Genomic DNA, 57671 nt, shown 5'->3' on the forward strand with positions numbered 1-57671 from the left:
CTTCGTCGCTACACCGCTTATTGTGTTTGTTCTAGGGTCAAACGTTACTCCTTCCGGTAGACCACTGACTTTATTTGTCACTACTTGACCACTATTATCTGTAGCTCTAATCTCGATGTCGTCTATCGCGGTATTCACCTCTTTGGTTTGGTCACTAATTCCTTTCACCGTCGGTGCTGTCGTGTCTACAACTTTGATTATGAATTTTGTCTCAACACTATTACCCTCAGCGTCAGTGCTTATCACTACGATTGGATAGGTGCCGACCTTCGTCGCTACACCGCTTATTGTATTTGTTCTAGAATCAAACGTTACTCCTTCCGGTAGACCACTGACTCTATTTGTTACTACTTCGCCACTATTATCTGTAGCACTGATCTCGATGTTATCGATTGCCGTATTTACCTCTTTGGTTTGATCGCTAATCTCTTTCACCGTCGGTGCTGTCGTATCTACAACTTTGATATTGAATTTTGTCTCGACATTATTACCCTCAGCGTCAGTGCTTATCACTACGATTGGATAGGTGCCGACTTTTGTGGCTACGCCGCTTATTGTATTTGTTGATGGATTAAACGTTACTCCTTCCGGCAGACCGCTGACTTTATTTGTCACTGCTTGGCCACTATTATCTGTGGCATCTATCACAATTTCGTCTATAGCGGTATTCACCTCTTTGGTTTGGTCACTTATCTCTTTTACCGTCGGTGCCGTTGTATCTACAATTTTAATTGTGAATGTCGTATCTACTTTATTTCCTTGGTTATCCGTGCTTGTTACCACGATTGGATAGATGCCGACCTTCGTCGCTACACCACTTATTGTGTTTGTTTTAGGATCAAATGTTACTCCTTCCGGTAGACCATTTACTGTGTTTGTCACTGCTTGGCCACTATTATCACTCGCATCAATCTTGATGTTATCAATTGCCGTATTGACCTCTTTGGTTTGATTGTTGATTCCTTTTACCGTTGGTGCTGTCGTATCTACAACTTCAATTGTAAACCTTGTTTCAGTTGAATTTTTAGCATTATCCTCTACTGTTACTTTAAATTCATATTTCCCAACTTCTTTAGGCGAGCCACTTATTGTATTTGTTGTGGTATCAAATATTACGCCTCTAGGCAGACCTGTCACTACGATTGTAACATCTTGGTTGCTGTTATCACTTGCTACTATTTTAATATCATCAATTGGAGTATTTACTTCTTTTTTCTGATTACTAATTGGATTAACAACTGGTTTTATTGTATCTCTGACGACAATAGTTGTATTCGTTACAGTTTGATTACCTGAAGCATCTGTGGATATAATTACTATTTTGGACGTACCAGTTTGCGTAGGTGTACCTGAAATCGTATTGGTCTCGCTGTCAAATGTTATTCCATCAGGCAGTCCACTTACAGTATTTACTACTGATCCAAGGCTATTATCCTTAGCATCAATCTTAATTGAATTGATAGGTGTGTTAATTTCAACTGTTTGTGACTGAATAGCATTTACAACAGGACTAGTTGTATCTTGCACAAAAATTGTGAATTTTGTTTTAGTCACATTATTTTCGTTATCTTTTGACATAACTTCTATTGGATAAGTCCCTAACGTAGTTGGTATGCCGCTAATTGTATTTGTTGTAGAATCAAATGTCACTCCATCTGGCAAACCACTTACTGTATTATTCACAGGTAAGCCACTATCATCTGTTGCATTAATCAAAATGTTAGAGATAGCAGTATTGATTTCAATGGTTTGATTTTCAATTGGTTTTACATCTGGTGCGGTTATGTCACGCGCTGTTATAGCAAAAGACGTTGTTGATACATTTCCTGAAGCATCTGTAGCTGTAACAGTAATTGGATAAACGCCTACTTGTGTTGGTTTACCACTAATTTCTTGTGTATCGCTGTTGTAAGACACTCCATTAGGTAATTGACTGATTGTAATTTTTATAGGATCTCCACTATTATCTGTCGCATTAATTTTTACATTATTAATCGCTGTATTAATTAAGACGACTTGACTATTAATGTCTTCGAGCGAAGGTGGTGTAGTATCTGTCACTGTAATAGTCGTTGGTTGAGAGACGTTTAATCCTTTATCTATGGCTGTAATAGAAATTGTTTCTTTACCTGTTAAATTAAATCCTGATGGTATACTAACAGAAAAGTTACCATTACTATCTACTGTACCTGTTAATATGCGCCCATCACTAAATGCTAAATTAATTTTTGTATTGGCCTCTGCTGTTCCTATTATTGCTTTATCGTCTGTTGTAATGTTGTTCGCAACTGGTTTTTCTGGTGGTACTCTATCTATTAAATCGACATAGGAACTCGCATATGAACCCATCAGACGGTTATTAGCTGAACCATTATCTCTTGAATCTAAATAATCTGTTTCTAGCCAAGATGAAAATGTTAATCTATCACTCAATTCTCTTTGGAGTTGCTCAATTGTCACACCATCTTTTAATTTGTATGAAATCGTATAATTTCGTGATTGACCTAATGTACCATAAAAGACATTATGATCTAAACTCCCACGTGCACTATTAAGATGGCTTGTCGTATTATTATCTTTAATAGAAATTTCATTGATTTTACTGGAATCAAAGAAACCATTATCATCAACAAATCCTTGGACATTTCTATCCGAACTAATTGGATTTCCAAAAATATCGGACACATAAATGTTAATAGAACCACGATCTATATATGGCATTAATTCTTTTGGTATCTGTTCTTTCACATACAATACCCAGTTATAATCTGTTTGTAAAAAGTTTTCATCTGGTTTAAATGAATGAATGGATTTTATAGTGTTATCAGTTCTACTTATATCAATTTTGTTAATTAAACGCCCTGTCGTAAATCCTGATGATTGTGTTGACTGCGGCACTTTAGGATTGAGTGTTGGTGTTATTAAAGCATTTTGAATACTTTCGGGCGCAATTGATCCATCATTTAGTGTCCATGTGTGCGTAAAATAAACTGGATTCGTATTAGAATATCCGAGCGAAGTTAAACTTTGATTATTTTTTAATGTGATTATTATAGGAGAATTAGTTACTGAACCTATCAATCCTAAGTTAGCATTGGATGCAGGTGTATACCAATTTTGCCCATTATTATCTGTTATCATATTAGTACCATCAAAACTTATACTTTCAATCTGTGAAAAAAATTTACTTTGAGAAAACGATAAATTTATTTTCCCATTATTAAGATTAGTAGTTGCACTATTCCATTTTGTTAAATTTAGCGTAATAGTGCTGCCATTGGAATTTTTATTTTGTGTAATACCTGCAAATCTTAAACTTGATTCATCAGAAACAGTCGTTGCATTATAACCTAATTCATGCAGCATATAAGAATATTTACTATTTTTCGGAGTTGGATAATCAATAACTTTCGGATCACTAATTGACGTATCTGCAGCATAATTACTTTTTACCATTAACGCACGTCTTTGTTTAACGGTAATTGGTTGAGTAGTAACTACTTTTTCCTCATTTGTCTTATCACCATTACTATTGGTAAATGGTGTCACTCCAGTATACGTCACTCCAGATAGTGTAGTGTTTTGATCTGAATTATTACTATTATTCTTTGATGTTACGGTTGTATCTTGTTGGGATTTTTCTTGTACTAACTTACGACTCTGCTTTAATGTTGTTTGTGCCGAAGTTGATTTTTGAGTAGTAGATTGGATTTGAGCAGCTTGTTGATTCGTAGTTTCCGTTGTGTTTTTAAATTTTGCTGTTAAATTTTCTTTAACACTATTTTGTGGATTTATATTTTCATTGGTGGTTGTTTCATTTTTTGATTTTATAATGTTAGCATTGAATTTTTCATTTTTCGCATCATTAGTTGTATTTTGATGTATTACATTTTCATTAGATTGTATGGAATTAGTTGTGGCATCTGTAGTAATATCATTATCCTGTTGTTCACTTGTAGATGAATCGGCCGTATTTAAAGCTTTCGAGTTATCTACACTTGTTTCGGTTATTGTCGAGATATTTTGTTGTTCTTCAGTAGTTTGACCATGGAGATTATTTTGTTGCTTATTATTGCTTTTTTGTCTCTTCGGAACTATCATTCGCCTGTTTATTACTTTGAATTGCTTGCATTTCTTCAGCATATGCTACTTTTGGCACACCGAATATTAGCGTTACTCCAATTAAAATTGAAGCCGTTCCTACTTTGAATTTTCTTATTGAGTGTAGTTGTTGTCTTTTTTCCTCGGGATTAATAACGCTTACACCTTTTTTCATATTAATCTCTCCCTAATATTTAACGATATTTCTACTACCTTAGCACAATTTTTGCAAAAATAATTTCATTTTAAAAGTATTTTCAACCAAAATTAAACATATTGAACAAAATCATTTTAAGTGTTGATTTATTAAGCACAAAATTGTCATATGTGCATTATAGTTTTCATCTATATTATTGCAAAAAATACATTCTTAAAATTATATATATACTGTAATTTAAAAATTTAATTATTTTTCAACAAAGGTAGTTGGATATAAAAATTGCAAAGTTAAAATTATGTATATATGACATATTCAATTTACTAGCTGAAGTTTATAATATAGTCTTTTAAAATTTTTGATGTTGAAAATAACTATAAGTACTTATTTAAGCAACTTCTCATTTAACAATACTGCTCAAATAGCACAAGCAAAGATAGAAATGGCTGATACAAACTACAGAATATTGAAGTTTTGAAATTGAGCCTCTTTATTCGGTAAATAAAACTATAACTACCACGTTTTTTTGCTTGTAAGTAGCTTTTGTTTAAATAATTTAATAAGTATCAAATCTATACTTATATTCAATGTTTTATTATATAAAGACCTATAAACTTGTATTATCTTGACAATGTGAATGAAAAGTTTTAAATTGAAATTAAAGTTAAATATATGCACTAGGGGTGTTTTTATAACTGAGAATAGGCGTGGCCTTAAACCCTTTGAACCTGATCTAGTTGATACTAGCGTAGGAAAGTGTGTGGAACCTAATATTAATATGTCTAATGGCCTCTTTTATTTTGAGTCCGTTATTTATGATAGTTTTACGTTGCGCAACTTTCCTAGTGAAGGTTGCGTATTTTTTTCTTTAATATTCTTTATAAGGAGGTTCACAATGGCAAAAACTGTATTAGTAACTGGAGCTAGTCGTGGCCTTGGTTCTGTTATAGCACGCACTCTAGTCGCTAAAGGATTTCAAGTTGTGATTAATTATAATCAAAGTCAAACAGCGGCCGAACAGTTAATGCAAGAGCTAGGAACTCAAACTATTGCATTACAAGCAGATGTTCGTAATCGTGAGCAAGTGAATGCGATGGTAGCTAGTGCAATCGATCATTTTGGACATATCGATGCTGTTGTTAACAATGCATTAGTTAACTTTAAATTCGATCCTGACGCACAAAAATCCTTCAAAGATTTATCTTGGGACGATTATCAAGCACAACTAGATGGAACCTTGAAAGCAAGTTTTAATGTTATTCAAAGTGTACTACCTCAATTTATTGAGCATAAACAAGGTTCTGTAGTAAATATCGGTACAAATTTATATCAAAACCCAGTTGTTCCTTATCATGAATATACAACTGCAAAAGCGAGTATTATCGGTTTTACTAGAAATATTGCTGCTGAACTTGGTCAATATGGTATCACTGCTAATGTCGTCTCAGGGGGCTTACTTAAAACAACAGATGCCAGTGCAGTTACGACACCGGAAGTATTTGATTTAATTGCAAGTACAACACCGTTACATCAAGTTACAAGCCCGCAAGATGTTGCCAACATGGTTGTCTATCTATGTTCAGATGAAGCTAAACAAATTACAGGACAAAATATAACTGTAGATGGTGGCTTAACAATGAATTGATTGTCCATTTGAACGCCATTATTAATTTTAAGAGTTGGACACTTCTAACCCAATAATCGTTATAAATGTAGCTGTATTGGAGTGTATATATATGTATCAACAGCAACAACGTCAAATGCATATTGGCGTCTTAGTTTATGGTTGCGGTCATCATCAAGCAGCTTGGCAAATGCCTGATTCTGCAGTTGAACGGCTTGGTGATGTTTCATACTACCAAGAGTTAGCACAACTTGCTGAACGAGGTTGTTTAGATATTGTCTTTTTCGCAGACAATCAATCCTTTAATACCAATGACTCAAGTGCAATGCCTGCCTTTTGGTTTGATCCACTCATAAATTTAACAGCCATATCACAAGTAACTCAGTACGTCGGTCTGGTCCCAACTATTTCGAGTACATTTTCGGATCCTTATACTGTTGCCAGACAATTGCTTAGTCTTGACCATATGACAGGTGGACGGGTTGGTTGGAATTTAGTAACATCGATGACTGATATAGAAGCACAAAATCATAGTATGACAGAGTTACCTAATCATGAAGCTCGCTACGCTCGTGCACAAGAATTTGCTGCAGTCATGCAACACTTGTTTACAAACTGGAAAGCAACAGATATTGTTGCCGATAAAGAGCGTGGTGTTCTCATGAATGCGTCTCAAATTAAACCGATAGAATTTAATGGTAACTATTTTCAAGTGAGAGGCCCAATCTCTACACCTCAGAGTCCACAGGGGCGACCGGTTAATATGCAAGCTGGTGCTTCTAAACAAGGCATCGCACTTGCCGCAAGATATGCGGATGCTGTGTATGCAGTATCATGGAATTTAACTCAAGCCAAAAGGTATCGTGAGCGATTAAAGCAGGCATTATCACAAACGGCTGAACCACAACGTCATATTAAAGTATTTCCTGGTTTAGTTACTTATGTAGGACAAACAAAGGAAGAAGCTTTAGCGAAGAAAAAACGTTTAGATGCACAACTTCCTGTGAAAACAGCGTTAAAACAACTTAGCTTTTTCATTCAACAAGATTGTCAGGATTGGAACTTAGATGGTCCGGTTCCAGAGTTACCTCCAATTGAGACTTTTGAGGGTCCAACTGGTCGTTATGAAACAGTACTTGAAATCATTAAAGATAAACAACCTACTGTTCGAGAACTGTTGGGTTATCTCAATGCAGGTGGTGGACATCTTACATTAATCGGTACACCGAAAGAAATTGTAGATGAGATGGAGCTTTGGTTTAATGAAGGCGTAGCAGACGGTTTTAATTTAATGCCACCATCTCTGCCGCATAGTTTGAACGATTTCGTGACTTATATTGTCCCGGAATTACAACAACGAGGCTTATATCGTAAAAGATATCAAAGCCATACTTTAAAGTCACATTTAGACATTAATTATTAATTCATTTATCCATACCTAATATTTTATCCATATAATAGAAAAAGAACGTAAGAAACCCTGATGCAAGAATATATCCTGCATCAGGGTTATTATCCTTTAATATTTATATGGATCATCGTTTTTTTCTTGTTGACGACGCTCAGCAGCATCTCGCACAAAATCATCATGCTGATCATCATTTGATAATCGCGTATCATCTGATACATCCTTATCGTTAGTAGAATGTGATTGATGATGGTCATGATTATCAACTTCTACATCTTGCTGTTGATGACGATATTCGTCATTGTGGTTCTCACTATAATTATTGTATCGCTCATTCTCTTCTGGTGGGATATCAGTTGTTGTACCACTGTTATACGCATATTGATTTTTAGGTCTTCTAACAAGCAACATAATCGCAGCAATTAACCATAAAATTCCTGCTACCCAGCTGACATTAAATACGCTTAATACTACAGCAATAATAAGTAGTATTGCAGAAATCGTAGGATGTTTGCTCAACATAATCGCAGCAACTAAAGTTAAGCCTAAGATAACAATTCCGATCATAATCCAGCCAGAAGAATTTGTGGCTACTGAATTAACAGCTTCTATTGTCTGGTCTCTCGAAACATTTGAATCTGGATTTTTTTGTAGTTCGTTAGCCAATTGTTCTTTAAAATCACTATCACTAACCATCATTTGAATTAAAACTAAAAAGATAACGTATAACGTATGTAATATAAATCCAATCCAAGTTAAAACTTTTTCACCTGTTCTTTTAATCATAATAATCCTCCTTTTATTTTGCTTTACCCACGAAATCCTTACTTTACACTTATTTATGACAATAAATATGCTCAATATTTATAATATAACTATATTACATGATAATTTAACTTTATTTTGCTCTTGTTGACGACGCTCTATACCATCTTGAAAATAAAACCCTCATATGATTCATTTTGTATAGAAATACCACCAATTGAATACTTACAATCATATTGTGATGATTGACTTTGACGATTGTTAGCTTCTAAATCTATTAACTGTCAAGTATTTTAACTCTGACTATGTTCATTATCGTTTGCGTCTTCCTGAGATGGATTAGACATGTTGTTGTAACTGTAGTCATATTGCGTTTTTGGTTTTCTCGCAAATAACATTATACTTGCGATAAGCCACAAGACAAACGCTACCCAACTCGCGTTCAACAAACATAATGCTGCTGCAATAATAAGTAATATCGCTGATACATTTGTTCTTCTATGAATAAAGATTACTCCAATAATTGCTAAAACTAATATAACGATGTTTATTATAGCTTGAATCGTGACAAGTGTTGAAAGAACATTAACAGACATTACCGCTTCAGACAAGGTTACATTTTCATCTGGTCTTTGTAATTCTTTCATAATCATAAATTTTTTAAAATCATCATTTGTAAAAATTAATGACATAAGTAATAAAATGAAAAAGTATACCGCATGCAAAATAATTCCAGACCATGTTAGAACGGTTTCTACAGTTCGTTTAATCATTATTAACCTCCTAAAAGTTGACTTTACTTTTAAGAATGGTGCTTTACACTCAATATTTGTCAAAGATATGATGTGATAATGAATGGTTATTGCAACCTATCTATCGTTTGCTGTTTCTCCTGTTGCAACGCATATTGCCGTTTTTTAATATCTTTAGGCTTTCTTGAGAGTAGCATTATCGCAGAAATCAGCCATAATAATCCGGAAATCCAGTTCATATTAAATAATGCTATTAGCGTCGTAAAAAATAAAATGGTGCTTGCAAATTTAGGCTTTTTCGCAATAATAAACACAGCTATAAGCGATAAAATAGTTATGATCATTCCCATAACAAGTAAAGAGTTAGCTATGTGTTCGACACCGTCATTAAACCCATCCCGGTTATTATATAATAATAAGTAAAATGGAAGTAAAAATATTAAAATGCTGCTCAAAAATAATGGTAGTACAGCTTTGATTAGCAATATCATTAGCATATACAATATATGTAGCACTATACCGATACTGGTTAACGTTGTCTCAGCAACTCGATCCATAAAAGTAAATCCTTTCTTAATCTTTTTTATTAAAGTATTCCTTTAAATTTTAATCATTTTATAATATATTTTTGATGTTATACGATATATTATGCCATAAATTCCAACAAAAACAACTAAAACTGCAACATAACTTGTGGCAAAGAGGTCCCAACCTTCAATACCTATTCCGGTCATTAGTTGCTTGATTAATCTATACGCAATTAATGTATGAAACGTACCAACAATGAGCGGCACAATAAAAATATAACGCATTTGTTGTTGAATCGTCTGTTGAATACGTTTATCTTCAATACCAAGTTGCTGCATAGTTCTAAAATCTTCGCAATCTTCATAACCTTCGGCAATTTGTTTAAAATACATCATTAAAAATGTACCTATTAATAGTATGATTGATACAACAATACCAATAAAAACCAATCCCCCGTTGACTTGATAGAATATGTTGGCAAACTCATCTTTACGTTGAATCGTTGCATTTTTGTATTTATGTTCTAACTTAGGAATCATTTGATTAAATTGTGATTTATTATCAGTAAGCAAATTAAACTCAATACTAGTGGTTACGTCTTCGGTTGCTGGTGCGTGATAAGATTGTTTATTTTTAGCTAATAAGTTGACTATGCTATTGAATTGTCTTTCATTTTTAACAATAATATTATAACCATCAGCAATTCTATTTATACCGAACCCATTTAATTTTACGTGTTTAACTTGATATGTATGACCTGCAATAGTTAATTTCTTTTTCTTGATTAAAGGCCCCATACCATCAATAGCAATCTCATTATCTTTAAGTGTTATCTGTTGCTTTGTAAATCGATTGAAATCAGATAACTGAGCAATTGTGAAACGTGAAATTCCATTTTTATACACATTTTTTTGCTGATTATATTCTATTGTGGCCTCATTGACTTTCACATCTTGCATACTTGAAACGATTGGTTTAAATTGATCTACCTTTGCCTTTTTCCTCACATCTTGTTCAAAGCGGGTCACAGTATCTTTTATTTTTTCACTTTGATACATATCTCCAAGGAAATCGACACGATATTGATTTGTCATCAAACTATCTATGCGATCTTCTACACCTCGATATGCTGCTACACACATCGATAACGTCGCTAATAAAAAAGTACATAATAAAGTCATGCTCGCTAAACTTACTGCATTAGAGCGCATTCGTACTACTAAGCCTGACAACGTAAAGAAATACTTTTGCTGATAATACAGTCGTTTATATCGTTGCAAGACTTGTAAGATTAATGGCATAAGTGACAAAAATAAGCAATACATTGAAATAATCAAATAAATGATAGCAATGAATATTCGGTTAAAAGAACCTAATAATGTTTTAGGTTCGAGTACACTATAGTAGCTTAATCCTAACGTTAAAAGACCAATCAAGAGCAAAATGAATGTAACAAATTTGGATAATGGCTTTTCTCTCTTATGCTGAGCTTGTATTAATTCGATAGGGCTTTGCATCGTTAACCTTACATTATTAATAATGAACAGTAGTATCATTGTTCCTATTAAAACCACTAACATATACGACATTGCCGTTATATCAAATGGATAGATGATAAGACGTGTAGTCGTCTGTTTCATCAATTTATTCAACAGCATAAATGAAATGGCACCAAAGAGATACCCACCTATAATACTTAGTAGTGCAATGACAAATGTCTGATAGATGGCTTCAATAAACAATAAGACACGAATGTGTTTCTTTTCCATACCTAAAATCATATTTAATGCAAATTCATGTTGACGATGGCGCATGACAAATCGATTGGCATAAAGTACAAATATTACGATGAATATTGACATAAAAGCATTGCCTATATAAATAAAATAAGGTAAGACTGAATGATGACGTCGAACATCGTCATTAAATCCTAATGATAATAATATAAATTCCATACCGAACATTGCGCTAAGTGCTAGCATATATGGAATAATCATATGACGTTGTGCCTTAAACTGTCGAGTCGTCATCATGACCAACATCTTAAACGTCAAATCATTCACCTCTTTCATTTAACATCGCCAAGCTATCAGCAATACGCCGTTGAAAATCTGATTGTGTTTCTTCACCCCGATATATTTCATGATAAACACGGCCATCTTTAATAAAAAGTACTCTATTGGCATATGAGGCATCAATATTAGAATGCGTAACCATCAGTATGGTTTGCTGACGTTGGTTAATCTTTTGAAATAACCTCATAATTTGTTTAGATGTTTTGGAATCCAAAGCGCCAGTGGGTTCATCAGCAAGTAGTAGCTTAGGTTGATTTATTAATGCTCTAGCAATTCCGACTCGTTGCTGTTCACCACCTGAACTTTGATAAGGAAATTGATCTAATATATGCTCAATACCTAATTGTTGACTTAACGGCGCAAGCCGAGCATCAATCGTTTTGTGTGAACGATTGGCTAAGACAAGCGGCATAATAATGTTATCTTTATTTGACATAGTTGGCAGCATATTAAAATCTTGAAACACAAAACCTAATGTTTCTCTTCTAAAATGAGCAACTTCTTTATGACGAATATGATTGAGTTGCCGATTATCAATTCTAATACTACCTTCGTTAATTTTATCAAATGTAGCAATCACATTGAGTAACGTCGTTTTTCCAGAACCTGACTCACCCATGATTGCTACAAATTCTCCTTGTTGAACATTAAAGGTCATACCATTTAATGCAGTCGTTTTGTGAAGACCTTTGCCATAAATTTTCTTTACATTTTTAACCTCAAGTAACAACTTGAATCCTCCTAAAATACCTGCATAATTGCTAATTTCATTTACTTTAAATGCATCATTAAACACCTCTGAACTTACAGAAGTATAGATATGAATTATTCTGTGCTATAGTTCATTCATTTTATCTACCTTAGGAAAATAAATCTTAAATGTCGTACCTTGACCTAGCTTAGAATCTACTTCTACTTGATGATGAATATGATTCGATATATGTTTTACTATAAACAATCCAATACCAGTTGATTGCTCATTTAAACGACCATTATAACCAGAATAACCTTTATCAAAAATTTTCGGTAAATCAGCAGTACTAATACCCACACCATTATCTTTGATAGACAGTACGTTTATATCTTTATCAAAAGTTAACCAAATATCTTTACCACGAGCATATTTTAGTGCATTATTCAAAATTTGCTCTATCATAATGGAAGCCCATTGCACATCTGTCAATACTTCTTCATCTGAGCAATCATAATGTATACGTGTATGTTGATCGATAAATTGTATTGAATATTTCATTATTAATGGCTTAACCAATTCATTGACAGTTACTTTAGTAAAGCTCATGTCAGTTTCATGATTCATTAATTTTAAATAGCTTAAAGCTAAACTAGTGTAATTATCAATTTGAATTATTTCTTGTCGGACACGGTTAACAACATTGTCTTCATTACGTTCGAGTAATAGTTTGGAGGCAGTGATCGGTGTTTTAATTTGATGTACCCAAGTAAGAAAATAGCTTTCGATGTCATTTTGGTATTGCGTTTGCTTGCTTCTTAATTGTTGAACTTCTTGTTCTAACACTTTAAGTTGAGATGTCAATCGTTGTTGTTTTTTAAACTCGCTCAATGCGATAAACCAATAAATAACCATGATAAATAACATAATGCCACTTCCTAAAAAGTAGGCATAGTAGGGCAAATTAAAGACAAAAAAGATTACTAAAAAAACAACTAATGCCATTGCGGTGATGATCAGTTCACGCTTAATTGTGTCAAAGAACGTTGTCATTGGCGTTAAACCTTATATCCTATATTCTTTTTTGTTTCAATAAAATCTTCAAGCCCTATAGAATTAAGTTTTTTGCGTAAGCGTGTCATATTTACCGCAAGCGTATTGTCATCAATAAAGTGTTCAGACTCCCAGCATTTTTCAATTAACGCTGTGCGACTGACATATTTACCTTGATTATCAAACAGCATTTTAATAATTTGTAACTCTGTAAATGATAAATGTACCGATTCTTCTTTGTAATAAAGCTTTGCTTCATCAATAATCAACTTACAGTCACGAACTGTCGTTTCATTATGATTCACAGTTAAATTATAAGTTCGACGAAGCAAAGCTTGAATCTTTGTTACGGTCAATGACAGATTAAATGGTTTTTCTATAAAGTCATCTCCACCCATTTGTATCGCCATAATCTGATCCATATTATCCGTGCGTGAGCTAATAAAAATAATTGGTACATTTGACGATTTGCGAATTTCTTGGCACCAGTGAAATCCATTCAATGTAGGTAAATTAATGTCCAACAACACTAAATCTGGTTCATACTTTACGAACCAAGACACAATATCATCAAAGGTATCTACAGCAACCACATCATAATTCCACTTCATCAGTTCACCAGCCAAACTCTCGCGAATCACAACATCATCCTCAACAATCATAATCCTCATAACAACACTCCTTTATAAGCAAGAACTCAACTGGTATTGTAAATTTTTATTTTCTTTCTATTAGAGCTCCGCTATTTTTCTTGATTTTTTGTGCTTTCTTCTGGTTGATTTTCTTCTTTATTGTGAGCAGTTTGTGTTGTTTCTTCATTTTTATAATATCTAGAGGCAAATTCTCCATCTTTTGGTGGTGGTCCTTGTTCGAATTTGGATACAGTTTTATCTTGCTGTTCCTTACGCTTTTTATTACGTCTACGTTCTTCGAAAATACCCATTACAATAAATAATATGATTAAAATGGGTGATAGCATAACAAGAATCATAATGATTAACTCCTCTCCTAGTGAGAAATATATTTTTCTTCATCCCACATTTTACATCTTTTAATCAAAAATAACACGCATGTCATCCCCTTTTCTAACAATGATCCCCCTATACAATTTACATTTTCTTAACGATAAACCCACATAAACTCAACGTTAATTTCATACACTGAATTTGTAGTACACCTTTACATATAAATTAGGAGGATAATCAAAGCATGCGAGTATTCAATAAAATAGGAAAAGCTACATTAGCTACAACAATAGCAGCTGCCGCACTCTTAAGTACGAGTCAACTATCCGAAGCATCTGGAAGTGGTGAAGGTCCAGCCAATCCCCAAAATGATATGATGGCGATGGGTAACACGAAAAACCCTAAAAACGTCATCTTTATGGTCGGCGATGGTATGGGTCCCGCTTATAACACAGCTTACCGTTACTATGCAGATAACCCAAAAACAAAAGAGTTAGATCAAACTGCCTTTGATAAATACCTTAAAGGGACTAACCGTACAAATCCCGATGATCCAAAAGAAAATGTTACAGACTCTGCCGCTGGTGGTACAGCTTTCGCTACTGGACATAAAACTTACAATGGCGCCATTTCAGTTGACACGAACAAAAAACCACTTAAATCTGTACTAGAACAAGCTAAAGAAAATGGCAAATCTACAGGCTTAGTGACAACAGCTGAAGTTACAGATGCGACACCAGCCGTTTATGCTGCACACATTGACAGTCGAGATAAAAAAGACGAGATTGCGCAACAATTTTATAATGATAAAATTAATGGCCAACACAAAGTAGATGTCATCTTAGGCGGTGGTTCTAAATACTTTGGTAAAAACAATGGTAATTTAACTAAAAAATTCCAAAATGATGGCTATGATTATGTCACAAATAAAACAGACTTAGCACATTCTCAAAGCAATCAAGTATTAGGCTTATTTGCTGAAAAAGATATGCCCCTACAAATAGATGCACCTCAACAAAATCCATTATTAGTTGATATGGAAAATAGTGCATTATCTAAACTTGAAAAAAATAATAAAGGGTTCTTCTTAATGGTTGAAGGTGCCTCTATTGATAAATCTGGTCACCCTAACGATATTACTGGTGTGATGTCTGAAATGAGCGGATTTGATAAAGCATTCCAAAATGCAATCAACTATGCCAACACACATAAAGATACATTAGTTGTAGCTACAGCAGATCATTCAACTGGTGGTTTATCTATTGCAAAAGGTAAAGACTATGTGTGGAATCCGGAAGCAATACGTAAAATGAAACATTCTGGTAGCTATATGACAAAGCAGATTGCTGATGGCAAAGATTCTGAAACCGTCATTAAAGAAGGCTATGGCATCAACTTCCCAGATAATCAATTAGATAAAGTCAAAGAAGCAGCAAAAGAACTTAAAGAAGTTAAATCAAAAGTGAAAAATGAAAAAGATCCAAAACTTGCTGCAGCAACGACGAAGTTACAAGATGCAATTCAAAAACCAATTAACGATGAATCACATACTGGTTGGACAACTTACGGTCATACTGGAGAAGATGTGAATACTTATGCTTACGGCCCAGGTGAGGACAAATTCTTAGGTAATAAAGATAACACAGATAGTGCGAAAAATATTTTCGCCTTCTTAGCTAATAATGCTAATTAATGAGATTAGGACAGAATTCATTATGAATTCGGTTCTATAATAAATAAGGCAATTTCTATTAACTTTCAATAGAAATTGCCTTATTCAACTTGTCAAAGACATTTATATCGCAACCTGATTTTAATATTTATATATCAAATATCGTTCTATTTAAAAATTTTAAACACTCACATTTAGCAATGTGCTTAATAAATACTTTTAAAAGGTGCAGGAAGTGCTTTTCTTAATCCAAAATAAAATTCTATATTTTCACAAATCCTTCTTGAAGCTTCTCCATCACCATATGGATTGCTTGCTTTACTCATTTTAATGTATTCATCTTTGTTTTCTAACAAATTTTTCGTTTCCTTTAAAACAGAATCAAAAGTAGTACCAATCACTTTTAATGTTCCTGCACTCACACCTTCAGGACGCTCAGTTGTATCTCTTAATACTAATACCGGTTTACCTAAAGATGGTGCTTCTTCTTGCACACCACCTGAATCCGTAAGAATTAAATATGCTTTATTAGCAAAATTATGGAAGTCAATGACATCAAGTGGTTCAATTAACTCAATTCTTGCGTTATTTTTTAAATATTGATGAGCAATTTCTCTTACTTTAGGATTTTTATGCATTGGATAAATAACAACGATATCTTCATATTCATTAACAAGCTTTTGAATTGCTTTAAAAATATTATGCATTGGAGTGCCAATATTTTCTCTTCTATGTGCCGTTAATAAAATTATCTTTTTATCACTATGTCTTTCGATAATTTCTGATTGATAATTATCTTTAATTGTAGTCTTCATGGCATCAATTGCAGTGTTACCTGTTACCACGATACTTTCTTCTGTTTTATTCTCTTTTTTCAAATTCTCTGCTGCTTTGTCAGTAGGCGCAAAATTTAAATCTGCCATATTTCCAACCATAACCCGATTCATTTCTTCAGGAAATGGCGAATACTTATTCCATGTACGTAAACCAGCTTCAACATGACCTATAGGTATTTGATTATAAAAAGCTGTTAATCCACCTACAAATGTAGACGTCGTATCTCCATGCACGAGCACCATATCTGGTTCTTCTTCTTTGATGACTGCATCAAGTTTAGTAGTAATTCTAGAAGTAAGCTCAGCTAATGTCTGATTCGATTTCATAATGTTTAAATCGTGATCAGGTATGACATCAAATATGTTTAAAACACTATCTAACATTTCTCTATGTTGCGCAGTAATGACGACTACCGGTTTTAAGTTTTTACTTTTTTGTAATTCTTTAACTAATGGCGCCATTTTTATCGCTTCAGGACGAGTACCAAAAATAGTCATTATTTTTTTCATTTACATCCACCTTATTAGTTGAATTATTAAATTACAATTCGCTTAATTATTTAGCTCTATATCTCTTGCTTTATATAGATTACCATAGTTAAAGTAAGATAAATCATTAAAGTTTGATTTAACAACATTTTTAGTATCAAATATGATTTTGTTTTTCATAAGTTTGAAATCATCATCGCTAAGTTCTTTAAATTCTGAATGGTCACTAAGAATAAGTACAAGTGATGCGTCTTCAGTAGCTTTGTTAATATCTCTTTCAACAAAGTCCAATTCCACATGTGGATCATAAGCCGTAACTTCAAAATTTTCCTCTTGTAATAAATGATAAATATCTAGTGCTGGGGATTCTCTTATGTCATCAACGTCACCTTTATATGTTAACCCAAACACGGCAATTTTAGCGTGATTAATACCAGATAATATTCTTTTGACATGCTCAACAACATAATGAGGCATTGAACGATTTACTTTTCTTCCAGTTTGAATTAATGGTGAGTGTTCAGGGTCTTTTGCAATAATAAAGTATGGATCTACCGCTAAACAATGTCCACCCACACCTGGTCCCGGTGAATGAATATTGACCCGAGGATGTTTATTTGCCATTTCAATTACATCTAATACATTAATATCTAAATGATTACTAATCTTTGTAATTTCATTAGCCAAAGCAATGTTTAAGTCTCTGTAAGTATTTTCCATTAATTTACTCATTTCAGCTGTACGTGCATTTGTTTCAATCAATTCTCCTTTAACAAAGGTACTATATACACGTTTACCCGCTTCAACACAATTCGGCGTTACCCCACCAATAATCCGATTGTTGTAAATTAATTCTTCTAATATCTTCCCTGGTAACACACGCTCTGGACAATGTACCAAGTATATATCTTCACCAACAGTAAACCCTTTATCTTCTATTAAAGGTTTAACATGGTCGTCCATTGTACGTGGTGCAATTGTTGATTCTACTATAATCGTGTCACCTTTTTTAAGATACGGTAAGACACTATTTACTGCATTTAACACGATTGATATATCACATGATTCATATTCATCATCATTGTTTGGGGTTGGCACTGATATGATAAAAGCATCTGCTTCCGCTGGTTTTGTAGAAACTTTTAAAGTCCCTTTTTCAAGTACTTCCTCAAATACTTCTTGTAAACCTGGTTCTTCAATGTTTACTTTACCTTTTTGTAAACTATCAATTGTTTTGTCATTGATATCTACACCTAATACATCTACATCGTGTTTAGCAAACATAATTGATGTTGGCAATCCAATATATCCTAATCCTACAACTGTTAATTTCATTTTAATACCCTCCATTAAACACAGATTTTATATATGTTTCACACGTAAAATTTACAAAGTATTAATCTTTATTCATGATATCTTTGATAATATTTTCAAACTCTTGTTGATTAATATTTATTTTCTCTTCACTTAAATATAAATCTTTGCCATACACCAAATTGCCATAAAGTTTGGTAATAAATTTCACTTTATTTAATAAGGGATAAATCGTTTTTGGAACTGGTAATAAAATCGTGCTTTTATTTTCGTTTTTACGAATCTCTTTTATGACATTTGTTGTATTAAATTCAAATTCATCTTTAGGATGATAGATACCTGCTTTTTTATGCGTAATAATTTCGTTGACATATTGTTCTAAATGTTTGATATATAGTGCACTTCTATAGTTATGAATGTTAGGAATTATTGGTAATAGTTTTGCCACTTTTTTTAGTTTGGTGAAATTACCTGGTGAATCTTCCCCATAAATCATCGGTGGTCTGATAATTACAACTTTAAAGCTAGAACTAGAGATATTAAGCAGTTTCTCTTCTGCTTTAGCTTTTGATTTACCATAATCTGTTATAGGTTTTATCTTCATTGGATCAGTAATTTCAATATTTTTACCGATTACTCCATCTTCTCCAAATACAGCCATTGTACTCATGAATATAAACTGGTTAACTCCATCTTTTTTAGCTTTATTTGCTAATTTATTTGGTAAATGCATATTTATTCTAAAATAATCTTCAAGTTGTGCACTGGGATCATTATTATGAACTAATGCAGCAGTATGAATAATGACATCATAGTCTGTAAAACTTTGATTTTCCCATAGTGAATTTCTTACACTTAACCTACTTACTTTATTTCCTGATTTTTCTAAACTATTCGCTAAATGACTGCCAACATATCCACCAGTTCCTGTAATTAAAATGTTTTTACTCATTAGTGAGAAACACCTTCTGATGAGATTGTATTAATGACTGTTTTATAAATAATATACATGTCTAATAAAAATGATTGGTTTTCTAAATAGTATTTGTCAAACATTACTTTTTGATCGTCAGTATTATTATCTCTACCCATTACTTGCGCTAACCCAGTAACACCCGGTCGTATTGTATGAACATTTACTTTTGTTCTTTTTTCAATAAGTTCATATTGATTATAAAGTGCTGGTCTAGGACCTACAATGGACATATCACCTTTTAACACGTTTAGTAATTGAGGTAACTCATCAATTGATGTTTTTCTAATAAATTTACCAGTTTTAGTAATAAAATCTGCTGGATCCATTAAATCTGTTGCTACATTAGGAGTATCCATTTTCATCGATCTAAATTTATAGATATTAAAAAGCTCATTATTTAGTGTTGGTCTTTTTTGCTTAAAAATAGCTGGGCCTGGTGACTCTAATTTAATTAGTAACGCTATAATAAGTAAAAAAGGCCCTGCTACAATTAAACCATATATTGAGCAAAATAAGTCGAAAGCTCTTTTCACATTAATTTCCTCCATTCAATAAGTTATAATATTTTGTTGTATTATGTTCTCTTGTATATTTATCTTTAAACAATTGATACGCGTTGACCCCTAATTCTTTTAATTCCTCTCTTGAATGCCTTGTTACAAAGTTATATATATCTTGTGCTGCTCCGTTATCTATTTGAATACCTGCATTGTAAGCTTCAACTTGCTTAACAATGTCTGATTGTTTATCCATAATTAAAATTAAAGGCTTCTTATTTGCCAAGTATCCATAGTTTTTACTTGGCACACCTAAGCCAACACCTTCTTTAACTAATGAAGCAAAGCACGCATCGGCAATTTTTAATACATCTGTATAATCAGTGCCAGTTAAAAATTTATAAATTTTGACATTTGAGATATGATTGAATTCAATTGAATTTTTAACTTTTTGATATTTCTTACCATGACCACATAAAATTGTTAGTGTTTTATTATCTTCCTTATTTAATTTAAGAAAATCAATAATAGTATCCATATCTTGAAGTTGTCCCATATTTCCACTGTAAAGCAAAATTTTGTCATATTGATTTCTTAAATCACGGAATTCTATATTATGAACTTTATCGTCTTCTGATTCTGTATACCAATTAGGAATGACATGTATCCGATCAGGCTTACTTGAAATCTTATTTTGTAATAAATAATTTTTCATTTCAGTTCCTAAAACAATAACGTTTTTCGCATTGCTATACACATGTTTATTGATATATTTCATTAATCTATCAATTAAACTACCCGGTCTAGTAGTTCCGGTTTTCAAAGCATTATCAGGTGCAATATCATACACTACAAATGAATACTGCTTTTTAAATACGCGATGCAAAATATCCGGGATTAACGGTAATATTGGAGGATTGGAATACACTAATATATGATTATATTTCAACATCTTGGGCATTTTAAAAATAAACATTAGAAATAGTGAAAAGAAATTACATATTCGTCCAAATTTGGACTTATTATTAAATTTTGAGTATCTTAATCTTTTTATATTAATGCCTTTGTAATTCTCATTCTTTTCAACTTGCTTCTCATTGCTATATTCATACGGCCATCCACATATAACATCTACATACATACCTTTTTTTACTAAATCCTCAGCCATTTGCGTTGGTAAAGTAGCAGAAGAAACGTATTCAGGATAAAAATACTGACATAATATTAATAATTTTTTCTTTTTCATTTAATCACCTGAAATTTTAATATTTATTTATATTTTATCTTAAATTTAGATAACCAAAACATTAATGACATTGGGATAAATAAATAAAATGCTTCTTGAATATTTGTTGCAGTATCGCCTCTAACTGACCCCATAATTAATTGAATAGATATAATAGTTATTAAAATTAAATTTATACTATGACATCCATCTTTAGTAGCTCTCAAACTCAAACTATATTGATCTGCTAAACCACAAAATACTCCAAAGATTACACTTGCTAAAATAATACCGAAAACGCCTAAGTATAAATAAGATTCTCCTACAAAGCCAGGCGGAATTGACATTCCTTTATCAAAGGGTAAATTCAATTGCTTTACTATTTCTTCTGAAAGGGCACCTGGTTTGTTAGGCCAAATACTTCTTGGTATAAAAATAAATAAAGGTTTGAACAACGTTAATATACTAATATGAACATGATAATTCGTTAATATTGAAGCTAAGGAATATGAATAAGTTACATCTGTACCTAACGCTAAATAGTCTAAATATTTATTATAATCACCAAATAAAATATCTTTAAAATTCACAAATCCTTTTTTAATACCTAACGTTCTTATACTCATCATTAACGGTAATATGATTAAAATGATTCCTAACGCAATCGTTGATAATTTAACTAGACTAGGCGTTTTACCTCTTTTGTATATGTAAAGAACGACAATCGCGATAGTTGGATAAATTAGAATGCGTCGACCAAAAATAAATATTGCTACTAAAGCGACACTAATAAGTACCAATATCAAACTCTTTATTCTATCGTTCATATTCTTAGAATTAAAGAGATATAAATAGGATAAATATAAATATCCCATCAATACTGATCCTTGTAACATTTTTACAATAGAACTACTTTCAAGTGTTGATGTGGAACCACTTGTAATTATATTTAGCCCTGTTAACATTATCACTATTATTGTCGCCACGATATAAATAGGATAGATATTATTAATGTTTTCTTTTTTCATTACTAAAACATTTCTAACTTTAAATTTAATATTCATGAAATGAACAATAATATTACTAATTACAAACACAATTAAAGCTAGTAAATATAGTTTATTGGTATAGCTATAACCCCCTGCATCTAAATAAACCTGATAATTAAAAGGTTTATCAACTATGACAGGAAGTAAGAAACTAATACTAAAAACAGCTAAAAAGAGCAAACTTATAAATCTAAAATTCGACCTTAATAGAAATACTGCATAAACAGCGGATATGATTACAAATAAAAAAATAGTCACACAAGTCACCCTTTATTTGGAATTATCTTCATAACTTTATGGTAAATGGCGAAATGCTTATACATTGCAGAAATGATTAAAGCAATCGCATACCCATATACGTTGAAAAATTGCACTAAAATTGCACTAAATAAAACAATGATGATTAAAGTCATTACGTTGATCATTAAGTTATTCCTAAATTGACTGTTAGCTACTAATTTAATTTGTAATACTGCAGTACTGGACATCAATATCACCCCTAAATTAGCTAAGAAGATTAAGGCTTGAACTTTACTTATATATTCATTGTAAAATACATAAATGAAAACCCATGAAACGATAGAAATGACAATTGACATCATAATTGAAACAACCATAATGATTTTAAATACCTTTTTCACATTCTCTATTGTATCTTGTCCTTTACTATCAACCTCATAGCTTAATAACACTGTGACAATAGGATTAATCAATAAATTAGATATTTTTCCTATAGTAGTTGCAACAAAGAATAAAGGAACATATATAGTCCCTAAGAATAAATTCAGCAATATTCTATCAGAATAATTTATTAAATTTAATACTGAATTAGCACCTATAAGTTCTATATAATTTTTAAAATCTTCATTATTTAAGAATTTAAGTCTAAAATTTTCAAACTTTCTTCTATAATCAATAATCATTAATATAGTCATAATGAATTCACTTGCAAAAAGTACGATAAATATGGAAACATGCATAAAATACATGCTCACACCGCCTATGAGCATAACAAAACTTACAGCTATACTTATATATAGTAGCGACTTAAATCGAAAATCTAATCGATAATAGACAAATAAGTAGCTTCTTATTAATAGAAATGCTGCCCATAAACCAGAAAAAATAGTATCCATCAAAGAAAATACGTTAACAAATGAATAGATCATCGTAATTATCATTACAATGAATGACCCTATTATTACCAAACATAAATACTCTGATTCAATTAAGTTAAAATTGGTTTTGTTTATTAGTCTTATATTATTAAGTGTATTCCCTAAGATAGGCGATATAATATTTACCAATGTTAATAGTAAAATAAATGCTCCAAATTCTTGTGGTGTATGTATTTTTGCGTAAATAGGCAAAAGGACAAGCTGTAATAGAATCATAAGTATTACATTGGACAAAATACTGAATATAAAATCTTTTGATTTATTCATAACTTCACCAGAACTTTTATATATTTAAATATAATTCTTTCAATTTTTCACTTTCATTTTGCCAGCTTAGTATCTTAGAAGCTTTAATCGCATTTTGTCGTAATTCATGATATAGTTTGTCATCAGTGGCTAATTTATTAACAGCTTCGGCTATTTTTTCAGGTGTCACATCATCAATAACAATTCCAAAATTATATTTATCATTAAGATAGTAATGCTCTTTAACTGGTGACAAAATAACCGGCAATCCTGCATGAATGCATTCAAATATTTTGTTAGAAACTGTATATTCATAGTTTATAGATACTGGCTTAGTCAATACGACACCGATGTCACTTTCAGTTAACTTTTTAACCAAGTCTTTCATTTCTACTGGCTTATCTAGTCTTACATTGGCTGCTTCTGAATTAATGAGTTTCTTAATTTCATCTTCTTGTGGTCCAAATCCTCTAATCACATAATTAACTTTCGTATTATCCTGAATTGCAGCAGCTTTCACAAATTCTTCATATCCACGATTAGAAACAATTTGCCCTTGATAAATAACTTCTTTAATATCATTATTATTATCACTTGATTTTATCGTTTCATCTAAAATAGGAGCATTTGTAATAACGTGAGGTGTCTTTTTATAGCCTTTTTTCAAATAATATGATTTTGCTGCATGACTCACTGTAACAAAAGCATCAACTCTTTTAGCTACAATATGTTTTTCAATGATTTCTACAATTTTAGAAATCATCGCATATTTATTTATAAAAGCATTTTTAGCATATATTTCATGAGCATCAAAAATAATATTGGCATTTTTATACCCGCTTAAATAAACCATTAGAAGAACATCAAAATCATTGGCATGTATAACATTAGGTTGATATTTTTTAATTTGTTTTATTACATTCTTAGTAAAATTAATTCGCTTCAAGAGTTTACTAAAGATTGAAGTGGTTTCACTTTTTTCTCCAAATAACTTATATTGAAAATCTAGTTTATCAAGCCGCTCTTTTGTTACATTTTTATTATTCATGCCAATCATTAAATGCGTATTAGTTATACCTTTAATCGTCTCCATTTGCTTCAAAATTCTAGGATCTTGAACAATATTGCTAGACACTATATTTAAAATTTTCATTTATCTCTTCCTATTCTCTTGAAACTTTTAAGTTAGTTAGTGAAAAGTTTTTTGATTTAAGTTCATTAGGACTCATTAACCACCATTTGCTTTCAAGCAATTTATTAATTGTCTCATCGTCAAACCTTTTTTTGATCGTTTTAGCAGGCACACCACCTACGATTTCATATGGTTCAACATTTCTAGTAACAATTGCACCAGCTGCTATCACGGCTCCGTTCCCTATTTGTATACCATCAAGAACAATGACATTAGCACCTATCCAAACATCATGTCCAACAATTGTCTTGTTGGGGCTGTCATCAAATTTAAAATAGGCCTCTTTAATACCAAAAGGATTATTATTAGAATAAAAGATAGGTGAACTACTAAAAAATTCTAATGGATGCTTTCCTAAACCCATTTTTACATCTGATGATATTGAGCAATAGTTTCCTATCTCAACATGATTAAAATCACTTCCAAAACCAATGTAACTATATTTTCCAATTGTTGAATTTCTAATTTTACAAAATCTGTCTACATAATTATTACCTTTAAAAGTAGAATTAGTAACATATGCTAATCTGTTAATTTTTACATTTTTTTCTTTTGACGAAGATGACTTTAATAAACCCATTAATTTATTTATCATAACTTCCTCCAAGTATTACGGTTAATGATATCTTTGTAACTTTGTATAATTTTAACGACTTTTGTTGACACGTTTGTATCTTTGTAATCAATCGCATCAATCATAGGTTCGTTGTTTTCTTCCATTGCTTTTGCAAGTTCTACGGATTGTACTAAATTATTAAATGAAATGCCTCCAACAATCACGGTACCTTTGTCTAAAACTTCTGGTCTCTCTGTTGATGTTCGAATGAGCACACCTGGGAATTTTAAAATTGATGATTCTTCAGACAGTGTGCCACTATCAGATAGTACGACAAAAGCATTTTTTTGTAGTGCATTGTAATCAAAAAATCCAAATGGCTTAAGTTGTCTTACTAATGGATGAAATTTAAATTCTCTTTCTTCTATCTTTTTCCAGCTTCTTGGATGTGTTGAATAAATAACTGGTATTTGGTAATTTTCTGCAATATCATTAATCGCATTCATAAGTGATAAAAAGTTTGCTTCATTATCAATATTTTCTTCTCGATGTGCAGATACTAATATATAATTTTGAGGTTCTAATTCTAATTTTGTTAAAATATCACTTTCCTCAATTTTATATAAGTATTCTTCTAATACTTCTTTCATTGGAGATCCTGTAACAAAAATGTTTTGCTTTGGAAAACCTTCATCTAATAAGTAGCGTCGGCTATGTTCTGTATAAGGTAAATTAACATCACTGACATGATCGACAATTTTACGGTTAATTTCTTCAGGTACATTTTGATCGAAACATCTATTCCCCGCTTCCATATGGAATACTGGAATTTTTAATCTTTTGGCTGATACCGCTGCTAAACAGCTGTTTGTATCGCCTAAAATAAGTAATGCATCTGGGCGTTCTTTTGCTAACACTTCATATGATTTAGCTAAAATGTTTCCCATCGTTTCACCTAAATGATTACCTACCGCTTCAAGATAATAATCTGGCTCTCTTAACTCTAAATCTTCAAAGAATACTTGATTTAGTGTGTAATCATAATTTTGCCCTGTATGGACTAATACTTGGTTAAAGTACTTATCACATGCTTTAATTGTTGCAGATAATCGAATAATTTCTGGTCTTGTACCAACAATTGTCATTAATTTTAATTTTTTCATTCAACTAGACCTCCAAAAAGTATGTGTCTGGATTATTTGGATCAAAAATTTCGTTTACCCACATGATAGTCACCATATCTGTATCGCCTAAGTTCTCGATATTATGTGTGTAACCAACTGGAATATCAACCACTTCCAACTTATCTCCTGAAACGTAATATTCAATAACGTCATCGTCGTCAACTTTTCTAAAACGAATCACACCTTGCCCCGAAACTACTAAAAATTTTTCATTTTTAGTATGGTGCCAATGATTGCCTTTTACTATTCCAGGTTTAGAAATGTTAACTGAAACTTGGCCTCTATCTTTTGTTTTAAAAATTTCTGTAAAAGAGCCTCTGTGGTCTACATTCATTTTCAAAGGATAACTAAAGTCTTCTTTAGGTAAATAACTTAAAAATGTGCTATACAATGCTCTTTCAAACGGATCTTCGGTATTAGGAAGTGCTTTATCGTTTGGAATTTCTTTATACTGAAATAAAAGTTCAGCAATCTTACCTAATTTAACCTCATAGACATTGGCAACTTTAGGCTCGCCATTTTCTATATTTGGCTTACCATTAATCGCGTTTTCAAATTCTTTGACAACATCATCAATGTAGTTAAGCTTAAGTATTACATTTTTATCATTCACTTGAATCTCTTCATCTCTAGCGATTTTGTAACAAAATGTTGCAATAACAGAATTGTAGTTTGGCTTACACCACTTACCAAATAAGTTAGGCAAACGATAAATTAACACATTATTACCATTATCTTTGGAAAATTGTTCAAGTACTGCTTCACCTTGGCGTTTACTGTTTCCATATGGATTATCATTTTCTGCTTGAACAGATGAAGATAAAATAATATCTGGCTTCTTCGGATTATCTTTTAAGATGTCTAATACTTCTTTCAGAAAATCAACATTGCCTTCTTTAAATTCAACTTCATTTTGTGGTCTGTTGATACCTGCTAAATGAACAACTGAATCAGCTTCTAACAAATATTTTTTTACATCTTCTGCGTCAGTCTGTCTATTAATTTCAAGAATGTCATTATCTGTAGTTGCTTTCAAATCTGCTTTTAAGTTCTTTCCTACAAAACCATTCGAGCCAGTTATAACGATTTTCAATGTAAACCCACCTAACCTTGTTTATAGTTACTTAATTCAGTTCTTACATATTCTAAAGATAATAATTTTTCCTTAATTTCTTCTACTGTTAATATATTCGTATTATCAGAATTATACTCGTATGCCTCTGTAATCTCTTTATTACCATCTTCATAATAGTTACTATAATTTAAGTCCCTAGAATCTGCTGGGATACGGAAGTAATCTCCCATATCTTCACATTGTGCATATTCTTCTCTAGTTAAAAGTGTCTCAGCTTTCTTTTCACCATGTCTTGTGCCAATAATTTTTATTTCATTATCCGCTTCAAACAATTGTAATAGCGCTTCAGCTAAGTCGCCGACTGTTGAGCTTGGTGCTTTTTGAACCATAATGTCACCCGTTTTGGCATATTTAAATGCATGTACTACGAGTTCAACTGCCTCTTCTAAACTCATTAAAAATCGTGTCATGTTAGGATCTGTTATTGTTAAAGGCTCACCAGCTTTTATTTTTTCAATAAATAATGGAATAACTGACCCTCTTGATGCCATAACATTGCCGTATCTCGTACCACAAATTAATGATTGCTCACCATCAACATTTCTAGATTTGGAAACAAAGACTTTTTCCATCATTGCTTTTGAAATACCCATCGCATTAATCGGATAAGCAGCTTTATCTGTTGATAAACAAATGACTTTTTTCACTTTATTACGAATTGCATTTTGAAGTACATTTTCTGTTCCAATAATATTCGTTTTTACAGCTTCCATAGGGAAAAACTCACAAGATGGAACTTGTTTCAATGCAGCGGCATGAAACACATAATCAACATCTCTCATTGCAGTTTCAACACTATGCGAATCTCTTACGTCTCCAATATAGAACTTTAATTTGGCATTGTTGTATTTTTTTCTCATGTCATCTTGCTTTTTCTCATCTCTGGAGAAAACTCTTATTTCTTTAATATCAGTATCAAGAAATCTTTCCATAACTGCATTTCCAAATGACCCTGTTCCTCCAGTTATTAGTAGCACTTTATCTTTAAACATATTAAGTCTCCTAATCATTAGCAATTTTGATTATTTTTTCTTTCTTAAAATCTTTCACTAAATCATTGATGATTGCTTCTACTTCGTCTTTAGAAAAGTTTCTTACTTTGCCTCTATAAATCTTTTCATAAACTTGCTCAGGATGTATTTCATTTTCATTCAGTAATTCTTCGTACATCTTTTCACCTGGACGAATACCAGTAAATTTAATTTGAATATCATCTTCGGATTTTCCACTTAATCTAATTAAATTTTTTGCTAAATCAACAATCTTAACAGGTTCGCCCATATCTAAAACAAATATTTCTCCACCTTGTGCTAAGGCACCAGCTTGTAACACAAGTCTTGAAGCCTCTGGAATCGTCATGAAATATCTCGTCATATCAGGATGTGTTACTGTAACTGGACCACCAGCTTCAATTTGTTTTTTAAATAATGGGATTACTGAACCACGTGAACCTAATACATTACCAAAACGAACAGCTACGAAATCGGTTTTACTATTTTCTTCATTTAAACTTTGAACAACCATTTCAGCTAAACGTTTTGACGCGCCCATCACATTTGGTGGATTTACAGCTTTATCTGTAGAAATCATGACGAATTTTCTGACCCCTGCAGTTTTAGCAGCTATCGCGACATTTCGTGTACCTAAAACGTTATTTCTAAATGCTTCAATTGGATTGTATTCCATTAAAGGTACGTGTTTATGCGCAGCAGCGTGATATACGGCATATGGCTTATACCGATTCATCACATCTTGAATGCGTTCTGGATTTTGTACATCGGCTATAATTGGAATAATTCTAATTTTATCTTTGTAAATTGCATTTAATTCTTGATGAATAAGATAAATACTATTTTCGCCGTGCCCTAATAACAGAATACAATCAGGTTCAAACTTACAAACTTGTCTACATATCTCAGAGCCAATCGAACCACCAGCACCGGTAACCATTATCGTTTTATGCGTTAGTTCTTTTGAAATCATAGCCATATCCAATTCAACTGGTTCACGCCCAAGTAAATCTTCTACCTCTACACGTTTTAATTGATTAACTTCTAGTTCACCAACTAATACTTGTTCAATGCTAGGCATTTTAAACAATTCTATGCCAGTGCTATTACAAATATCGTTAATTTCTTTTAGGCGATTAGGCTTGAGTGTTGGAATAGCAATAATAATACGCTTAATGCGGAATTTATTTACTAAATTAGGGATATCATCAATTGTCCCTTGTACTTTTACACCGTCTGCTATGGTAAGTTTTCTTTTTTGAGGATCATCATCCACTGCCAATACCGGTTCTAGCCCCATTTCAGGACTTCTTAACATTTGGCGAATAAGTAAAGAACCACCTCGTCCAGCCCCGACAATAAGGGTTGGTTTTTTCTTTTGATGTTTGCCAACGACAAATTTTCGTGTCACTCTCCATGAAATACGGGAACCTCCGATTAATATTAACACCATCATCCATGTAATAAGATATAATCTAAAGAACGGTGGGTGCCCCGTAAATACTGGAACTAATATGACTGTAGCTAAAATAGAACAAGTCACTGACTCTACTATGATTAATAATTCATTTACACTGGCATACTCCCATGCACGATGGTATAAGTTAAAAATATAAGCAAATACATGATGCGCGATTAATAGCAATATCGAAGTCAAAATTAGAATTTTATTGGCGTATCCTTTGAAAAAAGGCTCCAAAATGTTATAACAAATAAAAACTGAAAATGCTACAATCAACGAGTCTATTATAATTAAAGCAAAAAGCCTTACTCGAGCATTTAATTTGTTCACATGTTTTCATCTCCTCATCCATCATGCGTATAAATTAAAATAAACCAAACAATTTTTTATGCTTATATTCTTGAAGTGGTTGTTTTTTTACTATATTTTCATTTTTGATGACAGATTTTGCATTATTCATAAAATTTTTTATGTTTTCTTCATATTCTTGTAAATTTTTATTGCTAAACAAACTATTCATGATAAAAGGTCTTTGGGTGACATGGTGTGCATCTGAAGCTATGAAATGGGATAAATTATTTTCAATCATTTGAATGGACAATTTTTGCACTTTTTTTCCAAGTTTTCCCATTAACGAGGCTGAAGTAAGCTGGCTGAACGCACCCGAATTTATAAGTTCATATAAAACATCTAAGTCTTGGGTGATGACCTTATTCCTCTCTGGATGGGCAATGATGGGGATATAACCATTCGACTGTAAATCAAAGAAAAGACGTTTTGTATAGTGTGGAACACTATTTGACGGCAACTCTATTAATAAATAGTTAGAGTTATTTAATCCAATGGCATCTCCTTTTTGTAATAAGGACAGTATTTGATCTGTTATTCTTATTTCTTGTCCTGGATAAAGCTTGATACCTAAATCTTTGACTTCATCCATATCTAAGAGTTGTTCTAAACTTTCTTTAACCTGACTATAACTGTTATCATATTGGGGACTTAAGTGATGTGGTGTCGCAACAATCTCTGTAACCCCTTCATTCTTCGCTTGAGTTAATAAAGTAATGGCATCTTCTTTAGTTTTAGGACCATCGTCCACATTAATCAAAATATGATTATGTATATCAATCATTTATTCATCATCTCCGTAATAATAATAACTAGATGATTTTTCTTTAGGTGTTTTATTTAACACTGCTCCTATTACACGTCCTCCTACTTTTTCAATTAATTCTTTTGCTTTCTTCACTTCATTTTTATTATTATTCTGTACATCAATGATCATGACGCATTCAGGTACGTATCTTAAATAAACCTGCGCATCTGTAACTGAAATGACTGGTGGTGTATCAATTAAAATGAAGTCATATATTTCATTTAAATCACGTAATATGTTCTCAAATGCGGCAGAACCAATTAATTCAGATGGATTAGGTGGTGTGGGACCTGCTGTCATTAAGTCAAGATTCTTTACTCTCGTCTTGATAATCGATTTATCAAAGTTAGACTTTCCTATGATTAAATTTGATAATCCATCATAATTCGTCGTTTCAAAATGATAATGTTGCGTGGGCTTTCTCATATCTCCATCTATGATTAATGTTTTATATCCTGCTTGTGCATATGTGATTGCAATATTCGCTGAAATAATACTTTTACCTGCAGCTGGCTTTTCAGAAGTAACAATGATACTTTGAACTTCTTCTACACCTGAAAACATGATATTAGAGCGTATACCTCTAACTTTTTCACTCACGATTGATTTAGAATTATCTTCAGTAAACAATGGCGTATTTAAATTTTTTCGTTTCTCATTCTTTTTAGTCATACTTTCGTCTCCTATTTCAATTTATGGATTGAACCTAGAACTGGAATGTCCAACTCTCTAATAACATCTTCTTCTGTTTTAATTCTTCTATCAAATAATTCTTTAAAAATGATAATTACAATAGTGAGTACTAAGCCTAATACAAGTCCTATTGCTAAGTTTTGCGACAAATTAGGTGAAACTTTGGATGCAGTTCCATCTGCTTTCGATAATATCGAAACGTTATCTATATCCATGATTTTCGGCATATCTTTACTAAATACACTTACAATTTCATTTGCTATGCGTTCTGCGTCTGCCTTGCTATGATTTTCAACACTTACATTTAAAATTTGTGAGTCAGCTTGTTTTGTGACTGTAAGCATGTTGCCAATTTCACTTGCAGAGAGATTTTTATCTTTTTTCGCTACGTCTTCTAATATACGTGGACTCTTAAGAATTTCAGAATACGTATTAACAAGTTGAATATTACTTTGAACTTCTTGAGCCCTGTATTGTTCATTGCTTTCTTTTTGGTTTACTAACACTTGTGTATTTGCCTCATATTTAGGCTTCATTAAAAATATAGTTATTAATAAGCTTATAACTACAAAAACCACAGGTATTAAAATAAATAACTTCCAATTCTTTTTTAGTGCAGTTATAAACATCGATAAATCAAGCGTTTTTTCCATTTTGACCTCCAGCAGTAATTTGAATTTTTGTATTTATTTGTGAAATTATCTAGTATGTTTAGAATTACTCTTTATATCTAAGTATTATAAACTTTTTTAAGAAATATACAATTACATTTAATCCTACAATAACTTTTATAAATTAAATTTAATTTTTTGTAAACATCATGTAAATTTTCACTATAAAGTTGCGATTTACACTGCCCATCCTATAAAACAAAAGCCAGGATATTTTCTAGATGTGAAAATATCCTGGCTTGTTGTTTTTAATATTCAATATTTGGCATTTTATTTACTTTCTCTTGATATTTTTTGAAAGCTACAAAACCAACTGCACCTAATATAATTGTAATGAATAGACCTTTCATTCTTGTCACTCCTTTTGGTAAATCAAAATTCAAACTCTTCACGTGTCGTGTGAAAGCTTCATATACCTATTATACACATTTATCTTCTATTTTTAAAAATAAGAATTCTATTTTATGTATCACTTATCAATAATATCAATCATACATACGCCATTAGTATGATTTTAAAACAAAGTGCTTGCGCTATATGCAATTATAAGTATAATAATTATATCTAAATCACAATTTAAAGGAGCTCAACTCATGTCTAAATTACTCTATATTACTGCACATCCATTAGATGAACTGGCATCTAACTCTATGGCAGCTGGTAAAGCCTTTTTAAACGCTTATAAAGAACAACATGCTCAAGATGACATCGTGCATATCGATTTATTCAATACTTACATTCCACTCATTGACAAAGATGTCTTAACAGGATGGGGTAAAGCAGCAAACGGTGAAACACTTAACGGTGATGAAAAAGAAAAAATTGAACGTTTAGCTGAAATTCTTGATGAATTTTTAAGCGCTGATAAATATGTATTCGTGTCACCAATGTGGAATTTATCATTCCCTCCTGTATTAAAAGCTTATATTGACGCTATTACTGTTGCCGTAAAACATTCAAATACACAGCAGAAGGCCCACAAGGTTTATTAACAGATAAAAAAGTACTACATATCCAATCTCGTGGTGGATATTATAGTGAAGGCCCCGCAGCTGAAATGGAATCTGGTGACCGTTACTTGAAAACAATTATGACTTTCTTAGGAGTGCCATCATATGAGAATGTCATTATTGAAGGTCACAATGCAGAACCAGAAAAAACAGAAGAAATCAAAGCAGCTAGTCTAGCAAAAGCTACAGAAGTTGCTAAAAACTTCTAATAAATTTTATTTAAAAAGCACGTCCGACCATTTAATCTGAGTCAGACGTGCTTTTCTTATGTTCTATTTCATCTATTGCGCGATCAATAGCGTCTGCAAAAACATACATACGCTTTGTAAAATCTTGATGCTTATCCTTAGCGATATGATTAAAATTATCATTGACGAAAAAAGATTTGCGCAATGCAGTGGTGAGCTCCAATTGTACTCCTGCATGCTTTAAATCCTTGTTGACAAAGTTACCTGTCAGTTCGCCACCAAGATATGTTGGCGCAGGTTTAACAACAAAATGTGACTTAATCAATTGCTTTTGAATGGCTAATTTTAAAGGTGTGTCCAATCCCCCAATATAGACAATCGGGTGATTCCCTTTTGCGCCATGTATCGCAACGGCATATTCTTGCTTTTGAAGCATCTTTAATAGTTGAGGATCATTATAATGCGCCGACGTTACATGTAAACGTTCTGCATGATGACGCAAAGCTATAAATGAATAGAAATTATAATGGTTCTTTCGTGCAACAAGTCGCGATAATTCCGTTGTTCCTTTTTCAATATTACCCCCGTGCGGTGCAATAATGATTGCATCGCTCTTTGTATGTATGACTTCTTTCTTCCAATCTCGCCCTTCTTTAGTATGAGCAAATAATTGAGTCATTGATTTAAAGTAATCTGGACGTCTCACATCTGGGACAGGAACTTTATCTGGTGCTAATTGTGCTAGTTCACCACGATTAAATACTCCGTGATGTAACTCTGCTGTTGTCCTATGATAAAAAATTGCTAAACATACGCATATAATGGTAATGAATATCATAACAAACAGAAATATTTTTTTATTATTTGTGCGTTGTTTGGCTTTTTGTGGTGACATATTTTATCTCCAATATCAATTTATAGCTTTTATATTAGCTTATTCACAAGAAAAAACAAATCTTTCCTGTTATATTTAATGAAAACGTTAGAGCTTTTCACATATACTTTAACATGATTTTACGTTAGCTCAATGGTTGGATGACAGGCGATGTTTCTCGTGAAACGTGACGCACTAAATACTTTGTGCGTCTAAAAATTCATCATCAATAATGCTTTTAGTCATTTGCTGTAAGTGTGGGATGTCCCATTGACTTTGTATATTTTGGCGTAAGGCATGTTTCTCAGCCAACGCCGGTGTATAATCGTGTAAATTATATAATACAAAATGTTTGCGCGTACGTTTATCCATAGGCTTACTTTGTTCATAATGGTTAACCATGCTGCGCCATTTTACGTTGTTCACGGTAACACCTTTAGAAGTTTTTTCTAAATTAAAATTCAACCGTCCTAATAATTGGTTCCATTCCGTTGAAGTATATTGCCCGTTTAAGAAATTACCAAGTGAATATGCCACTAACGTTTGATGCTGATTTTTTCCTTTTACCCATTTAACCGGTTGAATGACATGTGGATGCATTCCTAAAACAACGTCAACACCTTCATCTGCAAATAACTGCGCATACTTTTGTTGCTTCTCATTCGGCATTGTATGATTCTCATTGCCCCAATGTGCTGAAACAATTACCGCATCACTATGTTCCTTTGCTTTGCGCACATCTTTTTTTATCGTTGCTTCATCAAAGGTTTTTACTGTATAAGGATATTGAGATATTTGGCCATTTGTACCATATGTATAGCAAAGTAAGCTTACAGTAATACCATTTCTCGTAATTGTATGTACCGCTTCGCTTTCTTTTTGAGACTTGAAAACACCAGAAAACAACACGTCATGGCGATAGGGTTTCCAAGCATTTATATGATTGGTTACTCCTGAATCACCTTGATCCAGTGAATGGTTGTTTGCACCATTTATGATGTTAAACCCACTATCTACAATGGCTTTAGTTACATCACTCGGTGTATTAAATTGTTTAAATCCTGAGTACGGCTTATCATCTCCACCAATCGGTGATTCTTGATTCACATACGCGAAGTCTGCTTGTTGAATATTTGATTTCACATGCTTGTACATAGGTTTAAAATCATATTTATTCGAACCTACTTTAGCATCGTTATAAACAACTGGATGTATTAAATTATCACCAACAGCTACGACAGATGCTGAGGCATTAACCTTTGTGGTTAAAGTTAAATAACTCATTATCAACATTAAAACTAAGGCAATCACACATACAATACGATACTTCTGCATACACATACCTCCTAACATGCATTTTTAGCGGCCCAAAATCCAATTTATCTACTTTTTAATTCTATAATATATTCTAATTACATTCAATTTTAATAATCGTAATAAAACACCACTATTATATAATACAAATAATGATAAATTGCAAAGTTATGTTTATGATATGATTACTATTTTTAATTTTGATGAATTAATTTAGTCGTATATTTCAGTAGCACGCGCTAAGGAATGTAATGCCTTAGTAGGTTTTCGTAGCATGACATCTTTGCATCATGATGACAATAAACTTAAAACTATATATATGTGACCAATGCAATATAAGCGAAATATAAAAAATACCCTCCTATTTTACTATGGAAGGTATTTTAATGGATTAATCATTAACAAACCATGCTAAGGCACGCGCAATACTTTTATCCCAATAAGTGTAATCATGGGCGCCTGGACTAGGTTCAAAACGATAAGGAATCTGTTTATCTGCTAGATAGTCAATAAATGTTAAGTTATCTTGGTACAGAAAATCTTCGGTTCCGCACTGAATAAATAATTCTGGAAGTGTTTCTTCTCGTGCCACTGCTGCATCAACCAAATGATATGTATCTAAATTTGTGCCTTTAACATTAGTATGTTCGCCTGTAATTGCTTGCGGATGATAGTCTGTCCATTCTAAATCAATCAAGGTTTGTGCTTGAAAGACGGCAGACATTGGTGCTGCTTTGGAAAATAAATGACTTTGTGTCAGTGCAAATTTCATCGTTCCATAACCACCCATAGAATGACCAGCAATAAAGTTATCCTCACGACGCGTTGATAGAGGAAAAATTTGATGCACATAATGATACACTTCTAAAATATAGTCATAATAACGATGGCCATACGCCATATTGGCATAAGCACTATGATCAGCATTAGGCATAATAATGGCCAATTGATGTGATTCTGCATAGCGTTCAATGCTTGTAAATCTCATATATGATGTGGCATCACTTGATAATCCATGTAGCAGCATAACCGTTTTAAGTGGTTTAGCAATTCCATCACTTTTAAAAAAACTCGTATCTTCTGGTAGAATAACTGTTAAATTTTGATTCATGCCAATCGTTGGCGATTGATAATTTAATGTAATATAAGCCATCTTGATGTTCATTCCTCTCATTATCAATAGATTATTCTAATCATATCATTTTACACTTTAGCACGCTATTTGGTCTCTTTTAAAATCAAACAATGCTCAGACATTCATATCAATTAAAATCTGTATACAGCTCAAAAAATAAGGCCCTATCGTATAGTCTAATAAACTTTATTAAACCAAAATAATGAGGGGCCTTATATATTACAATCATAATCTTGCTCATATTGCTATACATGATTTTCCAATATTTTTCCGTGTTATAGCATTATAATCATATCAGAAAGAACCACTTTGCTAATCTATCTCTTCTCTATATAAAGGCTGACTCATACATCTTGGACCTCCGCGACCACGCACGAGTTCACTACCTCTAATTTCAATCACTTTAATCCCTTTTTCACGTAATAATTGGTTAGATACATAATTGCGATTATATGTAATAACCACTCCTGGACGAATGCATAATGTGTTAGAACCATCATTCCATTGTTCTCGAGCACCATCGATAATATCTCCATTACCTGTAGGAATAAATTCAATTTCTTCGATACCAAGTGCCTGCTCTAATGTCGCTTTTAAATCGCTTGACCGTGTAATTTGAATATCATCACCTTGTGTGTTTTGCTCAATAGTAAAGATATTCATATTTTGTTCTTTCTTGAAAATAGCTGCATGCATCGTAAATTTATCATAATCAATCATTGTAAAGACAGTATCCAAGTGCATAAAGGTACGACTATTAGGAATTTCTATCGCTAATACTTTTGTGAATGTTGCATCTGCATTAAATAAGACTTGCCGTGCTAAACGTTCAATCGCTTGGGCAGACGTGCGTTCGGAAATTCCAATAGCTAATACTTCTTTAGATAATACGAGTTCATCCCCACCTTCAATATTAAATGGTGTCTGTCGATCCAACCATACTGGAATATCTTCATCTTTAAAACGAGGATGATACTTTAATATATATGACATAAAAATAGACTCTCGACGGCGTGCACCAAAATACATGCGGTTTACTGTCATCCCATGTCCAATAGAAGCTTGTGGATCACGTGTAAAGTATAAATTTGGCATTGGGTCTAAATAAAATGGGTATAAATCATCAATATATTCCACTAAATGAATTGATTTTAATTTAATTTCTTCTTTGCGAACACCAGACATGATTTTTTCAATCAATTCCTCATTAGTCAATGTAGCAAAGTAGGCTTTAATTTCTTGTTCATGTCCGAGAATCGTTTCTGGACATTCTGTCAACACCTCTTCAATAAATTGTGCACGTACGTTCGGCTCTACAATTGCTTCGGCTGCTAATTGCTCCAAATATAGTACTTCTACACCTTCATCCCGCAATGTTTGTGCAAAATGATCATGCTCTTCTTGAGCCACTTTTAAATATGGAATATCATCAAACAATAGACCACTTAAATGATCCGGTATTAAATTTTCTAATTCTTTCCCCGGTCGTTTTAGCAATACAGTTTTTAATGTTCCAATTTCACTATTCACTTGAATAGGACCATGTGACATAAATTCATTTCCCCTTTGTTCAATCAATCATGATATGCATAAAGTCTTTCTACGAATTACCTATACCCTATTAATCCACTTCTATGTCCTGCGATTATTTATATTTTTGAAAATTGTAGTTTTCTATTTAAATTTACGAACATATGTTCTATAATGAGTTCGAGGTGATAACTATGATTCCTAAACAATATCGACATGAAACCGATTATCGAAAAATACCAAGAGAATACTTAGACAGTAATATTCCACAAGGTCGTGGTATCGTCAAATGGGCACCGTTTGCGACAATGCCAGAGCAATATCAACAGCTGCGTGACTATATCGAAGAACAAAATAAAATTGACATGCCCAGCTTATCTGAAGACCAATTAACACTCATCAATCGCAATTTAACAACGAAATTCGTCCACCAGCAACTCGCTATTATTAGTTATTGGCGCAGTGGTTATATCCATTCAATCTCTGGCTATATTAAACATATTGACACGCAACAGCAATATATTGTTATAAGTAATGAGCGTGGCAATGAAACAATGAACTTGGATTTTAATGTCTTATGTAATGTGGAATAACCTCAAATGTCTAGACGAAAAAATAGCTATGAAGACGTCTTTTATCACTGTCTTCATAGACTACTTATATTATTTACTTGTTGTAAATCTCGCATCGCTCATATCTACTTCAACTACTTTGCCATGTTTAACAAAGCATGTAACTCCTAAACCCTTTTTTGTTGATTTATAGACGAACAGGCTTATATCTTTTCTATTTGTATCATCTTTAACTTTTTTCAAGTTGTTACCATAAGCTTTAACTAACTTGTCATATGTTAAGTTACCTTTAACGACAAATTGAACTTTACTCGCTTTACGACCATTCGCTGTAACACCAGTGAACTTTTGATTATACTTTTCTACTACTTTCTTACTGTGAGTTGGGAGCAGGACAGAGTTCATAGCTAATCTTAGTATGTCTCCTACATATTAGACTTTAGCCTTATATGAAAATTAAGTCGAAATCATTTTTTTAATAGTGTAAAATGATAAAGCATACATTATTTGCATCATAAAACTCAATACATAGATATAAGGTGAAGTTTAATACATAATCATTTAGACGATGGAGGCATTATTTTTGAAAAAAGTATTAGCAGCTATAACTATTTTATTACTCGTTGTTGCTTTAGGCTTTTCTGTGTTTTTTGCAGCTACGACAACGCATCATTCAACTTCCGACCAGAAAGACAAGGTTGAATCTACTAAGGAAAAGAATGATACACACAAAGACAACAGCCCTGAAGACGATGCACAATTAGACACACCGCAGTCGGCAAACAATGCTACTACAGCACCTTCCAACAATGGACAAAATGTTCAGCAACAGGCACCTCAATATCATTATCAACAACAGCAACCTGTAAAATCTCAACAGTCTGCTGAGCAACAAAAATCAAATGAAACACCTAAGACAAATAACAATGCGAATTCAAACCACGGCAACAACGCTAAGTCACAACAGCACAGTGGCCAAGGTGGTGGCGGTAATGATAGTGATAGTAATACTAACCGTTCTGCTTCCCATTCTTCCGCTGCATCTACTACACAATCTAAAACGAACCATTAACAAATAAAGCGCATGCCTCGTGTCGACATCATATCATCACGAGGCATGCGCTTTTCTTATAGCTATTCTGTAACATTACTTTTATTAACTTTTTTAGTGACTTTGCGCATCATCGGATCAAGAATTGGTTTTAAACATAAACCAATCGTTAAGAAGCCGAGACCAAACAATCCTAAAATAATCAATTTTGGAATTAAAATAGCTGGTACTATACCTCCAACAGTTTCACGTAATGAATCAATCGCATACGTAAATGGTAAATAAGGCGAAATCGTTTGGAAGAATCCCGGTGCAGTCACTACAGGGAAGGTTCCTCCACCACCAGCGATTTGTAATACTAACAAAATAATGGCAATGGCTTTACCTGGATTACCAAGTAATGAGACGCATGTATAAACAATGGTATTAAAGACTAATGAAGCAAAAAGTGCTATTAATACAAATAGTATAGGTGATTCTACACTTGCTTTTAAAATAAGCAAGTCTCCTAATGTCACAATTAGTGCCTGTACCACACCTAATAATAAGAACAGTCCGGCTTTTCCTAAATAGATTTGTCGTGTTGTCAATCGACCTTTTAGAACTTGATGTTTGTTGTCTACAGACAATAAACTTACCATCAATAGTGCGCCTACCCAAATTGATAATGCCGTATAGAATGGTGTCATACCTGAACCATAATTTTTAACTGGGAAAATATCAATTTGCTTTTTAGAGATTGGATGTGCAATGACGTCAGCTTGTTTCTTCAAGTCATTCTTCAATGTATCGATCACTTTATCAACGGCATCATCTTTATCTAGCTGCCTGAAAATCTTATCCGCTTTAGTTAAATCTTTCTCAATGCCAGGCAATTTATGCTCAATAAATTGAGCCATATTTCCTAATGCTTGCTTCGCTTGTGGCTGGTTCTTATCTAACAATCCAACAAGTTGATCATATCTAGAAAATAATGCTGGAATATTATCATTTACCGTCGCTGTAGCGTTAGCAAGCCGTTGTTCTAACTGTGGTAAATCATTTCTTACAAAGTTAGCAGCTTTAGCTACATTCTGTTTGATCGTTGGGAAATAAGCTTGTGCCGTTTGCATCGCATTAATATAAGCTTGCTCGATAGCAGGTAATTCACTTTGAATACGACTTACCGTTTGTTGTCCGTTATTAAGAATATGATGCCCTGCTTCAATCACGTTCTCAATGCTTGTGAGCTTAGACTGCACAGTAGATAAGGTTTGTTGCCCCTTATTTAACACATCTGTAATGTCATTAGATATGTCGAGTAAGCGTTGATTAAGATCTTGCTTGATAAATGAACGAAACTGCTTAAGTTGCTCATTGACATTTGGTAATTGACGTAATATATCTACGGCTTGAGCTTGACCCGTACTACCATTAGATAAGGCATCAGATAATTGATTTACTGAACGCATTAAATCATTCAGTTGCTTATTTGTGTTATTAATCTTGTTGATTTGTGAGCTTAAATCGACATGTTCACTTTTTTCAAGTTCTTTTAACGTATCGATAAATTGACGATTATATTGTGTTGTAGCTTCAATACGAGATGACACATGATTTAAACTTTCTTTAAATTCATCTGGTTTATCCGATGCAATCACACCATAAGCTATATTTTTTAATGCTGCTAAATCGGATTGGTTTCCTTCAACTTGCGTATCTGCTTGTTTAGATAGTGATAATAGTGCTTCTGCTAAAGCGCTATTCATGGACTTAACATCATTGTTTGAAACAATTTGTCCAGCTTGCGGTACATCATAGCTGCTCGTGCTAACTTGCTCAACTTTATAAGGCACACCATGGCTGGATGTCTGAGTGCTTTGCTGACTTACACTGCCTTGTTGTAAACGTGAGTTAATGTTGTTATTCGCATCTTGCGCACGTCCAGCTGCTTCTTGGTAATCTCCCACACGCTGTTTTGCTATGGTTAAATAACGGTCGGCATCATTTAACCCACTTTGCGCAGTGTTCATACCTTGATTGACGAGTGAGACACCGCGGTTAATTTTAGGAAATTGTTGTGGCACGTCATTAGAAGCAACATTTAACACACGTTCAATGTTAGGCATATAGGCGTTCAAAGCTAATACGAGTTTTGCCTTTTCATTTAAAGCAGGTATGGATGCATTGACTGCATTTAACTTATCTTGTGCCGATACAATATCACCTTTGTAACGACCAAGTCCTCGAAACTTATCTGCATACTGATCTAATTGATCTTGATGATCGTTTAAATAGAGTATTTTATCACCAATTGCATTAATTTTTGGCAATGATTGTTTCGCTGCATAAACAGCATTTTTTATTTTGTTTATCGTAGGTACTTCATCTTCGATTTTTAGTCCTACTTTATTTGCTTCTGTCAACAATGCTTTAGAGACGGTTTCATCAAAGGCTTTATTTGCTTCATCAACAATTACTGTCGATCCTGTATCTGTCATTTTAGGTGCAACAGCATTGTTTTTTTGGTTTACTTTATATTCAACATTAGCCTTTTGTGGTTGTTTGCGCAATGTTCCCGTTATTTCATGTGAAAATTCTTTAGGTATGTATATGCCTGCAGTGTATTTCCCCATTTTGATTTCATGGTCTGCTTTCGCTCTGCTAACAAATTGCCAATCAAACTTTCCATTTTTCTTAAGCTTGTTAACAATTGAATTACCTACATTGATTTCTTTATTTCGAACTTTGTCTCCCTGATCTTCATTCACAACGGCTACTTTAATATGATCCGTCTTACTATATGGATCCCACATGGCCCATAAATTGAACCAGGCATAAAAAGACGGCAAAATTGCTAAACCTGCTATGATAATCCAAACTGCTGGCGTTTTCGCAATTCGTTTTAAATCAAATCGAAATAATTTCAGTGCGTTTTTCATTGTCACACTCCCTATAAAAAATACTGTCCTACGCACATAAGCTACTCATTTATGTTACATTAGATTATTTTAAACTGATAGTATAAATATATTGTTATTTATCTAGTCCTTGGACTGTTTTTTTCTAACCAATACTAGTATAATAATTTTTATTACAAGGTTTAATCATTGGTTGATAGATATCAACAAAAACAAATCTAAACTAAATTATATCAAATACATGCCAGTGTGACAAAGTAAATCTAATGTCAGTCACATGATCATTTTACCGTATTACAGAAATTAATTTCCAAGGAGTTCTTCTAAAGATGTCAAAGCAAAAAATATTCATTTACTTATTATCAACAACACTTATCGTACCTACATTTACATCCGATATCGCACATGCGACTGAATTGACAAACCAAAGCCATAATGAAAGTAACCATGCGTCTGTAGATAAATCAGATAACGATGATACTTCTGACACTAATGATGAACAAACAACAAAGAAACAAGAGAAATCTGCTAAAACTACTAAGTTCAAACAATATACTCGAGCAAAAAAAGCTTCCCATGATGAAGATGACTTATCTATATTTAATAAGCTCTTTTCCGACGATACTTTATCTTCAAATTATTTAAATCCACGTGGTCAACAGGATTCATTGTCAGAGCTATTGACAGCAATTTTTTCATCTGATTCTGAAACAACCGAGCGTACCGCTCAAGATACGTCTGATGATATGGAACCTGCAGCTGAGCAACAAGACAAAGCATCTACAACAGACTCAACAGAACAGCATTCAACAACGACATCAGAACAAAATGACCAATCAGCTAAAGACGCGACAACAGATGATAATAAAGTCAGCGATGCGTTAGATGAATTAGATAACTTAGATGATGCTTCTAATCACGCTCAAGATACACAGCGTCGACATGATAGTGAAGCATCAAAGGATGATGACAAAGAGACGTCATCTGAGGAAAAACCACACCAAGAAGCGCCATCACATGATACCGCGCAAGATAAACAGAATGATTCAAACAAAGAGGCAACCGATTCAGCTTCAGATGCGGTTATAGATTCAATTTTGGATGAATACAGTGATAATGCAAAGAAAACACAGCAAGACTATACACAAGATAAAACATCAGATAAACATAAACAAAGTAACGCAACAACGACAACACACCAAAAATACGCGCATATCGATGTCAAGAAAGATCGTGAAACACGTCATCAAATTGACAACCCACAATTACCATCAAAAGATAGCGTGTCCCATGCTACTGTCCCAGCTCAATCATTTGAAGAAGCTACAAAACAAGCCAATACACGTGCAACAAGTCTATTTGCAACAATACCCCAAGCTTCAGACAATGCAAGTTCTACTGATGACTTAAGTGTGGTTGACAGTCAACAAACACGCACATTTATTAAGGCAATTGGTACTGATGCCCATCAATTAGGACAAGAAAATGATATCTATGCCTCTGTCATGATTGCACAAGCAATTTTAGAATCTGATTCCGGTCAGAGTACGCTTGCCAAAGCACCAAACTTTAATTTGTTCGGTATTAAAGGCGCATATAAAGGAGAATCTAGTGAATTTAATACACTAGAGGCTACGGCAAATAATCAATTATATAGTATCCAAGCTGCTTTCCGTAAATATCCGAATAAAAAAGCTTCATTAGAAGATTATGTTCAACTGATTAAAGAGGGCATTGATGGTAATGCAACGATTTATCAACCAACATGGAAAAGTGAAACATCTAGCTATCGTGACGCCACAGCGCATTTAGCTAGAACATATGCAACAGACCCAAACTATGCAACAAAGTTAAATCAACTCATCAAACATTATCATTTAACAGATTTTGATCACAAAAAACTACCAGATTTAACACATTACAATTCTAGCAATCCAGGCATGGATAACACAGGTAATGACTTTAAACCATTTATTGACACCAATTCAACAAGCCCATATCCACAAGGTCAATGTACTTGGTATGTTTATAAACGTATGCAACAATTTGACTTAGCTATTGGTGGAGATTTAGGTGACGCACATAATTGGAATAATCGTGCACAATCTGAAGGTTATCATGTTGATACCACACCTAAAACTCATAGTGCAGTGGTCTTTGAAGCTGGTCAAGCAGGTGCAAGTAGTTATTACGGACACGTGGCCTTTGTAGAACGCGTCAATGATGATGGTTCTATCGTCATTTCTGAATCTAATGTCAAAGGTTTAGGTATCATTTCATATCGCACACTCGATGCTAATACAGCGGATCAATTAAGTTATATTAGTGGAAAATAATGTAAGTTATTCAATAGATAACAATAAACACCAAAATAAGACATACATCTCAAAATATATAGTCTAGGACAGAATTCCTAGGATAAGGAGCGGGACAGAATTCATTATAAATTCGTAGTACCGCTCTCTTCTTTATTTACAAGACTTCGTATTGTTGGCTCGCTATAAAATATAAGTATGACATTACAGAATATTATGGATATGTATTTTTGGTAAATGTAATAATTCTATAATTACCTGTCATTTTCACTTTGGCGTATCACTAACTTATAGTAAGTATGATTATCACCTTAAACATATGATTGCGTGTCAACATCGCTAGTACATCCATTTTTTTAATATATGCATAGCCACCTTTCCTACTATGCATGGTTGAATTATTTTTACTTAACTTCAGATTTATAATGTTACTCCATAAAAATACACCCCATTAAGTTGCATTTTAATCCAACTTTTGGGGTGTATATCATAACTGACGCTTTATTCGTCTAATTTTATGTGATTTTTATGATTTTGCATTATGCTGTTTTCGAGTTCTTGCAAGCAACAATAATCCTCCACCAATAAGTATCATGCCTATTGCTAGTACCGGCCAATAAGTTTTAAGTACCTGACCAGAGGCAGGTAATGATAGCGAGCCATTATCATCAAATAATCCGCTTAAAAAGTTGTCTTGATTATTAATATGACCTAATGATAACCCTTGTGTTGGGTTAGGAATATCGTCGATTTGATCAAGTACGCTTCGATGTCGTTGTGCATCTGCATGAAGTCGATCAAGTAAGGAAGGTCGATTTTTAATTGGCGCTAAAATATCATCTGCTTGATGTTGTGCTTGATCGAGTCTATGTTTCAATTGTAATAAATCATCTGCTTTGCCATTAAGTGCACTTTTCACTAATTGCAATACGTCTTTTTTATCTTTACTTACACGAGAAATGACATCTGCTAAAAGTCGTGCTTTTTCCTCGTTGATTTTAGTGGCTAAAATCGTTTTAATTGCTTCTTTCTGATTGGTTGACTGATCTAATATACTTTGCAAAATATCATCTGCATTGGCTTTACCATTAAGTCCAAATTCCTTTTTCAATTGTTGAACTAATGATTTATTAGATAATTTTGCATTTGTTAAACGTTGAGCCGCTTTCTTGGCTTCTTCCGGGCTTAGTTTCATGCCTAAAATGGTTTCGATAAGGTGTGATTTGTCTTTTGTTTGATCAAACATTGATGCTAATATGTCGTCACTTGATGTTAAAGCTAGTTTATCAATATGCTGCAACAATTGGTCTGCAATCTCTTTGTCTGTTTTCCCTTTAACTGACATATTTTTTAATATTTGTTGTGCCTCGTTCGGGCTAAAAATAGTTGTAACAATATCTTTAACTACAGCTTCTTTATCTTCTGCCTGAGCTAAATCATTTTGTATGATTTGGCGATTAGCAGTAGTCTTGTTTGCTGCACGCTCAATATCAGTTATGATTTGTTTTTTCTTATCTTGAGCAATATCAACTCTGTTAGCGACATTTTCTTTCAATGTCGCTAATTGATTAAGTCGTTTATCAGCATAATCTTTATTGTTATGATGATTATCATTTTGAACTTTAGTAACAGCAGCTTCAATTTTTTCCGTTGGTGTTAACTGTTTGTCTAATTTTTCCATCAGATGAGTGCTGTTTGTATCTTGTTTAGATGCAGCTGAATCTATTGCTTTATCAGCCCGTGTTGAATGATTCGCATCACGATGTTGTGGCTTCAATTGATCCTCATTCTTTTCGTGTGATTTTACTGTTGGAGTTTGCTGTTGATTACTTTTTGTTTCTTTATTATTTGGCTCGGTTTGTTCCTTGTCATCTTTAGTTACAGCACTATCAGCTTGTTTAACATGATCTTTAATATGCGCTAAATCAGCTAGCACTGTTGTTGATTTTTGGTCATTTTGACGTTCTTTATCTTGCACCTTTGATGCATCGTACTGTTCGTTGTCTTTAGTTCCACGTTGTGCCTCAGACGCTTTTGGTGTATCGGTAATATCCTTATCAACAACTGCATTTAAATCAGCTAAAATTTTATCTAACTCAGCAGTAATATCTGTCGTTGTAGTTGATTGTGCTGAATGCTTTGTATCTTGTGACGAAGTGTTATCCGCTTCGCTACTGTCCTCACGCGCTTGATTTTCATCTGTTGCATCAGCGACAATTTGTTTAATTTCTTGACGTGAAGTAGCCTCATCTAGCTGTTTCTCAAATTGTTTACGAACGCTATCGTTTAATGCATTTAATTCATTTATATCTTGTTTAGCATCACTAATCCACTGTGATATTTTATGATGATTTTCATCTATACTTTGATTTTCTGCGGTTTCAGCGTGAACATTCTCTATTGAACTATAATTCACAAACACACTACTTATAAGCAATGCAGAACATGATAGTTTAATATAGGTGCCGAATGGTTGTCTTCCTTGTGATGATTTGAATAACCTCATTTATGTCACCCTTTTTCTAATATTCCTTGACAATTTATAACTATTTATAGCTATGTTATACACGATTGGTTGATAATTATCAACTTTATTTTACACACGAGTCACTCTTTTTTGCAACAGATGCACTTATTACACAAATTCTATCATTTCATAATTTTAGTTAATTAAATTTTACAAATTTACAAACACTTCATATTCACGCATTTTTTATGTGCTTTTAGGGAATATGTATATTGCTTAAAATTAGTACCTCAAGCATTCCATAGTCTTTGATAAGGGGGCTTTCTATGTTTATTATCTCTTTATTGTTAATCGTTATCGGTATAACGCTAATGATATTAAGTTGGCTAATTTCGCATCGAACAACATCGGTAGACTTAAGAGAAAAGCTTTATTTACCTGGCTTATGTGTTTGTCTTATCGGTTGCTTGTGTCTTATTGGATTCTTGATTAATCACTCTTTTTAACAAGGTAAAGTGATCAGTTACATACATAAAGATAGGAACATATACTGCTAATACAGAGTATTTAATGTTTCTATTTTTATAGTTTAAATAAAAAAGATACCGGAAACATTGTTATTGACACTTTAATGAAATAAGCATAAAATATAAGTATAGTTTTTATACCTAGGTGGTGTTCATATTGAAAGTAGAATTAGGTTTAACATCATTTGCTGATAACAGTGACATCTATATGCCAGATGGTAAACAGGAAAAAATCAGCAATGCCCAACGCATACGTAATATTGTAGAAGAAATAAAGTTAGCTGATCAATTAGGTTTAGATATCTATGGATTAGGGGAACACCATAGAGAGGATTACGCCGTTTCAGATCCAGTAACGGTGTTAGCCGCTGCTGCTGCTACCACATCACATATTCGCTTATCATCAGCAGTAACCGTCCTTTCATCTGATGACCCTGTACGTGTTTATGAACGTTTTTCAACATTAGATGCTGTATCAAATGGACGTGCTGAAATCATGATTGGCCGAGGTTCATTTATTGAATCCTTTCCGCTGTTTGGTTATAACCTTAATGATTATGAGGATCTTTTTAATGAAAAGTTGCAATTATTGTTAAAAATTAACCAGCAACCCGTGATTAGCTGGGAAGGAACTTTACGTCCCAGCATTGATGAAACAGGTATTTATCCGCGTGCTGAACATGGACCAATACCAATTTCTATCGCGACTGGTGGCACACCTGAATCATCATTGCGTGCTGGTGCATTCGGCTTACCTATTACGTATGCCATCATTGGAGGTAATCCACGTCGTTTCAAACGACATATTGAAATTTATAAATCTGTGGCACGTTCATACGGACACAATCCTGAGAAATTACCTATTGCTGTACATTCTTGGGGCTATATTGCTGAAACAGATGAAGATGCTAGAAGAGAATTTTTCCCATCTTTAAAAGCACATCAAGATGTATTAGGACAAGAACGCGGTTGGCCCGAGTTTGATGAGAATGCATTCGAAAGAGAAATCGGGCCACAAGGTGCCATTTATCTTGGAAGCCCTGAAACCGTAGCACAAAAAATAATTGAGACGATTGAAACATTAGGTTTATCACGCTTTATGATCCACACACCCGTAGGCTCTATGCCACATGAAAACACAATGAAGTCTATTCGTTTATTTGGCGAACGTGTCAAACCTATTGTAGATAAATATTTTGAAGATAAGTAGGAGGAATTTTAAATGATATTAAGATACGTCACAAATGTTAAAATTGCGAAAGAATTATTTGAGGCTTCAAAGCCAAAATTAAAAGGTGATCAAGAAATGAAAGATACATTCAGTAATGTCTTTGGTCTTGATGAAAAACTTGTCCCATTAGTAGGTGGATTAGAAGCTGCTAGTGCAACATTATTTTCTGTAAGTTTTTTAAACAAAAACATTTCACGCCTTGCTTCTTTAACAACTATTGGCGTGTTAGGTGTAGCCGCTTATAAACACTTTGAAGCAGGCCACGGTAAAGCAGGCGCACAACATGCTTTAGATTTATTGGGACTTGCAACTTTAAGTCTCTTAGATACTTTTGACGGTAAACGTCGTTAAACATAGTTCAAATAGTTAGAAAAATGAAGCGAGTCTGGGACATCATTATGTTCTAGGCTATAAACTAAATATTGGCAGTAGTTGACTGGATTGAAAATACGCTGATACCAAGCTTTATCAATCCTAGTCAACCTTACCGCGGGCGGGACTACGAATTCATAATGAATGCTGTCCCGTTATTATTTTTTAAGACTGTGATAAAAATTGTGCAAATGTCTGTGGTGTGTCATTCACAAGCTTTTGATAATCATCAGCATGTTGATCTAATAAGCCTCTAGCAGCTGCATCATACATTGAAGCTAATAACGCTCCAAAACCTTTTGGTTCATCATACATAGAAGCAAACGTATCTAACGAGACAGGCGCATAGTTGATTGTACTACCAGCTGCTTCTGAAAGTATTGTGGCTAGTTCTGGCATACTATAACTATGCCCTGATAATAAATACCGTCCACCCCATGCCTCTGGTTGTTGCAAGATAGCAATCACACCTTTAGCTATATCGTGACGCGAAATATAATTAATACGGCCATCACCCACTGGATAAATAAGCTTTTTCATTTTTACTAATTCAGCTAAGTACGGTTTCAATGGGTCCATATACATCGCCATGCGAATATACGTGTAGTTAAGACGGCTAGAAGCTAGTAAGCGTTCTGCATAGGCAAAATATGGACTCATATGGAATGGATTATTGTGCTGATCTGCATAAAAACCAATATAAAATATCTGTTTCACTTGTGCCTTTTGTGCTGCTTGCACTAAGTTTTCAACTTCTGGCAATCGTTTAAATGACGGATGAATAATACTTGGAATGAAGATAACTAAATCTATGTGTTCAAACGCTTGTGTCATACTTTCTACATCAAAATAATCTAATTGACGAATTGACACATTGTCCTTCCAGTGAGTTGGTACTTTCTCTAAATTTCTAACACCTATATTAAAATCTTTGATACGTGCTTTTATTGCTAATTCAGTAATATGAGTCCCTAAATGTCCCGTTGCTCCAGTAAGTAAGATTTTCATCTGATATGCCCCTTTTTTCAAAATTTATGAACTACACTTGCGAATCTTTTATAATATTAAAATCATAGTTATGGTCCTAGTTTACCTTTGTATAAGCTTATAATTCAATTTATAAATCATGATGTAATTGTTATTTATATCCAAATATATTAGCAACATTTTGTTTTGGATGTGACAAAATTGTAAGTCAATTGAGAGCTCATATTAAGGAGACTTTATTCCAGCTGTGGTAATTTAGTAACATACACAAAGAAGTAACGATTCCGTTTTAAGTCATAAATAATTACTATTATTTCTTTGCTGTATAGCTTGATTGAAGGACGCCTATTCTAAAGCCAGTAACGAATGTGCATGATAATATGTCGTTCTTGTTTCCATTAACATGTCTAGTCTGCTATTTCCACCTATGAGAAATCTCAACCGTCACTTTACATTTTTTGGTTTTCAAATACTTCCATAGAATCACTTATTAATAACAGTTCACTTACTTCACATTAATTTACTATCAACACCACTGATGTTGCATATTTCACAACACGAATGATTAAACTCAGCATCTATTTGGAAGATAACGACAAACATTGAATTGACAGCTTAATTTAGTTAAAATTTAACAGCTATGAATTATGAAAATAATTCGAGATATCTACATTAATACAACTATAACTTAACTTTAAGTATATCTATTCCGCATGATAGATAATTAGTGAAAAACATCTAAGCATCAACACCTTAAGCTGTCATTCATCCTTTCTAAACGTCATATTCGTATGTCTGACATCATGACTATTTTATGACTTAAATTTAGTAATGATTCACACAAACATCAAAGACGCGCAACTTATTTGAAGTTGTATCGCATGATATTTTGTTCCATATCCATAAGTAAACTGAGCAAAATTTGTTTATATGGAAAAGTATTTCACCTCTTAAACAATACACTTCATCTAAGGTAAGTACATTCTCATGGCTTTATAATAGGCTAATTTCATCAAAAAAAGAGGAGAGACATCGCTAAATGTCTCAACCTCATAACTAACACATTTACTGTTGTTGGCTTGCTAAAAATCTCTTTGTTTATATAACCTAGTATGTGATTTGTTGATATAATACAACAAGCACGCAGCTGGGTTCCCTACACAAGTACCTCGTCAGCTTTCCCTAATTTAGCTAACGGGGTACTTTTATGGTCATAAATAGCTTTACTGCACGCATAATGTTAATTACAAATAAGATTCCCAGGAGAATAAATAGTATAAATGCTATAACGGGAACTATTACCTGTATAATCTCTATGTATTCTGGCACTACCATTGCAGAAACAAAAAGAAACGCACCAGAACCTGGAATTCCAAATACGCATAGTAAGCATGCAATATGATTAAAAAAAGCATATTTTGCATGATATTTGATCGTGTCTTCCATCATAATCCACATCACAACGGGTAAAATAACTGGTGCGAAGAAGATGCTTAAATATGCAATTGCAGATAATATATTATCATTTTTACTACCTATTTGATGAGGTTTTATCGTAACCATGTGTGTTCTCCTTCTCAATATGATTTTAGTCAATAACAACACGCTTTTCTTCTTAAATGATCGTTTTAATAAACTGTATCATTTCGCTTACATATTGTCCTCTTATTTTAACATTATACTAAATCTTTCACTAAAAAAGCCAAGATAACTTATATTGCACATTTTGCCAATAATAAAATTATATTATACAAAATTTTGTGTATCTATAAATAACTGTCAAGATTTATCTTTTATTATCTACAAATAACACTAAACTCATATTCTTTTCTATTACAGTCAATATTAACATTTATTATCATTTTATGTTATGTTGAGCTTAAAGGTTGGTGAAATAGTGACTTCTACTGAAAATCGATTATATAAAAATGAAAATCAATGCAATAAACGCAAACATCGCAAAAGTTTCAAGTCATTGATTGACGCAGTGTTACTGTATATACCAGAAATTTTCGGTTTATGCTTTCGCTCAATTAAATGGTTAATGTCACGATTATAACGCCATTTTAGGCTTCAAGTTGTCTAACAACAGATATCTCGGAGTCTATTTTTTAATAATTAAAAGACAAATATTTATGTCATTTTGACTAATATACTTGTCAAAATGACAAAGATGTTGTATTGTGACATTAAGGAGTTGATGTCTATTGCGCAATCGCCTGAAAGAACTGCGTGCTCGAGATGGTTATAATCAAACGCAACTTGCAAAGAAAGCAGGGATTTCTAGACAAACCGTTTCTTTAATAGAACGTAATGATTTTACACCATCTATCTTGACCGCTATGAAAATCGCACGGATTTTTGGAGAATCTGTAGAAGATGTCTTCATCATTGAGGAGGAAGATTTATGAAAGTAGGCCGTTATATATTCTTTATAATCATTGGTGGTATCATCGGTGGCTTAATTGGTAGCAATATAGAACGTGTTGGCACGTTTATTGCTTCAACAAATTTCTCTGGTAGTCGCCTGAACCTTATTATATGCGTAAGTACTTCGTTACTTATTTTGGCATTAATGCTATATCAATGGTATGTACAACAACGTTCATTAAAGTATAAATATATGATTTCAAATGTTGATGACGGCAGTGATATAGATCATTATGAGAAGCAAGCAACTTTAGACTATAACAAAGTACACATTATAGCTCATTTACAATTGGCCATTGGTTTTATAGCTATCTTTTTTATTGCTCTAGGCAATGCAGCTCCTAATGAATTTTTTTATGCTCTTATCCCATATTTATTAACTTTAATCCCCTCATTGATGTTAGGCTTCTATTCACGTCGTTTTGATGCTCGACTACCTAAAATAGCCGAAAAACATTACACAGAGAAAGCTTTAGCTTTATTAGATGATGGTGAGCGTCATATTGTATTAATCTCTATGTATAAAAATTATCAAGTAAATCTTGTCCTACTGATAATGGCCATTGTCTTCATCGGTATTTTCTCCATCTATACTGGTTTAAACCAGACACCTGGCTTATTAGCACTCATTGTTATTTTTATTTATAACAGCTTAGGCTATTTAATAAAATTACGACAGTTTTATAAAGCATAAAATAATAGTGTATGACGCTCATTATTAAACATAAAATAGAAAAAGGGAGTGTGTATTAATGACACAGTTGTTAGAAGTTAGCAATCTTAATAAATCATATACCAAGTCTGACTTTAATCTTAGCGATATTTCGTTGTCGATTGCATCAGGTGAAGTATTGGGGCTGATTGGTAAAAATGGCAGTGGTAAATCCACGTTAATTAATACTTTGGTTGGCAATCGTTTTAAAGACTCTGGTGACATTAAATTTTTTGGACAATCTGTTACTGCAAGGAACAACCAATATAAAGAACACATCGGTGTAGTCTTTGATGATTTAAGGGTCCCAAACAAATTGACTTTAACTGACATAGACAAAGTTTTCACAAATATTTATACGACTTGGGATAGCAATAAATTTAAATCGACGCTAAAAGACTTTGATTTACCTACATCAAATGCGATTAAATCTTTCTCTCGCGGTATGCGCATGAAAGCAGCGATCGCCATTGCCTTAGCACATGATAGTCAACTGCTCATCCTGGATGAAGCAACTGCTGGCATGGACGTGTCAGGTCGTGAAGAAGTCATGGAAATCTTACAAGACTACGTTGCTAAAGACTATGGCATTATGATTTCTTCGCATATTTCAGAAGATATTGAAACACTAGCCACAAAGCTTGTATTTATGCGAGACGGGAAAATTGTCTTACATGTAGATAAATCGCATTTACTCTCACATTATGGCATTGTTAATGTGCCGTTAGCAGAATTCAATGTATCCAATGATTATATCATTGCTTCTAGAAAGCGTAACGATCGCATAGAAGCGTTGATTCATGACAGAAACCTAGTTCCTGAAGCTGAACCATTAAAATCAATCGATGATGCCACAAAAATCATTATGAGAGGTGATAAATAATGAAGGGTTTATTATTAAGCAGTTATTATACATCGAAAAAATCATTATTCACATATCTCATCGTTGCTTTGGCCTCAGCTATTATGTTTAGTTTTTTCAATCCAATCATGACATGCTTTTTAGCTATGATTTTCCTTATTTCACCGGTCACTGATAATATTAAACATGAAAAAGATTCACGCTGGATGTACTATGTTTCGACTTTACCTACAGGTCGAGCAACTTATGTTAAAAGTTATTTTGTCTACTATGGAATACTTATCCTGATTGGCCTAATTATGGGTGCTGGCGCATGTTTCATTGTGACGCAAAATATCAATTTAACGCTTATTTCGATACTCGTTGGGATAGGTGGCTCAGGTACATATGCCATTATGTTCCCTTTAACCTTTAAATTTGGACCGGAAAATTCCAATGTCATTATGATTTCAACATCATTCATCGTTATTGGCTTATTTTTCTTCGTGTTCTTTGGATTTGTTATGCCATCGCTAAGTGATAACGGATCATTTGATAGTGTGCTTAGCAATCTAACAACTCTATGGGTGCTTATTATATACGGTATAATAGGATGCGCTCTATTAATCCTTTCTTATATTGCATCATTGCAAATATTTAAACGCCAAGAACTATAACCTTAAATTCTTATATTTAACACAAATGAGCTAGAAATCTACTTTTATTCCACAGATTTCTAGCTCATTTTTAAAATTGCGTAGTATCACTACTTAACATCAAATTCATCTACGAGATCATTAAAATATGGCATACCACCTTGGGCACCCATACCGGTTACAGCATGGCTTGCTGCTAAATTAGCAAATGTAAGTGCTTGGTCTATATCATATCCTTTTTGTAATCCAGCAGCAAACGCGCCGTTAAATGTATCTCCTGCCCCTGTTGTATCTACAACTTGACGCTCAAAACCTGGTATCATCACTTTTATATTACCATTATGATACACTGCCCCTTGGTGTCCGAGCGTCACAATCAATTTGTTAGGAAATTGTTCAAGAGCAGCATCAATATTAGTACCAAACATAGCTGCGCTCTCTGTTTCATTCGGTGTTAAATAGGTTGCTTGGTCAATAACTTCTGCAGTCAAATCTCTATACGGCGCTGGATTTAAAATCGTAATAATATCATGTTCTGCACAATATGTAATGACTTCACTGACAGTATCTTCTGGTATTTCTTGTTGCAGCAGCACAATGTCTCCAGCTTTTATATGCTTTAAAGCCGTGGATACATAGCTTGAAGTCACTTCATTATTCGCTGAGGGTACTACGATAATACTATTATCATTATCACAAAGTGTAATATGTGCCGTTCCTGATGCCGAATCAGCAACAGGCTTTACATAATCTACTCGCACCTTATTGCGCTGTAAATTCTCATAAATCTCTTCTCCTAATTGGTCATCTCCAATACGTCCCACCATATAAACTTGCTCACCCAGACGTGCAGCAGCTACCGCTTGATTAGCTCCTTTACCACCTGGTGTAGTGAAAAAAGACGCTCCTAATATCGTTTCACCTTTTTGTGGTACTCGTTTAGTTGAAACAACTAAATCCATAGACATACTGCCTACAACATAAATACGCTTCATCTATGTTTCCTCCCTGTTGTCTTATTATGATTTAAAACCAAATATCTTTTTAAAATTAAACCAATATACACACAGCCATTTACTTTGTTAATCAGTAAAAACTCACGTAAAAAAGCAGGTACTCAACGCAACCCACCCCGTATAATTGCGTTGAATTCGAGATAAGATTTTAAACAAGTTAGCATGTATACCCAACCTTCAGTTTTGTCTAACATCATCTGGACATCTTGTTCATGGTAAGGATACTCGCGAACACTGACAATTGTCCCTTCTGCACTTGATTCAAAACATATCTCGCCTTGATATGTTCCCCATTGGAATTTGATTTGTTCATTAGGTATTGTTTCTTTTATAAAAATTTCCGTAGTAGCATCATATTCTTTGTATTGTAACTGAATCGTTTTCCCCGTTTCCCAACGTTCTGAGCTTGATGAAAACCAAAATCTTCCAATTTTCGCTGGGTCAACAAAGGCCTCATATGCTTTATCTGGTTCAACATTAATTTGCATCTTTGCATTTAATTCCATGTCAACGATCCTCCTATGGTGTTGTATCATCTTTCTGGTTCAAATCTATAGGTTCAGGCGTAAACAATGTTGCTTCGCTATCTTTAGGATAGTAAAATCCTTGAGGAACTGTTTGCAATTCTAATAAACTTCCCCATGGCGTTTGAATATATACAGTTTGATTTCCTGGTGTATCCTCATAGCGCGTATTCGCATGTGGCTCTGACAAAGGAATGCCACCTGCTTTCTTTACTTTTTCTAAAGCTGCAGGAAAGTCGTCTACATAAAATGAAATATGCGTATAACCCATATCTTGTAATGTAATCGCCGATGCTTGCGATGCATCTTTAAATTCAAACATTTCAATGTTAGGACCGTGACCAAAGACCATCATACGT

The 57671-nt window shown here is 33.2% G+C and carries 51 protein-coding genes, 2 pseudogenes and 1 riboswitch (1 of these 54 running past the window's edge); of the genes and pseudogenes, 14 read left to right on the top strand and 39 right to left on the bottom strand.

Annotated features, from left to right (window positions below):
• Together CD041_RS09345 and CD041_RS09350 are read right to left on the bottom strand one after the other, a co-directional pair.
• On the bottom strand, window positions 1-4101 hold a 4101-nt coding region (locus CD041_RS09345), incomplete at its 3' end, for a putative Ig domain-containing protein (RefSeq protein WP_219727430.1).
• Window positions 4070-4276, bottom strand: a complete 207-nt coding sequence (locus CD041_RS09350; protein WP_080606489.1) for a YSIRK-type signal peptide-containing protein — start codon at window positions 4274-4276, stop codon at window positions 4070-4072. The genes CD041_RS09350 and CD041_RS09345, both read right to left, overlap by 32 nt.
• A 651-nt stretch (window positions 4277-4927) precedes the next feature.
• A riboswitch (TPP riboswitch) is annotated at window positions 4928-5030 on the top strand.
• Between the two features lie 123 nt (window positions 5031-5153).
• Here CD041_RS09350 and CD041_RS09355 point away from each other — a divergent pair.
• A complete protein-coding gene (locus tag CD041_RS09355) occupies window positions 5154-5903 on the top strand; it encodes a 3-oxoacyl-ACP reductase (RefSeq protein ID WP_002460605.1) in 750 nt (249 codons plus the stop codon).
• 91 nt (window positions 5904-5994) lie between these two features.
• Complete coding sequence (locus tag CD041_RS09360; protein ID WP_070647762.1) at window positions 5995-7305, top strand: LLM class flavin-dependent oxidoreductase; 1311 nt, start codon at window positions 5995-5997, stop codon at window positions 7303-7305.
• Between the two features lie 96 nt (window positions 7306-7401).
• Here the strand turns inward: CD041_RS09360 and CD041_RS09365 are convergent, their stop codons facing one another.
• The 8 genes and pseudogenes from CD041_RS09365 to CD041_RS12405 all read right to left on the bottom strand — a co-directional run.
• Complete coding sequence (locus CD041_RS09365; protein ID WP_002478518.1) at window positions 7402-8076, bottom strand: DUF4064 domain-containing protein; 675 nt, start codon at window positions 8074-8076, stop codon at window positions 7402-7404.
• Window positions 8077-8348: 272 nt separating this feature from the next.
• Entirely contained in the window at window positions 8349-8828 is a 480-nt protein-coding gene (locus CD041_RS09370) for a DUF4064 domain-containing protein (RefSeq protein WP_070647761.1), read from the bottom strand.
• A gap of 86 nt (window positions 8829-8914) precedes the next feature.
• A complete protein-coding gene (locus CD041_RS09375; RefSeq protein WP_002492528.1) occupies window positions 8915-9364 on the bottom strand; it encodes a hypothetical protein in 450 nt (149 codons plus the stop codon).
• Between the two features lie 42 nt (window positions 9365-9406).
• On the bottom strand, window positions 9407-11368 hold the full coding sequence (locus tag CD041_RS09380) for an FtsX-like permease family protein (RefSeq protein WP_225306480.1): 1962 nt from the start codon (window positions 11366-11368) through the stop codon (window positions 9407-9409).
• 22 nt (window positions 11369-11390) lie between these two features.
• Window positions 11391-12140 (bottom strand): ABC transporter ATP-binding protein, encoded by a 750-nt coding sequence (locus CD041_RS09385; protein ID WP_002478514.1) that lies wholly within the window; start codon window positions 12138-12140, stop codon window positions 11391-11393.
• A 105-nt stretch (window positions 12141-12245) separates the two neighbouring features.
• Window positions 12246-13154: a sensor histidine kinase gene (locus CD041_RS09390; RefSeq protein WP_080606487.1), complete on the bottom strand. Its 909-nt coding sequence runs from the start codon at window positions 13152-13154 to the stop codon at window positions 12246-12248.
• A 5-nt stretch (window positions 13155-13159) separates the two neighbouring features.
• A complete protein-coding gene (locus CD041_RS09395; protein ID WP_070647759.1) occupies window positions 13160-13825 on the bottom strand; it encodes a response regulator transcription factor in 666 nt (221 codons plus the stop codon).
• 215 nt (window positions 13826-14040) lie between these two features.
• Window positions 14041-14145 (bottom strand): annotated as a pseudogene (locus CD041_RS12405) (hypothetical protein); the annotation flags it as partial.
• A gap of 218 nt (window positions 14146-14363) precedes the next feature.
• Between CD041_RS12405 and CD041_RS09405 the strand changes: the two are divergent.
• Window positions 14364-15812, top strand: coding sequence for an alkaline phosphatase (locus CD041_RS09405; protein ID WP_070815487.1), 1449 nt, complete (start codon window positions 14364-14366; stop codon window positions 15810-15812).
• A gap of 185 nt (window positions 15813-15997) precedes the next feature.
• Here the strand turns inward: CD041_RS09405 and wecB (CD041_RS09410) are convergent, their stop codons facing one another.
• The 17 genes from wecB (CD041_RS09410) to CD041_RS09490 all read right to left on the bottom strand — a co-directional run bounded on the left by wecB (CD041_RS09410) (window position 15998) and on the right by CD041_RS09490 (window position 33010).
• Window positions 15998-17137, bottom strand: coding sequence for a non-hydrolyzing UDP-N-acetylglucosamine 2-epimerase (gene wecB, locus CD041_RS09410; protein ID WP_002478510.1), 1140 nt, complete (start codon window positions 17135-17137; stop codon window positions 15998-16000).
• A gap of 42 nt (window positions 17138-17179) precedes the next feature.
• Window positions 17180-18451, bottom strand: a complete 1272-nt coding sequence (locus CD041_RS09415) for a nucleotide sugar dehydrogenase (protein ID WP_002478509.1) — start codon at window positions 18449-18451, stop codon at window positions 17180-17182.
• Between the two features lie 61 nt (window positions 18452-18512).
• Window positions 18513-19382: an NAD-dependent epimerase/dehydratase family protein gene (locus tag CD041_RS09420; protein WP_002478508.1), complete on the bottom strand. Its 870-nt coding sequence runs from the start codon at window positions 19380-19382 to the stop codon at window positions 18513-18515.
• Complete coding sequence (locus CD041_RS09425; protein WP_002478507.1) at window positions 19382-19939, bottom strand: sugar transferase; 558 nt, start codon at window positions 19937-19939, stop codon at window positions 19382-19384. The genes CD041_RS09420 and CD041_RS09425 overlap by 1 nt, the downstream gene beginning before the upstream one ends.
• 1 nt (window position 19940) lies before the next feature.
• Complete coding sequence (locus tag CD041_RS09430) at window positions 19941-21149, bottom strand: glycosyltransferase family 4 protein (protein WP_070815486.1); 1209 nt, start codon at window positions 21147-21149, stop codon at window positions 19941-19943.
• Window positions 21150-21172: 23 nt separating this feature from the next.
• Window positions 21173-22444 carry an O-antigen polymerase gene (locus CD041_RS09435; RefSeq protein ID WP_002460625.1) on the bottom strand — a complete coding sequence of 424 codons (1272 nt, stop codon included), beginning with the start codon at window positions 22442-22444 and terminating at the stop codon, window positions 21173-21175.
• Window positions 22441-23622 (bottom strand): lipopolysaccharide biosynthesis protein, encoded by a 1182-nt coding sequence (locus tag CD041_RS09440; protein WP_002478504.1) that lies wholly within the window; start codon window positions 23620-23622, stop codon window positions 22441-22443. The genes CD041_RS09435 and CD041_RS09440 overlap by 4 nt, the downstream gene beginning before the upstream one ends.
• 16 nt (window positions 23623-23638) lie before the next feature.
• On the bottom strand, window positions 23639-24754 hold the full coding sequence (locus CD041_RS09445; protein ID WP_070647756.1) for a glycosyltransferase: 1116 nt from the start codon (window positions 24752-24754) through the stop codon (window positions 23639-23641).
• Between the two features lie 10 nt (window positions 24755-24764).
• On the bottom strand, window positions 24765-25388 hold the full coding sequence (locus CD041_RS09450; RefSeq protein ID WP_002460628.1) for a CatB-related O-acetyltransferase: 624 nt from the start codon (window positions 25386-25388) through the stop codon (window positions 24765-24767).
• On the bottom strand, window positions 25385-26512 hold the full coding sequence (gene wecB / locus CD041_RS09455; protein ID WP_070647755.1) for a non-hydrolyzing UDP-N-acetylglucosamine 2-epimerase: 1128 nt from the start codon (window positions 26510-26512) through the stop codon (window positions 25385-25387). Before wecB (CD041_RS09455) ends, CD041_RS09450 begins: the two co-directional genes overlap by 4 nt.
• 4 nt (window positions 26513-26516) lie before the next feature.
• Window positions 26517-27626 carry a polysaccharide biosynthesis C-terminal domain-containing protein gene (locus CD041_RS09460; protein WP_070647754.1) on the bottom strand — a complete coding sequence of 370 codons (1110 nt, stop codon included), beginning with the start codon at window positions 27624-27626 and terminating at the stop codon, window positions 26517-26519.
• Window positions 27627-27637: 11 nt separating this feature from the next.
• The gene (locus CD041_RS09465) at window positions 27638-28660 is read right to left on the bottom strand and encodes a nucleoside-diphosphate sugar epimerase/dehydratase (RefSeq protein WP_002492483.1); all 1023 of its coding nucleotides are present in this window, start codon (window positions 28658-28660) and stop codon (window positions 27638-27640) included.
• A 10-nt stretch (window positions 28661-28670) separates the two neighbouring features.
• A complete protein-coding gene (locus tag CD041_RS09470; RefSeq protein ID WP_002478500.1) occupies window positions 28671-30470 on the bottom strand; it encodes a polysaccharide biosynthesis protein in 1800 nt (599 codons plus the stop codon).
• Between the two features lie 34 nt (window positions 30471-30504).
• Window positions 30505-31272, bottom strand: a complete 768-nt coding sequence (locus tag CD041_RS09475; protein ID WP_070647753.1) for a tyrosine-protein phosphatase — start codon at window positions 31270-31272, stop codon at window positions 30505-30507.
• Entirely contained in the window at window positions 31273-31968 is a 696-nt protein-coding gene (locus CD041_RS09480; RefSeq protein ID WP_002478499.1) for a polysaccharide biosynthesis tyrosine autokinase, read from the bottom strand. It abuts the gene before it with no gap.
• 11 nt (window positions 31969-31979) lie between these two features.
• Window positions 31980-32642, bottom strand: coding sequence for a Wzz/FepE/Etk N-terminal domain-containing protein (locus tag CD041_RS09485; protein WP_002460638.1), 663 nt, complete (start codon window positions 32640-32642; stop codon window positions 31980-31982).
• A gap of 266 nt (window positions 32643-32908) precedes the next feature.
• Entirely contained in the window at window positions 32909-33010 is a 102-nt protein-coding gene (locus CD041_RS09490; RefSeq protein WP_002478498.1) for an SE2200 family small protein, read from the bottom strand.
• 243 nt (window positions 33011-33253) lie between these two features.
• On the opposite strand from CD041_RS09490, the pseudogene CD041_RS09495 reads away from it, so the two are divergent.
• Window positions 33254-33879 (top strand): annotated as a pseudogene (locus CD041_RS09495) (FMN-dependent NADH-azoreductase).
• A gap of 31 nt (window positions 33880-33910) precedes the next feature.
• Here CD041_RS09495 and CD041_RS09500 read toward each other — a convergent pair.
• From CD041_RS09500 to arcA, 4 genes are all read right to left on the bottom strand, one after another.
• Window positions 33911-34753 carry a poly-gamma-glutamate hydrolase family protein gene (locus CD041_RS09500; RefSeq protein ID WP_080606486.1) on the bottom strand — a complete coding sequence of 281 codons (843 nt, stop codon included), beginning with the start codon at window positions 34751-34753 and terminating at the stop codon, window positions 33911-33913.
• 174 nt (window positions 34754-34927) lie between these two features.
• Window positions 34928-36067 (bottom strand): CapA family protein, encoded by a 1140-nt coding sequence (locus CD041_RS09505; protein WP_002478495.1) that lies wholly within the window; start codon window positions 36065-36067, stop codon window positions 34928-34930.
• Between the two features lie 370 nt (window positions 36068-36437).
• Window positions 36438-37199 carry an alpha/beta hydrolase gene (locus CD041_RS09510; RefSeq protein ID WP_002478494.1) on the bottom strand — a complete coding sequence of 254 codons (762 nt, stop codon included), beginning with the start codon at window positions 37197-37199 and terminating at the stop codon, window positions 36438-36440.
• 294 nt (window positions 37200-37493) lie between these two features.
• Window positions 37494-38732 carry an arginine deiminase gene (gene arcA / locus CD041_RS09515; protein WP_002492452.1) on the bottom strand — a complete coding sequence of 413 codons (1239 nt, stop codon included), beginning with the start codon at window positions 38730-38732 and terminating at the stop codon, window positions 37494-37496.
• Window positions 38733-38905: 173 nt separating this feature from the next.
• On the opposite strand from arcA, the gene CD041_RS09520 reads away from it, so the two are divergent.
• Window positions 38906-39304 (top strand): YolD-like family protein, encoded by a 399-nt coding sequence (locus CD041_RS09520; protein ID WP_070545665.1) that lies wholly within the window; start codon window positions 38906-38908, stop codon window positions 39302-39304.
• 69 nt (window positions 39305-39373) lie between these two features.
• Here the strand turns inward: CD041_RS09520 and CD041_RS09525 are convergent, their stop codons facing one another.
• Window positions 39374-39688 carry a hypothetical protein gene (locus CD041_RS09525; RefSeq protein WP_062078204.1) on the bottom strand — a complete coding sequence of 105 codons (315 nt, stop codon included), beginning with the start codon at window positions 39686-39688 and terminating at the stop codon, window positions 39374-39376.
• 178 nt (window positions 39689-39866) lie between these two features.
• Between CD041_RS09525 and CD041_RS09530 the strand changes: the two genes are divergently transcribed.
• Window positions 39867-40355, top strand: coding sequence for a hypothetical protein (locus CD041_RS09530; protein WP_070647752.1), 489 nt, complete (start codon window positions 39867-39869; stop codon window positions 40353-40355).
• A 62-nt stretch (window positions 40356-40417) separates the two neighbouring features.
• On the opposite strand, the gene CD041_RS09535 is transcribed toward CD041_RS09530, so the two are convergent.
• The gene (locus tag CD041_RS09535; protein WP_037544332.1) at window positions 40418-43255 is read right to left on the bottom strand and encodes a YhgE/Pip domain-containing protein; all 2838 of its coding nucleotides are present in this window, start codon (window positions 43253-43255) and stop codon (window positions 40418-40420) included.
• A gap of 308 nt (window positions 43256-43563) precedes the next feature.
• On the opposite strand from CD041_RS09535, the gene CD041_RS09540 reads away from it, so the two are divergent.
• Window positions 43564-45570, top strand: coding sequence for an amidase domain-containing protein (locus CD041_RS09540; protein ID WP_070647751.1), 2007 nt, complete (start codon window positions 43564-43566; stop codon window positions 45568-45570).
• Between the two features lie 505 nt (window positions 45571-46075).
• Here the strand turns inward: CD041_RS09540 and CD041_RS09545 are convergent.
• Entirely contained in the window at window positions 46076-48055 is a 1980-nt protein-coding gene (locus tag CD041_RS09545; RefSeq protein WP_080606672.1) for a GA module-containing protein, read from the bottom strand.
• A gap of 287 nt (window positions 48056-48342) precedes the next feature.
• Between CD041_RS09545 and CD041_RS09550 the strand changes: the two genes are divergently transcribed.
• From CD041_RS09550 to CD041_RS09560, 3 genes are all read left to right on the top strand, one after another.
• Window positions 48343-48522 (top strand): hypothetical protein, encoded by a 180-nt coding sequence (locus CD041_RS09550; RefSeq protein ID WP_080513636.1) that lies wholly within the window; start codon window positions 48343-48345, stop codon window positions 48520-48522.
• A gap of 178 nt (window positions 48523-48700) precedes the next feature.
• On the top strand, window positions 48701-49753 hold the full coding sequence (locus CD041_RS09555) for an LLM class flavin-dependent oxidoreductase (protein ID WP_002478987.1): 1053 nt from the start codon (window positions 48701-48703) through the stop codon (window positions 49751-49753).
• A 12-nt stretch (window positions 49754-49765) separates the two neighbouring features.
• Window positions 49766-50125, top strand: a complete 360-nt coding sequence (locus tag CD041_RS09560; RefSeq protein WP_002460655.1) for a hypothetical protein — start codon at window positions 49766-49768, stop codon at window positions 50123-50125.
• A 186-nt stretch (window positions 50126-50311) separates the two neighbouring features.
• Here the strand turns inward: CD041_RS09560 and CD041_RS09565 are convergent, their stop codons facing one another.
• Both CD041_RS09565 and CD041_RS09570 read right to left on the bottom strand, forming a co-directional pair.
• Window positions 50312-51154 (bottom strand): SDR family oxidoreductase, encoded by an 843-nt coding sequence (locus CD041_RS09565; protein WP_070647748.1) that lies wholly within the window; start codon window positions 51152-51154, stop codon window positions 50312-50314.
• Between the two features lie 1170 nt (window positions 51155-52324).
• A complete protein-coding gene (locus tag CD041_RS09570; RefSeq protein WP_070647747.1) occupies window positions 52325-52696 on the bottom strand; it encodes a hypothetical protein in 372 nt (123 codons plus the stop codon).
• A gap of 644 nt (window positions 52697-53340) precedes the next feature.
• Here CD041_RS09570 and CD041_RS09575 point away from each other — a divergent pair.
• The 4 genes from CD041_RS09575 to CD041_RS09590 are packed head-to-tail and all read left to right on the top strand — an operon-like array spanning window position 53341 to window position 55793.
• Complete coding sequence (locus CD041_RS09575; protein ID WP_002460658.1) at window positions 53341-53544, top strand: helix-turn-helix transcriptional regulator; 204 nt, start codon at window positions 53341-53343, stop codon at window positions 53542-53544.
• The gene (locus CD041_RS09580) at window positions 53541-54257 is read left to right on the top strand and encodes a DUF3169 family protein (protein WP_002460660.1); all 717 of its coding nucleotides are present in this window, start codon (window positions 53541-53543) and stop codon (window positions 54255-54257) included. Before CD041_RS09575 ends, CD041_RS09580 begins: the two co-directional genes overlap by 4 nt.
• Window positions 54258-54315: 58 nt before the next feature.
• Window positions 54316-55158 (top strand): ABC transporter ATP-binding protein, encoded by an 843-nt coding sequence (locus tag CD041_RS09585; protein ID WP_070647746.1) that lies wholly within the window; start codon window positions 54316-54318, stop codon window positions 55156-55158.
• Window positions 55158-55793, top strand: a complete 636-nt coding sequence (locus CD041_RS09590; protein ID WP_080606671.1) for an ABC-2 transporter permease — start codon at window positions 55158-55160, stop codon at window positions 55791-55793. Before CD041_RS09585 ends, CD041_RS09590 begins: the two co-directional genes overlap by 1 nt.
• An 89-nt stretch (window positions 55794-55882) precedes the next feature.
• Here CD041_RS09590 and rbsK read toward each other — a convergent pair whose 3' ends face one another.
• The 3 genes from rbsK to CD041_RS09605 all read right to left on the bottom strand — a co-directional run.
• Complete coding sequence (rbsK, locus tag CD041_RS09595; RefSeq protein WP_062078216.1) at window positions 55883-56767, bottom strand: ribokinase; 885 nt, start codon at window positions 56765-56767, stop codon at window positions 55883-55885.
• Window positions 56768-56889: 122 nt separating this feature from the next.
• Window positions 56890-57294: an SRPBCC domain-containing protein gene (locus tag CD041_RS09600; RefSeq protein WP_070647744.1), complete on the bottom strand. Its 405-nt coding sequence runs from the start codon at window positions 57292-57294 to the stop codon at window positions 56890-56892.
• Between the two features lie 13 nt (window positions 57295-57307).
• Window positions 57308-57671, bottom strand: partial view of a VOC family protein gene (locus CD041_RS09605; RefSeq protein WP_002478995.1) — the 3' portion only. It continues 203 nt past the right edge of the window; only the last 364 of its 567 coding nucleotides appear in the window; its start codon lies off the right edge, out of view — the gene reads right to left on this strand; its stop codon occupies window positions 57308-57310.

It is taken from the genome of Staphylococcus lugdunensis (genome assembly GCF_002901705.1).
GTDB lineage: Bacteria > Bacillota > Bacilli > Staphylococcales > Staphylococcaceae > Staphylococcus > Staphylococcus lugdunensis.

Coding starts and splice junctions, on each gene's coding strand:
- CD041_RS09350 (WP_080606489.1), bottom strand. CDS start 4,276: ATGAAAAAAGGTGTAAGCGTTATTAATCCCGAGGAAAAAAGACAACAA.
- CD041_RS09355 (WP_002460605.1), top strand. CDS start 5,154: ATGGCAAAAACTGTATTAGTAACTGGAGCTAGTCGTGGCCTTGGTTCT.
- CD041_RS09360 (WP_070647762.1), top strand. CDS start 5,995: ATGTATCAACAGCAACAACGTCAAATGCATATTGGCGTCTTAGTTTAT.
- CD041_RS09365 (WP_002478518.1), bottom strand. CDS start 8,076: ATGATTAAAAGAACAGGTGAAAAAGTTTTAACTTGGATTGGATTTATA.
- CD041_RS09370 (WP_070647761.1), bottom strand. CDS start 8,828: ATGATTAAACGAACTGTAGAAACCGTTCTAACATGGTCTGGAATTATT.
- CD041_RS09375 (WP_002492528.1), bottom strand. CDS start 9,364: ATGGATCGAGTTGCTGAGACAACGTTAACCAGTATCGGTATAGTGCTA.
- CD041_RS09380 (WP_225306480.1), bottom strand. CDS start 11,368: ATGATGACGACTCGACAGTTTAAGGCACAACGTCATATGATTATTCCA.
- CD041_RS09390 (WP_080606487.1), bottom strand. CDS start 13,154: ATGACAACGTTCTTTGACACAATTAAGCGTGAACTGATCATCACCGCA.
- CD041_RS09395 (WP_070647759.1), bottom strand. CDS start 13,825: ATGAGGATTATGATTGTTGAGGATGATGTTGTGATTCGCGAGAGTTTG.
- CD041_RS09405 (WP_070815487.1), top strand. CDS start 14,364: ATGCGAGTATTCAATAAAATAGGAAAAGCTACATTAGCTACAACAATA.
- wecB (WP_002478510.1), bottom strand. CDS start 17,137: ATGAAAAAAATAATGACTATTTTTGGTACTCGTCCTGAAGCGATAAAA.
- CD041_RS09415 (WP_002478509.1), bottom strand. CDS start 18,451: ATGAAATTAACAGTTGTAGGATTAGGATATATTGGATTGCCAACATCA.
- CD041_RS09420 (WP_002478508.1), bottom strand. CDS start 19,382: ATGAGTAAAAACATTTTAATTACAGGAACTGGTGGATATGTTGGCAGT.
- CD041_RS09430 (WP_070815486.1), bottom strand. CDS start 21,149: ATGAAAAAGAAAAAATTATTAATATTATGTCAGTATTTTTATCCTGAA.
- CD041_RS09440 (WP_002478504.1), bottom strand. CDS start 23,622: ATGAATAAATCAAAAGATTTTATATTCAGTATTTTGTCCAATGTAATA.
- CD041_RS09445 (WP_070647756.1), bottom strand. CDS start 24,754: ATGAAAATTTTAAATATAGTGTCTAGCAATATTGTTCAAGATCCTAGA.
- CD041_RS09450 (WP_002460628.1), bottom strand. CDS start 25,388: ATGATAAATAAATTAATGGGTTTATTAAAGTCATCTTCGTCAAAAGAA.
- wecB (WP_070647755.1), bottom strand. CDS start 26,512: ATGAAAAAATTAAAATTAATGACAATTGTTGGTACAAGACCAGAAATT.
- CD041_RS09465 (WP_002492483.1), bottom strand. CDS start 28,660: ATGTTTAAAGATAAAGTGCTACTAATAACTGGAGGAACAGGGTCATTT.
- CD041_RS09475 (WP_070647753.1), bottom strand. CDS start 31,272: ATGATTGATATACATAATCATATTTTGATTAATGTGGACGATGGTCCT.
- CD041_RS09480 (WP_002478499.1), bottom strand. CDS start 31,968: ATGACTAAAAAGAATGAGAAACGAAAAAATTTAAATACGCCATTGTTT.
- CD041_RS09485 (WP_002460638.1), bottom strand. CDS start 32,642: ATGGAAAAAACGCTTGATTTATCGATGTTTATAACTGCACTAAAAAAG.
- CD041_RS09490 (WP_002478498.1), bottom strand. CDS start 33,010: ATGAAAGGTCTATTCATTACAATTATATTAGGTGCAGTTGGTTTTGTA.
- CD041_RS09500 (WP_080606486.1), bottom strand. CDS start 34,753: ATGTCACCACAAAAAGCCAAACAACGCACAAATAATAAAAAAATATTT.
- CD041_RS09505 (WP_002478495.1), bottom strand. CDS start 36,067: ATGCAGAAGTATCGTATTGTATGTGTGATTGCCTTAGTTTTAATGTTG.
- CD041_RS09510 (WP_002478494.1), bottom strand. CDS start 37,199: ATGGCTTATATTACATTAAATTATCAATCGCCAACGATTGGCATGAAT.
- arcA (WP_002492452.1), bottom strand. CDS start 38,732: ATGTCACATGGTCCTATTCAAGTGAATAGTGAAATTGGAACATTAAAA.
- CD041_RS09520 (WP_070545665.1), top strand. CDS start 38,906: ATGATTCCTAAACAATATCGACATGAAACCGATTATCGAAAAATACCA.
- CD041_RS09525 (WP_062078204.1), bottom strand. CDS start 39,688: ATGAACTCTGTCCTGCTCCCAACTCACAGTAAGAAAGTAGTAGAAAAG.
- CD041_RS09535 (WP_037544332.1), bottom strand. CDS start 43,255: ATGAAAAACGCACTGAAATTATTTCGATTTGATTTAAAACGAATTGCG.
- CD041_RS09540 (WP_070647751.1), top strand. CDS start 43,564: ATGTCAAAGCAAAAAATATTCATTTACTTATTATCAACAACACTTATC.
- CD041_RS09545 (WP_080606672.1), bottom strand. CDS start 48,055: ATGAGGTTATTCAAATCATCACAAGGAAGACAACCATTCGGCACCTAT.
- CD041_RS09550 (WP_080513636.1), top strand. CDS start 48,343: ATGTTTATTATCTCTTTATTGTTAATCGTTATCGGTATAACGCTAATG.
- CD041_RS09560 (WP_002460655.1), top strand. CDS start 49,766: ATGATATTAAGATACGTCACAAATGTTAAAATTGCGAAAGAATTATTT.
- CD041_RS09565 (WP_070647748.1), bottom strand. CDS start 51,154: ATGAAAATCTTACTTACTGGAGCAACGGGACATTTAGGGACTCATATT.
- CD041_RS09570 (WP_070647747.1), bottom strand. CDS start 52,696: ATGGTTACGATAAAACCTCATCAAATAGGTAGTAAAAATGATAATATA.
- CD041_RS09580 (WP_002460660.1), top strand. CDS start 53,541: ATGAAAGTAGGCCGTTATATATTCTTTATAATCATTGGTGGTATCATC.
- CD041_RS09585 (WP_070647746.1), top strand. CDS start 54,316: ATGACACAGTTGTTAGAAGTTAGCAATCTTAATAAATCATATACCAAG.
- CD041_RS09590 (WP_080606671.1), top strand. CDS start 55,158: ATGAAGGGTTTATTATTAAGCAGTTATTATACATCGAAAAAATCATTA.
- rbsK (WP_062078216.1), bottom strand. CDS start 56,767: ATGAAGCGTATTTATGTTGTAGGCAGTATGTCTATGGATTTAGTTGTT.
- CD041_RS09600 (WP_070647744.1), bottom strand. CDS start 57,294: ATGGAATTAAATGCAAAGATGCAAATTAATGTTGAACCAGATAAAGCA.